This is a genomic window from Desulfatiglans sp., assembly GCA_012513605.1.
Taxonomy (GTDB): domain Bacteria; phylum Desulfobacterota; class DSM-4660; order Desulfatiglandales; family HGW-15; genus JAAZBV01.
This window is the reverse complement of the sequence record JAAZBV010000155.1, coordinates 1-57,671: the sequence shown is the minus strand read 5'-3', so window position 1 is coordinate 57,671 and position 57,671 is coordinate 1. Positions and strand designations below refer to the sequence as shown.

The 57,671-nt window shown below is 42.0% G+C and carries 50 protein-coding genes and 1 pseudogene (1 of these 51 running past the window's edge); 28 read left to right on the top strand and 23 right to left on the bottom strand.

Features of this window, described 5'->3' with window-relative positions; all coding sequences use genetic code 11:
* The 3 genes from GX654_21455 to GX654_21445 all read right to left on the bottom strand — a co-directional run.
* Positions 1-163 carry the beginning of a GNAT family N-acetyltransferase gene (locus GX654_21455; protein ID NLD39431.1) on the bottom strand. 1,058 nt of this gene lie to the left of the window's left edge, so only the first 163 of its 1,221 coding nucleotides appear in the window; the start codon lies at positions 161-163; its stop codon lies beyond the left edge, outside the window.
* Positions 164-311: 148 nt separating this feature from the next.
* Positions 312-1,520, bottom strand: coding sequence for a (Fe-S)-binding protein (locus GX654_21450; protein NLD39430.1), 1,209 nt, complete (start codon positions 1,518-1,520; stop codon positions 312-314).
* Positions 1,513-4,044, bottom strand: coding sequence for an FAD-dependent oxidoreductase (locus GX654_21445; GenBank protein ID NLD39429.1), 2,532 nt, complete (start codon positions 4,042-4,044; stop codon positions 1,513-1,515). Before GX654_21445 ends, GX654_21450 begins: the two co-directional genes overlap by 8 nt.
* 260 nt (positions 4,045-4,304) lie before the next feature.
* Between GX654_21445 and GX654_21440 the strand changes: the two genes are divergently transcribed.
* Complete coding sequence (locus GX654_21440; protein NLD39428.1) at positions 4,305-5,006, top strand: hypothetical protein; 702 nt, start codon at positions 4,305-4,307, stop codon at positions 5,004-5,006.
* A 312-nt stretch (positions 5,007-5,318) separates the two neighbouring features.
* Here the strand turns inward: GX654_21440 and GX654_21435 are convergent, their stop codons facing one another.
* Both GX654_21435 and carB read right to left on the bottom strand, forming a co-directional pair.
* On the bottom strand, positions 5,319-6,791 hold the full coding sequence (locus GX654_21435) for a hypothetical protein (GenBank protein ID NLD39427.1): 1,473 nt from the start codon (positions 6,789-6,791) through the stop codon (positions 5,319-5,321).
* A 16-nt stretch (positions 6,792-6,807) separates the two neighbouring features.
* The gene (carB, locus tag GX654_21430; GenBank protein NLD39426.1) at positions 6,808-10,008 is read right to left on the bottom strand and encodes a carbamoyl-phosphate synthase large subunit; all 3,201 of its coding nucleotides are present in this window, start codon (positions 10,006-10,008) and stop codon (positions 6,808-6,810) included.
* A gap of 314 nt (positions 10,009-10,322) precedes the next feature.
* Between carB and GX654_21425 the strand changes: the two genes are divergently transcribed.
* The 3 genes from GX654_21425 to glnD all read left to right on the top strand — a co-directional run bounded on the left by GX654_21425 (position 10,323) and on the right by glnD (position 14,636).
* Positions 10,323-11,537, top strand: coding sequence for an ammonium transporter (locus GX654_21425; GenBank protein ID NLD39425.1), 1,215 nt, complete (start codon positions 10,323-10,325; stop codon positions 11,535-11,537).
* An 85-nt stretch (positions 11,538-11,622) separates the two neighbouring features.
* Positions 11,623-11,961, top strand: coding sequence for a P-II family nitrogen regulator (locus GX654_21420; GenBank protein ID NLD39424.1), 339 nt, complete (start codon positions 11,623-11,625; stop codon positions 11,959-11,961).
* A 14-nt stretch (positions 11,962-11,975) separates the two neighbouring features.
* Complete coding sequence (glnD, locus tag GX654_21415; protein ID NLD39423.1) at positions 11,976-14,636, top strand: [protein-PII] uridylyltransferase; 2,661 nt, start codon at positions 11,976-11,978, stop codon at positions 14,634-14,636.
* A 312-nt stretch (positions 14,637-14,948) separates the two neighbouring features.
* Here glnD and GX654_21410 read toward each other — a convergent pair whose 3' ends face one another.
* Together GX654_21410 and GX654_21405 are read right to left on the bottom strand one after the other, a co-directional pair.
* Entirely contained in the window at positions 14,949-16,178 is a 1,230-nt protein-coding gene (locus tag GX654_21410; GenBank protein NLD39422.1) for a multidrug effflux MFS transporter, read from the bottom strand.
* 660 nt (positions 16,179-16,838) lie between these two features.
* A pseudogene (locus tag GX654_21405) lies at positions 16,839-17,128 on the bottom strand (YgiT-type zinc finger protein).
* 766 nt (positions 17,129-17,894) lie between these two features.
* On the opposite strand from GX654_21405, the gene GX654_21400 reads away from it, so the two are divergent.
* The 7 genes from GX654_21400 (at position 17,895) to GX654_21370 (ending at position 27,284) form a co-directional block, all read left to right on the top strand.
* Complete coding sequence (locus GX654_21400) at positions 17,895-19,994, top strand: hypothetical protein (protein NLD39421.1); 2,100 nt, start codon at positions 17,895-17,897, stop codon at positions 19,992-19,994.
* Between the two features lie 136 nt (positions 19,995-20,130).
* Positions 20,131-20,853: a hypothetical protein gene (locus tag GX654_21395; protein NLD39420.1), complete on the top strand. Its 723-nt coding sequence runs from the start codon at positions 20,131-20,133 to the stop codon at positions 20,851-20,853.
* A gap of 78 nt (positions 20,854-20,931) precedes the next feature.
* Positions 20,932-22,698, top strand: a complete 1,767-nt coding sequence (locus GX654_21390) for a protease modulator HflK family protein (GenBank protein NLD39419.1) — start codon at positions 20,932-20,934, stop codon at positions 22,696-22,698.
* A gap of 14 nt (positions 22,699-22,712) precedes the next feature.
* On the top strand, positions 22,713-23,603 hold the full coding sequence (hflC, locus tag GX654_21385; protein NLD39418.1) for a protease modulator HflC: 891 nt from the start codon (positions 22,713-22,715) through the stop codon (positions 23,601-23,603).
* A gap of 12 nt (positions 23,604-23,615) precedes the next feature.
* Positions 23,616-24,587, top strand: a complete 972-nt coding sequence (gene hflK, locus GX654_21380) for an FtsH protease activity modulator HflK (GenBank protein ID NLD39417.1) — start codon at positions 23,616-23,618, stop codon at positions 24,585-24,587.
* A 15-nt stretch (positions 24,588-24,602) separates the two neighbouring features.
* On the top strand, positions 24,603-26,438 hold the full coding sequence (locus GX654_21375) for a metallophosphoesterase (protein NLD39416.1): 1,836 nt from the start codon (positions 24,603-24,605) through the stop codon (positions 26,436-26,438).
* 414 nt (positions 26,439-26,852) lie between these two features.
* On the top strand, positions 26,853-27,284 hold the full coding sequence (locus GX654_21370) for a tetratricopeptide repeat protein (GenBank protein NLD39415.1): 432 nt from the start codon (positions 26,853-26,855) through the stop codon (positions 27,282-27,284).
* Positions 27,285-27,305: 21 nt separating this feature from the next.
* On the opposite strand, the gene GX654_21365 is transcribed toward GX654_21370, so the two are convergent.
* Positions 27,306-27,818 carry a UpxY family transcription antiterminator gene (locus GX654_21365; protein NLD39414.1) on the bottom strand — a complete coding sequence of 171 codons (513 nt, stop codon included), beginning with the start codon at positions 27,816-27,818 and terminating at the stop codon, positions 27,306-27,308.
* 221 nt (positions 27,819-28,039) lie between these two features.
* Here GX654_21365 and GX654_21360 point away from each other — a divergent pair, with 221 nt between their 5' ends.
* The 4 genes from GX654_21360 to GX654_21345 are packed head-to-tail and all read left to right on the top strand — an operon-like array spanning position 28,040 to position 31,108.
* Positions 28,040-28,714 carry a deoxynucleoside kinase gene (locus GX654_21360; protein NLD39413.1) on the top strand — a complete coding sequence of 225 codons (675 nt, stop codon included), beginning with the start codon at positions 28,040-28,042 and terminating at the stop codon, positions 28,712-28,714.
* 21 nt (positions 28,715-28,735) lie between these two features.
* A complete protein-coding gene (locus GX654_21355; GenBank protein NLD39412.1) occupies positions 28,736-29,584 on the top strand; it encodes a pantoate--beta-alanine ligase in 849 nt (282 codons plus the stop codon).
* Between the two features lie 38 nt (positions 29,585-29,622).
* On the top strand, positions 29,623-30,786 hold the full coding sequence (locus GX654_21350) for a methionine adenosyltransferase (protein NLD39411.1): 1,164 nt from the start codon (positions 29,623-29,625) through the stop codon (positions 30,784-30,786).
* Between the two features lie 10 nt (positions 30,787-30,796).
* Positions 30,797-31,108: a hypothetical protein gene (locus GX654_21345; protein ID NLD39410.1), complete on the top strand. Its 312-nt coding sequence runs from the start codon at positions 30,797-30,799 to the stop codon at positions 31,106-31,108.
* 131 nt (positions 31,109-31,239) lie between these two features.
* Here GX654_21345 and GX654_21340 read toward each other — a convergent pair whose 3' ends face one another.
* Entirely contained in the window at positions 31,240-31,398 is a 159-nt protein-coding gene (locus GX654_21340; GenBank protein ID NLD39409.1) for a four helix bundle protein, read from the bottom strand.
* Between the two features lie 292 nt (positions 31,399-31,690).
* A complete protein-coding gene (locus tag GX654_21335) occupies positions 31,691-32,839 on the bottom strand; it encodes a MucR family transcriptional regulator (protein NLD39408.1) in 1,149 nt (382 codons plus the stop codon).
* Positions 32,840-33,209: 370 nt separating this feature from the next.
* Between GX654_21335 and GX654_21330 the strand changes: the two genes are divergently transcribed.
* From GX654_21330 to GX654_21310, 5 genes are all read left to right on the top strand, one after another.
* Positions 33,210-34,004 carry a hypothetical protein gene (locus tag GX654_21330; GenBank protein NLD39407.1) on the top strand — a complete coding sequence of 265 codons (795 nt, stop codon included), beginning with the start codon at positions 33,210-33,212 and terminating at the stop codon, positions 34,002-34,004.
* Positions 34,005-34,013: 9 nt separating this feature from the next.
* Positions 34,014-34,535 (top strand): sigma-70 family RNA polymerase sigma factor, encoded by a 522-nt coding sequence (locus GX654_21325; GenBank protein NLD39406.1) that lies wholly within the window; start codon positions 34,014-34,016, stop codon positions 34,533-34,535.
* A 2-nt stretch (positions 34,536-34,537) separates the two neighbouring features.
* Complete coding sequence (locus tag GX654_21320; GenBank protein ID NLD39405.1) at positions 34,538-34,969, top strand: hypothetical protein; 432 nt, start codon at positions 34,538-34,540, stop codon at positions 34,967-34,969.
* Between the two features lie 563 nt (positions 34,970-35,532).
* Positions 35,533-35,736, top strand: a complete 204-nt coding sequence (locus GX654_21315) for a type II toxin-antitoxin system VapB family antitoxin (GenBank protein ID NLD39404.1) — start codon at positions 35,533-35,535, stop codon at positions 35,734-35,736.
* Complete coding sequence (locus tag GX654_21310) at positions 35,724-36,104, top strand: PIN domain-containing protein (GenBank protein ID NLD39403.1); 381 nt, start codon at positions 35,724-35,726, stop codon at positions 36,102-36,104. Before GX654_21315 ends, GX654_21310 begins: the two co-directional genes overlap by 13 nt.
* Before the next feature lie 44 nt (positions 36,105-36,148).
* Here the strand turns inward: GX654_21310 and maf are convergent, their stop codons facing one another.
* From maf to ychF, 4 genes are all read right to left on the bottom strand, one after another.
* The gene (gene maf, locus GX654_21305; protein ID NLD39402.1) at positions 36,149-36,766 is read right to left on the bottom strand and encodes a septum formation protein Maf; all 618 of its coding nucleotides are present in this window, start codon (positions 36,764-36,766) and stop codon (positions 36,149-36,151) included.
* Between the two features lie 5 nt (positions 36,767-36,771).
* Positions 36,772-37,539: a TatD family hydrolase gene (locus tag GX654_21300; protein ID NLD39401.1), complete on the bottom strand. Its 768-nt coding sequence runs from the start codon at positions 37,537-37,539 to the stop codon at positions 36,772-36,774.
* A gap of 137 nt (positions 37,540-37,676) precedes the next feature.
* A complete protein-coding gene (locus GX654_21295) occupies positions 37,677-38,738 on the bottom strand; it encodes an N-acetyl-gamma-glutamyl-phosphate reductase (GenBank protein NLD39400.1) in 1,062 nt (353 codons plus the stop codon).
* A 129-nt stretch (positions 38,739-38,867) separates the two neighbouring features.
* Positions 38,868-39,899 (bottom strand): redox-regulated ATPase YchF, encoded by a 1,032-nt coding sequence (gene ychF, locus GX654_21290; protein NLD39399.1) that lies wholly within the window; start codon positions 39,897-39,899, stop codon positions 38,868-38,870.
* A gap of 306 nt (positions 39,900-40,205) precedes the next feature.
* Between ychF and GX654_21285 the strand changes: the two genes are divergently transcribed.
* The 6 genes from GX654_21285 (at position 40,206) to GX654_21260 (ending at position 46,187) form a co-directional block, all read left to right on the top strand.
* The gene (locus tag GX654_21285) at positions 40,206-40,832 is read left to right on the top strand and encodes a TetR/AcrR family transcriptional regulator (protein ID NLD39398.1); all 627 of its coding nucleotides are present in this window, start codon (positions 40,206-40,208) and stop codon (positions 40,830-40,832) included.
* Between the two features lie 31 nt (positions 40,833-40,863).
* Positions 40,864-42,036 (top strand): HlyD family efflux transporter periplasmic adaptor subunit, encoded by a 1,173-nt coding sequence (locus tag GX654_21280; GenBank protein ID NLD39397.1) that lies wholly within the window; start codon positions 40,864-40,866, stop codon positions 42,034-42,036.
* Between the two features lie 12 nt (positions 42,037-42,048).
* On the top strand, positions 42,049-42,777 hold the full coding sequence (locus GX654_21275) for an ABC transporter ATP-binding protein (protein ID NLD39396.1): 729 nt from the start codon (positions 42,049-42,051) through the stop codon (positions 42,775-42,777).
* Between the two features lie 277 nt (positions 42,778-43,054).
* The gene (locus tag GX654_21270; GenBank protein ID NLD39395.1) at positions 43,055-43,795 is read left to right on the top strand and encodes an ABC transporter ATP-binding protein; all 741 of its coding nucleotides are present in this window, start codon (positions 43,055-43,057) and stop codon (positions 43,793-43,795) included.
* Positions 43,796-43,931: 136 nt separating this feature from the next.
* Positions 43,932-45,065, top strand: a complete 1,134-nt coding sequence (locus tag GX654_21265) for an ABC transporter permease (GenBank protein NLD39394.1) — start codon at positions 43,932-43,934, stop codon at positions 45,063-45,065.
* Positions 45,066-46,187, top strand: coding sequence for an ABC transporter permease (locus GX654_21260; GenBank protein NLD39393.1), 1,122 nt, complete (start codon positions 45,066-45,068; stop codon positions 46,185-46,187).
* A 148-nt stretch (positions 46,188-46,335) separates the two neighbouring features.
* Here GX654_21260 and GX654_21255 read toward each other — a convergent pair whose 3' ends face one another.
* Complete coding sequence (locus GX654_21255) at positions 46,336-47,001, bottom strand: DNA mismatch repair protein MutS (GenBank protein ID NLD39392.1); 666 nt, start codon at positions 46,999-47,001, stop codon at positions 46,336-46,338.
* A 340-nt stretch (positions 47,002-47,341) separates the two neighbouring features.
* Between GX654_21255 and purE the strand changes: the two genes are divergently transcribed.
* Positions 47,342-47,857 (top strand): 5-(carboxyamino)imidazole ribonucleotide mutase, encoded by a 516-nt coding sequence (gene purE / locus GX654_21250; protein NLD39391.1) that lies wholly within the window; start codon positions 47,342-47,344, stop codon positions 47,855-47,857.
* Complete coding sequence (locus GX654_21245; GenBank protein NLD39390.1) at positions 47,845-48,501, top strand: threonylcarbamoyl-AMP synthase; 657 nt, start codon at positions 47,845-47,847, stop codon at positions 48,499-48,501. The genes purE and GX654_21245 overlap by 13 nt, the downstream gene beginning before the upstream one ends.
* On the opposite strand, the gene GX654_21240 is transcribed toward GX654_21245, so the two are convergent.
* The 8 genes from GX654_21240 to GX654_21205 form a co-directional block, all read right to left on the bottom strand.
* Complete coding sequence (locus GX654_21240) at positions 48,487-49,995, bottom strand: response regulator (protein NLD39389.1); 1,509 nt, start codon at positions 49,993-49,995, stop codon at positions 48,487-48,489. The two genes, GX654_21245 and GX654_21240, sit on opposite strands and share 15 nt — an antisense overlap.
* Before the next feature lie 90 nt (positions 49,996-50,085).
* The gene (locus GX654_21235; protein ID NLD39388.1) at positions 50,086-50,550 is read right to left on the bottom strand and encodes a chemotaxis protein CheD; all 465 of its coding nucleotides are present in this window, start codon (positions 50,548-50,550) and stop codon (positions 50,086-50,088) included.
* A 170-nt stretch (positions 50,551-50,720) separates the two neighbouring features.
* Positions 50,721-51,032, bottom strand: a complete 312-nt coding sequence (locus GX654_21230; GenBank protein ID NLD39387.1) for a hypothetical protein — start codon at positions 51,030-51,032, stop codon at positions 50,721-50,723.
* Positions 51,033-51,292: 260 nt separating this feature from the next.
* Positions 51,293-52,366: a chemotaxis response regulator protein-glutamate methylesterase gene (locus GX654_21225; GenBank protein ID NLD39386.1), complete on the bottom strand. Its 1,074-nt coding sequence runs from the start codon at positions 52,364-52,366 to the stop codon at positions 51,293-51,295.
* On the bottom strand, positions 52,366-53,217 hold the full coding sequence (locus GX654_21220; protein NLD39385.1) for a methyltransferase domain-containing protein: 852 nt from the start codon (positions 53,215-53,217) through the stop codon (positions 52,366-52,368). Before GX654_21220 ends, GX654_21225 begins: the two co-directional genes overlap by 1 nt.
* A 64-nt stretch (positions 53,218-53,281) precedes the next feature.
* Positions 53,282-54,649 carry a HAMP domain-containing protein gene (locus tag GX654_21215; protein NLD39384.1) on the bottom strand — a complete coding sequence of 456 codons (1,368 nt, stop codon included), beginning with the start codon at positions 54,647-54,649 and terminating at the stop codon, positions 53,282-53,284.
* Between the two features lie 744 nt (positions 54,650-55,393).
* Positions 55,394-55,945 carry a chemotaxis protein CheW gene (locus GX654_21210; protein ID NLD39383.1) on the bottom strand — a complete coding sequence of 184 codons (552 nt, stop codon included), beginning with the start codon at positions 55,943-55,945 and terminating at the stop codon, positions 55,394-55,396.
* Positions 55,946-56,012: 67 nt separating this feature from the next.
* Positions 56,013-57,671: chemotaxis protein CheA (locus tag GX654_21205; GenBank protein NLD39382.1), on the bottom strand; the 1,659-nt coding region annotated here is incomplete at its 5' end.

Genomic DNA, 57,671 nt, shown 5'->3' with positions numbered 1-57,671 from the left:
TTGCCATGTTGTCGTCCACAAATGCGCAGAGGGTCATATCATGGGTAATCCCGTTTATGAATTCATGTGAGATAAAACCAGGCGGAAGCACATTTGTTTCCCTGGCTATTCTTCTCTGCTCTTCCATCTCTTCAGGCCTTGCCGGCCTTATTTCTATTTGCATTGTCAAGAGGTCTCCTTTTTCACTGGATATACCTGCTATAGTCCTCCATAAAGTTTTATAAATCTATCTTATAAAATGGTGACCTTTTTAAGATGCATATAATTCATTCCCCCTTAACGGGCTAAAAATTAAACCAGGCGTATAATGATCATTCAATCAGCGCCTCTTCAGCAAGGGCAGCTACAGTATCAACCTTGATATCGAGTTTATAATGTTTGGCCAGCTCCCCGAGCTGCCTGTGACAAGACAGACATGGGGCAGCAATATGTTTAAGCCCGGTGCTTTTCATCTGGTCTGCCTTTGCTCTTCCTGATATCATGCGATTTTTTGTACTTGTACTGTCCTGTAAAAGCCCCCCTCCGCCACCGCAGCAGATGCCGTTTTCCCTGTTCGGATTCAGTTCAACAACCTCTTTACAGACAAGGCTTAACAGTTCACGTGGCGCATCAAACACCCCTGATTTCCTGCCCAGGTTGCATGGGTCATGATACATGATCGGGTAGGGGTGTGCATCCTTGTCAAGCCTGATTTTCCCGGCCTTTACATGTTCAAGTGCGAATTCAACAATGCTTTTCACATTGAATCCCGGATTTCTACCTATCAGTTCCGGTATCAGATTCCTGAGCACAAAAAAACCATGCCCGCATTCGGAAAGGACAAGGGTCTCTATTTCCAGCTCCTCAGTAGCCTCAACTATCTGAAGCGCCATTTTTTTTGCTGCCTCATTATCTCCGGAAAAATATCCCCAGTTTGTAACATCAGTATGCCTTGGTGACATTGTCCATGTCTCCCCTGATGCATGAAAGAGCCTTGCCATTGCCTTAAGGTGCAGGAGGTTTGCCGAAAGTTCCCTGGGGTTAGGCAGGTAGAGGTACTTTGCCCCCCTTATGCTGTTTGGGATAAGGGCATCTGGGTCATCATTTTCATCTGCTATCTCTTCATTTAAAAACTCGATTGTCTCATTAAAATCATCCTCTGAAAAACCGTTCACATCCCCTGTTTCAAGCCTGGTCTTAATGCCCTGCCTTATGCTCTCAGGCAGTATGGCCTCTGCCTCTGGAAGACCCCTCGCCATTCTTACTATATCAGCCATCCTGATGCCCATGGGGCACGCGGTTGTGCAGTGATTGCATATCATGCAGTCCCAGATCATGGGGCTCTGTGCAAGCAGATTATCAAGCCCAAGCTGTGCCATCCTGACCATCCTTCGCGGATTGGGGCCGCCTTCCCCGTCATACCATGAACACCTGGACAAACATATCCCGCAGGTAAGACAGTCTGTAACATTGTCACCCCTCTCATGCCGGTTTAATATCGTGAAAAAGTTTGAATTGTGGTTAATGGCTATATTATTCATCAGAATTTTCCTTTTGGCTTAAGTCCCCTTTGATCAGATTTACCAGGCGCACAGGCTCATTTGCAGCTATCGCATGAACGCTCAGCATTGATAGAGGGATTCCTGTATCTTTATATATCCTTTCTGCCTTTTTCTCTGCAGAGCTGTTGCCATGAATAGAGAGGCAGTTTTCAGGGTGACAGCTCATTACCATTATCCTTTGCGCCCCTGCTGCAAAATGGTCGATTATCAACTTTGGGTCAAGGCTGCACGCGCAATCAATAGGGATGATCTTGCATCCTTTTAAGGCCTCATTCATTTTATCAGGTGAGTTATCAGCCACGGCAATGGCTCTTTTACAGGCAAAGACAAGGGCGCCTGATAAACCGGAAAGCCCTGCCCCATCTGCTTCTGAACCCTTTATGGAGATGGCTGATGCGGGACATGATGTAACACACAGGCCGCAGGCAAGACAGGCGCTGGCAGAGATAAAGGGTGAATGGTCATCCAGCATAACAGCAGCATGGGGGCATATGCGCAGGCAAGTAAGACATTTGCCACATTTGCCTGTATCTATTTCGGCATAGGCCTGGCATGAACTCTCATCCTGGGGCATAAGGTTGATAAGGGCATTTATTGTCCTTATCTCATGAAGAAGATCCTTTTCGCTTATATCATCATGACATGAGCCGGCATAAAAGACCCCTTTTCTTGCGCTCTGAACCCTGCGGTGCCTTGGATTTGGTGACTGTAGAAACCCTTCAATATCCATTTCCTGCCGCAATATCCCTGATAATTCCCTGTTCTCTTCGGCCGCTTTTAACATCTCAGGTATAATAAGCATGTCACATGGCACATCTATGGTAAGGCCAGAAAGTGTCGCCTCATTTATCTTAATGTTTATACGGCCATTAATTTCTGCTACGAGAATATCTGATGGGGTCTGGGCGCGTAAAAACTTGATGCCTTTGTGGCGTGCGGAGTCATAAAGCATCTGCCCGTCAATATCATGCACCAGCATCTTTTCCATCATGATTGTGACATTTGCCCCTGCATCTTTCACCTCAATGGCGCATAAAAGCACATCCCTGCTGTTTGCTTTAGTTTCAGGGGCTGCATGATCCAGCCAGAAAACAATATTTTTACAGCTATTTGTGATTTCACTGAGAGCCCTTTGCCTGAAAGTATCAAGAGAAATAACCTGCCCGCTTGCAAATATCCCCTTTTCATCTGAAAGCCTTTTTATATCAGCCCCGGTTGCAACAACAATTGCCGACACCCTGATTTGAACAGGTGAGTTATCTGATTCAGCCATAATGATAAAATTACCTGCAACCCCTGATATCTCCTTTATGTTACTTTCAGGGAACAGGGTAACCCCATCAGGGGCAGGCAGGTTATTACCTTTTTCAAAGAGGCAAATCGTGTGGCCTGAACCCTTCAGTGCTTTTGCGACGATACGTCCTTCATCTCCTCCACCAAGCACTGCAATTGGCCTGCCTGAATCTACCGGTGTGACACCCATATCCTTAAGACAATCGTGTGCGGCAGTGATACCCTGCTCTATGGCTGATATAATATCCACAGGGCCTTTGACAGCCCCTGCTGAATAGATTCTTTCTCTGCTGTCGGGTCTATCCTGAGAGATAAAACCCCATATGTCCAGCTCAAGGCCCAGGTTCAATGCCTGCTCCGGGGTGTCACCCGGCTGCATGCCGATGGCCAGCACAACCATATCAAAATCAGAGGCCTGCCTCGCACCTGTATCTCTATCTTCCCGGAATAATCTGAGCCGGTCATTTTCAACAGGCAATATTTTACCAGGGATACCCTGTATGAAATTAACTCCCTTGCTTAGGTCTGTTACCTGTGAGCGGAACATCTTCCCGCAGGTCTGGAGGTCCATATGAAAGATCGTAACAGATGCATCAGGGATCATGCTGGTTATCTTGTTTGCAAACCGCACAGATGTTTTACAGCAGACCTGTGAGCAGTAATCAGACCCGAGTTCGCGGTTTCTTGACCCGATACACTGGATAAATGCAATGGATGGTGAAGGTTTATTATGTACTGCCTCTATGAGGGTTTCATCTTTTATAATCCTGCCAAGCTCTGCCGTGGTTATTACACCCTTTGTCCGGTATTCAAAGCAACTCAAACTGCCAGGGTCAAACGGGGTAAAGCCTGTGGCAAGGCATATTGCATCCACAAAAAACTCTTTATCAATGCCGCCATTAATATGTACCCGGTAAGACCCCTCAAGGTTTTTTATGGAATCCACCATGCACCCTTTATACAGGGTAATATTTTTGAGCTCTTCTGTTTCGCGGATGAGGTCATGGCTTAAGCAGGCGCCGCAGTACTGGCATTGAAGAGTGGCCATGCATGCCCATTTTGAGGCATGGCCGCCAGGATAATCTGACCTTTCGACAAGGTGTACATTTACAGAATGGCCTGCAAGCCTCTTTGCGGCAGACATGCCTGCCACACCACCTCCAATAATCAGGACATTTTTTGTTTGATCATGGGGCATCATAAAAATCATTCCCTTTCAGCTTTTTAACAGTCATTTTCATCTCTATATCCAATATTCTCCCCGGGTCAAACCCTTTAATTCAGGATGTTTATATAATGAGAAGGAGAACTATGCAAAGAGAAACCATAGGCAAAGTAAAAAGACAAGTCAACTGTGGATTGAAAGGGTAAATTATTTAAAAAATGTTGTTTTAATTGAATAATTTATTATATAGAAAGGGTTATCCTCACTTCCCTGAAATTAACATGTAACAAAAAGGAGATAAATTTATGAGTAATGAGAGTACCATGCAAAACAGCACATCACGAAGAAGCTTTTTTAAAAAACTAATTGTAGGTGCTGGAGGCCTTGCGCTTGCAAATTCACTCCAGAAATACCTGATGCCGGACCAGGGCGAAGTGATGGCAGCAGCCCCGGCCAATACCCCGTCAGCAGACGGGACAATTTATGGTAAATATTTCCTCTCAGACAAGGGTGAACCTCCAAGGGCAAATGATTTCGTTGGTCTTAACAGCCTCCCCATGTTTCCTGAAATAGCGAGCCCACAGACATATTTCAGAGGGGCCTCGGCATTACCTGGGGCTACCGCCACAATAGGATGGCAGGTGTTCAAGGAGCCTGTCTGCTGGGAAACACCCCATATCCATAAATATGATGAATTTTTGATTTTTCTTGGCGCAGACCTGCCTGACCTTTGCAAGAGCTATGATGCGGAGATAGACCTCTGGATGGGTGAGGAGATGGAAAAACATACCATAACCTCGACAACCGTGGTCTTTATCCCGAAAGGCATGCAGCATGCCCCTCTTAATTTCCGGAAAATAAATAAGCCGGTGCTCTTTCATGCCCTCTATCTGGGGCCTAATCTCGATCGCGAGGTGCGGGTGCCTGATTTTGACTTGACTACATTTGACTGGGGTGGACCTGCCAATCTAAAGGTCTTTGGCCCGCCGCCAAAGAAGAAGGGTTAACTGTATACATGAAAACAGGCAGGGCAAAAAACTATACATTGGCGTAAATACAAAAGCCTGTTTTCACCACGGAGTACACGGAGAGCACGGAGAAAATCTTTTTAATATATTATCAATAAATAATTTTTGTTTCTCTTAGCGCCCTTTGCGTCTTTGCGGTTCAATTTTAGTCTGTCACTTCAACCATACAAGAGTTCGGAGAACACGGAGTAAAAGCTTAAAGGAAAAATTCTCCGTGATCTCCGTGTCCTCCGTGGTTAATCATAAGGTGTTTGACAGATAGCATTGTTTTTGGCTGCAATGATCTTTTAATTATCGATATTTCTTAAATCTTTCAACCTCTGCCTTGATAAAGTCCGGCCAGTATTTTTCAGATATGGGATAACTTGCGTCAAGGGCCTGGAATGAGCCATCTCCTGTAACAGCCTTGATTCCTTCAAGGGTGTTGTACCTTACTTCATCAACACCCACGAGCTTTGCGATTGCCCTGTTTATCTCATCAAGGGATTTATCATAGGGGTTATCGTTCCTGAATGCCCTCTGGGCTGCAAGTTCATTCAGACACTTTATTCCCCTGTGCCACTCTTTGAATGAGGGGAAGAACATTGCGCCGTATGATATCCAGAACTCAATATATTTTGCGCCTGCATTATATACGACCCATACAGAACCGCCCTCTGATACGCTCCCCCTTACAATACTGTCATCACCCATTGCAATGCGTCTGTTACCAAGTATGGAATCTATGCCGCCAAACTTAAGCCCTACCTCTTTAGTGCGTGTCTGGCCTGTTCCCTCCTGAAAGGTGCGGACAGCCTGGGGAAGTTTGATAAGGGCAGGATAAAGGTTCTTTTTAAGCCCTTCAGCAAGACCCACAGATACCCCCCACCCTGATTCAGGGTTAGGTATAACAATATCTGCGCTTGTATTTTTATAATATTCAGCAAGCTTGAGACCTAACTCACGTCTTATCTGGAATATCTCCTTTCCCCTGAAAAGGGAGGCAACATTCCCGAAGTAGACTGCCTGAAACACGTCAGGGGTCATCTGTTTTGCTCTAACCCGCCTTGTTTCAATGCCTGATGAGTTGCAGATGGACATCTCAGCGCCATCATATTCTTTCTGTATGGCGCCGCCAAGCCTTCGGTGTGAACAGGACTCGGAACTCGCAATAAAGGTGTTGTCCATGATCCCGTAGCAGAAGGGCTCAAAGGCTTTGGTGTCATTAAGGGTGATCAGGTGGGTCTCTTTTCCGTCATATACAAGGGCAGCAAGGGCAAATGTGGCCCTCCCTTCAAGTTTTTCAGAGAGCCTTTCGCCTGCCGTAAAGCTGATCCCCTCCTCGCTTATATACTTATGGAGCAGGGCGCCGACGACCTCTGTAATATTACTGGTATGGAAGTTATACTCCCCTGAGAGTTCCTCAATAAGCTCCTCTTCTCCCGTGAGGTAGCCGTCCATTGTAATTACAACCTGGTAATCTGAGGCTGAATAGGGAACTATCTCAACTGGCTCCACGTTTACCTTTTCAGCTACAGCGTTTTTTGTGTAACCGATATTGCCTATTACTGCCTGAGGTGAAAGATCCTGAAATATCTTAACGAGCCTGCTGTCAATAACCTCGGCAATCCTTCCAAGGTCTTTATGTATATAGATGCCTTTACCACTTCCTACAGCGATCCCTGTGCTGGCCTTTCCCCTGTGCTGGCAGGCGCCTGTTGCTAAAAATGCCTTATTTACAAGCTCTCTGTCATGAGGCCCGTATATCCCTACTATGCCATCCATAAGGTAATCTCCCTTTTTATTTTATATCGCTGTGATAACTCTGAAGGGACTTAACAATTCCGTGTCCTTTGCGGAATGCCGCTATCCCTCTTGCCGCTGCAATACCTGCTGCAAGGGTTGTAATATAGGGTACCTTGTATTTGATAGCTGCCTTTCTGATATAAGAATCATCATGCTTGCTAAGTTTGCCTGATGGCGTGTTGATAACAAGGGCGATCTCATTGTTTTTAATGCCATCAACAATATTGGGCCTCCCTTCGTGCATCTTGAATATTGGTTCTGCCTCTATGCCGTTTTCATTAAGGAATCTGCACGTCCCATTAGTAGCCTTAAGTTTAAAATCAAGTGCCCTGAACTGCCTTGCCACCTCAAGCACCGCGGGCCTGTCATCCTCAGTTACTGTTAAAAGCACTGTCCCGCTTGATGGAAGAACAAGCTGGGTAGCCTCCTGGGCCTTGTAATAGGCAAGGCCGAATGAGTCAGCAAGCCCAAGCACCTCACCTGTTGAGCGCATCTCAGGGCCGAGTATGGGGTCAACCTCAGGGAACATATTAAAGGGGAACACTGACTCCTTTACGCCATAATGGGGGATATTCCTCGGTTTTATATCAAGGTCTTTAATCTTTTTACCAAGCATTATCTGTGTTGCCATGCGGGCCATCTGGATATTGCACACCTTTGATACAAGGGGCACTGTCCTTGATGCCCTCGGGTTTGCCTCAAGTATATACACAGTATCATTAGCTATGGCATACTGGATATTCATGAGCCCCACAACATTGAGCTCTATAGCTATCTTTTTTGTATATTCATATATGGTCTCAACATGCTTGGCAGGTATGCTGACCGGTGGGATTACACAGGCGGAATCCCCTGAATGTATCCCTGCAAGCTCTATATGTTCCATTACCGCAGGCACAAAGGCATCTTTTCCATCAGCTATTGCATCGGCCTCAGCCTCAATTGCATTTTCAAGAAATTTATCTATCAGTATGGGCCTTTCAGGGGTTACATCAACCGCAGCATTCACATAACGCCTCAGCATCTCTTCATCATGTATCACCTCCATTGCCCTGCCCCCTAGCACATATGATGGCCTCACCATAAGAGGGTATCCTATTGTTGCAGCTATTGCCAGAGCATCATCCAGATTGACTGCCATGCCTGACTCAGGCTGAGGTATTCCGAGTTTTTTCATGATATTCCTGAAACGGTCACGGTCTTCAGCGAGGTCAATCGCATCGGGGGATGTGCCTATTATCTTTACACCGGCCTTTTCAAGCTCTGATGCAAGGTTAAGAGGGGTCTGTCCGCCGAACTGCACTATAACCCCTTCAGGCTTTTCCTTTTCATAGATGCTTAATACATCTTCAACAGTAAGAGGCTCAAAATAGAGCTTATTGGAGGTGTCATAATCTGTGGATACGGTTTCAGGATTACAGTTGACCATTATGGACTCAAGCCCCTCATCCCTTATGGCAAAGGCCGCATGAACGCAGCAGTAATCAAACTCTATCCCCTGCCCGATCCTGTTGGGGCCTCCTCCTAGCACCATGATCTTTCGGCTGCTGCTCACAGACACCTTGTCAGGGGCATTATAGGTGGAATAGTAGTAGGCTGCATCCTCCACGCCGCTCACAGGAACCGGCTCCCATGCCTCCACAAGGCCGAGCTTAATACGTTTTTCTCTGATATCTTTTTCCGGCACCTGTAAAATCTTTGCGAGGTATTTATCAGCGAATCCATCCTTTTTGGCTCTGATCAAAAGATCATCAGGCAATTCCTTTCCGCAGTATTCCAGTATTATGTTCTCAAGATCAACCAGCTCCTTCATCTGTTCAATAAACCATGTCTTGATATGGGTCTTTTTATTGAGCTCAGAAACCGATGCCCCTTTTCTTATGGCCTCGTACATGATGAACTGTCTCTCGCTTGATGGCTCGGAAAGCATATCCATCAGTTCATCAAGCGTCTTTTTATTAAAATTTTTGGCGAAACCGAGCCCATGCCTGCCGTTTTCAAGTGAGCGGATGGCCTTCTGAAATGCCTCTTTATAATTCTTGCCTATACTCATAACCTCGCCGACCGCGCGCATCTGGGTGCCCAGTTTATCGACTGCCCCTTCAAATTTTTCAAAGGCCCAGCGGGAGAATTTAACCACAACATAATCGCCCCAGGGTGTGTACTTCTCCAGTGTGCCTTCCTTCCAGTAGGGCATTTCATCCAGGGTCATGCCGCCAGCCAGGAGGGCTGATACAAGGGCAATAGGAAATCCTGTTGCCTTTGATGCAAGCGCTGAAGACCTTGATGTCCTCGGGTTTATCTCTATAACAACAATCCTCCCTGTTTTAGGATCATGAGCAAACTGTACGTTTGTGCCGCCAATAACGTTTATAGCCTCAACAATATCGTATGCATGTTTCTGGAGTCTTTTCTGTAGCTCCTTATCAATGGTGAGCATAGGCGCAGTGCAGTAGGAATCACCCGTATGAACCCCCATTGCGTCAACATTTTCTATAAAGCAGACAGTAATCATCTGGTTTTTGGCATCACGCACCACCTCAAGTTCAAGCTCTTCCCAGCCTAAAACAGATTCCTCAATCAGTATCTGCCCGACCATGCTTGCGGATATACCTCTTGATGCAACGGCCCTGAGCTCTTCAATATTATAGACAAGCCCGCCTCCGGTGCCGCCCATTGTATAGGCCGGTCGGATAACAACCGGGTAGCCCAGCTCTTCGGCAATCTTTTCCGCCTCTTCAATCGTGTAGGCTGGTTTGCTCTTTGGCATCTCTATGCCAAGGCTTTCCATTGTTTTCTTAAACTCGATCCTGTCTTCGCCCTTTTTTATTGCCTCAAGGTCAACGCCTATTACCTTTACCCCGTATTCAGCCAATATGCCTGCTTCAGCCAGTTCTGAAGAGAGGTTCAAGCCTGTCTGCCCCCCCAGATTGGGGAGAAGGGCATCAGGTCTCTCCTTTTCAATTATCTCTTTCATAACGTTTACATTAAGCGGTTCAATATATGTTGCCTCTGCCATACCCGGATCAGTCATAATGGTGGCCGGGTTGGAGTTGGCCAGAACTATCTCATATCCAAGTTTTCTGAGCGCCTTACAGGCCTGGGTGCCTGAATAGTCAAATTCACAGGCCTGTCCAATTATTATTGGCCCGGAACTGATAATCATTACCTTCTTTATATCCTTGATTTTTGGCATATGCCCTCCTGATTTTTAAGTTGCGCTAATATATTTGAGCATCATATTAGTGTCAAGAATATGAGCCCCATATTTTTATATTTACAGCGAAAAGACTGGTACTGATAAGGATAATTCATGCTTAAAGAACAATTTTGTTCAAAAATAACATTGAAAATACATATTTGTATTATTGTATCTAGCTACAAAAAGGTTTGTCATTGCGTAACATCTTGTTTTATTACTGTATTTTAATTTCCTAGTGCATGGCACACCCATTGCTTTAGATTAATAGCAGAAATTAAACTTCTAAAGGAGAGGAAGGAGATAACACTATGAACGCAGGAGATACCGTATTTGTTCTATTATCAGCAGCCCTGGTTATGTTTATGACCCCCGGGCTGGCGCTTTTTTATGGAGGTCTTGTAAGAAATAAGAATGTACTTGGGACCATAATGCAGAGTTTTATACTGCTTTGTATCATTACCCTGGAGTGGGTGCTTATCGGGTATTCAATGTCATTTGGCCCGGATATGGGCGGCATAATTGGGAACCTGGACTGGTTTGCGCTTAAAGGAGTAGGCATGGAGCCAAGTGAAAGCTATGGAACAACTGTGCCTCATATGGCATTTATGATATTTCAATGCATGTTTGCAGTTATCACGCCGGCCCTTATTACAGGCGCCTTTGCTGAACGTATTAAATTCAGCGCCTTTCTGCTTTTCTCGCTGATATGGGCGGTGCTGGTCTATAACCCTCTTTGCCACTGGGCATGGGGAGGCGGCTGGATGGGCGAGATGGGTGCGCTTGATTTTGCCGGTGGAACAGTTGTACACATAAGTTCGGGCTCAGCAGCATTAGTTGCAGCCCTTGTGCTGGGTAAACGAAAGGGGTTCGGAACAACTCCCTATATCCCCCATAATCTGCCCATGGCGATAACCGGGGCAGCAATTCTCTGGTTCGGGTGGTTTGGATTCAATGCGGGCAGTGCCCTTTCTGCTAATGGCCTTGCCGCAAACGCCTTTGTGGTAACCCATATATCAGCGGCTGTTGCAGCGCTTTCATGGATGTTTGCAGAATGGATACACAGCGGCAAACCTACCACACTGGGCGCTGCCAGCGGCGCGGTTGCAGGGCTTGTTGCCATTACACCGGCCTGCGGGTTTGTCGGGCCAGTAGCAGCAATAGTTATCGGTCTTGTGGCAGGTGCACTTTGTTTCTGCGGCGTAATGATGAAGGGCAAACTGGGTTATGACGATTCACTTGATGTTGTCGGTATTCATGGCCTCGGCGGCATATGGGGCGCGCTTGCAACAGGACTCTTTGCCAGCACAGCAATAAATCCGGATGGGGCAAACGGTCTTTTTTTCGGAAACCCGGGGCAGCTCTGGATTCAGTTTGTATCAGTTATAGGTACAATGGCATTCTCTTTTGTAATGACCTTTATAATCCTGAAGGTTGTGGACCTGATTATCGGATTAAGGGTTAGCTCTGAAGATGAAGAAAGAGGGCTTGATATCAGCCTGCATAATGAAACCGGTTATAATTAGAGGTAAATTATGCTTGCCGAAAAACAGATGATAGGTGTAATCTCATGAAAAATTCAGGCCACTATCAAGAAAAGGAGGCGGTTAAATGAAAAAACTGGAAGTAATCATTAAGTCTTTTAAGCTGGATGATGTAAAAGAGGGGCTCTCTGCGATCGGGATTAAAGGGCTTACAGTGAGTGAGGTAAAGGGCTTTGGCCGACAGAGGGGCCACAAGGAGATATACAGAGGCGCAGAATATCAGGTTGATTTTGTGCCAAAGATAAAGCTTGAAGTTGTAATGGAGACCGAACTGGTTAATGAGGCAGTTAAGGTAATTCTTGAAAAAGCCACGACCGGCCAGATAGGCGATGGCAAAATCTTTATTCTCCCTGTTGATGAGGTGATTCGAATAAGAACCGGTGAGAAAGGCAAAAGCGCCATCTAGTAAAGCAGGAAATCATGTCAGTAAAAACCCTGGCTGAAACGCCTGATTTTTCAAAACCTGCATCTCTAGCCCACTCAGGAACAAGGGCTGCATATATTAACCTGAGGGAATCCAGAGATGCCCTTTTTACCGAATTTTCAAACGGAACTGTAAAGGATGGTTTTCAGGAAAGATACTCTGAAATTATAGATGATTATTTCAGGTTATCGCTTCAGGAGAGCAATACAGGCCAGGGGCTCTTTAAAAAAAAGGTGCCCCTGGCGCTTGTTGCAGTTGGAGGGTACGGCAGAAGAGAATTATGCATGTACTCGGATATCGATATCCTGATTCTTTTCGGAAAAAAGATTCCTGCCGATGCCAAGGCTTTAACCGGGGAGCTGTTTTACCCCCTCTGGGACCTGGGGCTTGAACTTGGTTACGGTGTAAGGAGCATAAAAGACTGTATCAGGCTAGGCCACAGCGATTATGAAGTGCTTACCTCGCTTATGGATGCAAGGTTTATATGCGGGGATTCACCTCTCTACCTAAATATGGTGGAACTTCTTCAGAAAAAGGTTACAGGTAAAGAGTCGGATAAATTTATCAGGTGGCTCCAGGACAGGAACGCCATTAGAATGGTAAACTTCGGGGATGCTAGTCACCTGCTTGAACCTAATCTTAAGGAGGGCATAGGTGGGTTAAGGGACTACAATCATATTTTATGGATGGCAAAATCCCTGTTTAATACAGGTAATTTAAAAGAGCTTGAACAACTTGGCAAGCTTTCATACCAGGAATATGACGAGCTAACAAGGGTTGTCCATTTCATTTCAACTGCAAGAAATCATTTGCATTATATCTCAAGTAGAAAAAATGACAGGATGGGTTTTACCTTTCAGGAGGAGATAGCAAAAAGGCTGGGTTATAAAAAGGATGGGAAAACACAGGCTGTTGAACAGTTTCTTGAAGAGCTCCACTCTTCAATGGAAAGCATCAAAATCCTTCACCGCTCTTTTCTTTATGGTCATGCGGTCAAAAGGACCCCGAGAAAGATACATGTAGAGCTTGAAGATATCAGGCACGGACTACACCTGCACCAGGACGAAATAGCCTATAATTCAGCAAAGGTCATACTTGAAGATCCCTCAATCCTGATGAGGATATTTGAGGTAAGCAGCAAATACGGCGTTATCCTGACAATAGATGCAAGAAGATTTACCCGTGAATTTCTTTCCCTGATAGATGACAGGTTCCGGAGTTCTGAAAAGATATTCAAAGGTTTCCTGAATATCCTGAACGGCCCCTACACTGTTACCATACTGGATCAGATGTTTGACACGGGATTTTTGGACAGTTACATCCCTGAATTTGGCAGGGTAAGGGGCAGGGTACAGTTTGATGCCTACCATATTTATCCGGTTGGAAGGCATATACTTGAAGCGGTCTCATTTATAAAAAACATATCAAGGGAAAAGGATATGCTTCTTATTGATGCCTTTAACGATATTAAAAACAGAGAGGCGCTTCTGCTGGCGACACTATTTCATGACATAGGAAAGACAGGTAAGGGGCATTCAAAAAGAGGAGCAAGGATTACAAGAGGCATACTTGAGAGGATAAATTACCCCGGTGAACCTGCAGAAGATATCATCTTTCTTGTGGAAAATCATCTTTTTCTTGCAGAGACAGCAAGCCGTCGTGATCTGAACGATGAAAAGATAATTATTCAGAGTGCAAGGAGAATAGGCACAACAGAGAGGCTCAAATTGCTCTTATTGCTCACCTGGGCGGATTCAAAGGCCACAGGCCCATCGGTTTGGAATGAATGGACCGCAAATCTTATAAAGGAGCTCTATTTCAAGGTGCTCCATATCCTTGAAAGAGGTGAGCTCGCCACGCCTGATGCATCCCAGAAGATCGACAGGCTTAAGAGGCAGATAAAAAGACTTACTACAGGCGCTCTTACACCAACTGACTTTGATTATTACTTTGAGACCATGCCGCAGAGGTATAAGCTCAACACCCCTGCAGCGGAGATCGTCCATCATATTGAGATAGTAAAGGAGCTTAAATCCAGGCTATTAAAAGAGGAGAGCCCCTTTGTATTTGAGTTCCGTGAAAACAGTTTTGGCGGATACTGGGAGGTGTGTTTTGTGGCAAAGGACAGGCCCGGCCTTTTTTCAGATATTGCAGGTATTATGGCCCTTAACAATATCAATATCCTGAACGCTAATATCTATACATGGCAGGATGGAACCGCGGTTGACATCTTTTATGTAACAAAACCACTTGATGAGATAAACCCGGAGGAGACGTGGAGCAGAATAAACAGGGACTTTGCAATGAAAATTGGCGGCAGGCTTTCCCTGACCGGAAGGTTACTGGAGAAGGCGGCCCCTGTAGCAGGGATCATTCACAAACCGGCCAAACCCACTGAGGTTAATATAGACAACGCATCGTCGGACTTTTTTACGCTTGTTGAGGTCTTCTCAACTGACAGGATCGGCTTATTATATATTATTACCAGGACACTCTTTGACCTGCATCTTGACATCAGGATTGCCAAGATAGGTAATAAGGGAGACCAGAGCGCAGATATATTTTATGTAATTGATTTTGATGGGCAGAAAATCGAGGATGAACCGCGAATTTCCGAAATAAAAGATGCACTGATAAAGGAGCTTGAAGCAGGGTAGGATATGAAATCATATGTGATAGTGGGGCTTGGGGGCCTGTCGCAGCTAAAACATGGTGATCACATTGATCTTTCCATTGAATTTTAAAAGCTTTTTTTTGATAAGGGTGGAATGATTGTAACTATATAATTACACCTGCATTTTCTTATGTTTTTCGTAGGGTGGTGCTTTATGCACCACCTTTTTTATGGCATTCATATTCCATAATGAAAAAATAACGTGTTTATCAGGTATAACTGTAGGGGCACGATGCCTCGTGCCCCTACTACAAAAGTGTATGATATTTTACTCCCAGACCCCTTGAACCCTTTCTCAAAAATGCTTTGGTATGCGGCACCTTGTCTTTGTGTACTGCCACAGGATAAATCCAAACAGGCTGAGAAGTACATTCATTATACCTATCACCATGATGCGGTTACTCCAGTCAATGGAGATGAACATCATCCCGAATGCGCCTGTGAGCACAAAAACTGCCTGTATAAGTGAAGAGGCAGAGCCTGTATCCTTGTCCTGCTGCTCAAGTAGCAGGCTGTTTGATGGCGGCCTGCCTACGCTTACGCATAAATAGCCGAGCGCCACCGATATGGCAAACAGCATGGGGCTCTTTTCTCCTAATGTAAGTATCAAAATTCCGCTTAAGATTGACCCCAGGTAACTTGCAGTAATAATGGGGAGAGGCCTGAAGTATCTCCTGAGGAAAAGATATAGTGGCCCCCCTATTATATAGAATGCCGCAATGGACCCGAAGTAAATGCTGTATGCCTCGGCGCTTAAACCAAAGTGCTGTACAAAGATAAAGGATGAGACCCCTATAAATGCAAGCAGGGGTATAGATACTATGGAAAAGACTATCAGGAGCCTGTAAAAATGAGGATTTTTTAATACGACAAAGAGCCTGAGTGTTGTTTTAAATGTGCTGTCAGTTGAATATTCCCCGTTTGTCTCTTTGAGGAACAGGGTAAATATAAAGACCAGTATACCGATTATAGTGAGCAGGCCAAATATCCCGCGCCATGATGAAAACCTGATAATAAGAGATCCTATTGAGGGGGCAATAACAGGGATCATCCCATTTAACACAGCAGCCATTGCAAGGGTGCTCTCCCTTTTTTTGCCCGGAAAAACATCCTTAACAATCGCAAGGTTGACAGCCATTGATGCCCCTGCGCCGATCGCCTGAAAGATTCTCGCAATAACCAACTGATATACGTCCTGACTGAACATGCAGAATATGCTTGATATGATAAACAAAGGAACCCCGATAAGCAGCATCCTCTTGCGCCCGTATTTATCCGACAGCGGGCCCCATATAAATGAGCTTGTACTCACAAATATAAAAAATATGCTTATTGAAAGATTAACCCACCATACAGAGCAGTTAAGCTGTTCGCTCATTGTGGGTAAAGCCGGGAGATAAAGGTCTGTTGATAAAGGCGGAAAAGAGGCGATCAATGCCACAAACACCATTATCATAAACCCTGAAAGCTGTTTTGGGTTGTCCTGTGTCAGTTGAGTGGTTTCTGATTTGTTTTTTTCTATCATAAAAACTATATGTTGATGCAACCCCTTTTGCAGGTAGTCGCTCACCTTTCTTTTTTAATAAATGACAGGATATTCATAGACCCCAATACTAGGGACCTGCCTGAAAAGGTCAGGAATAAATCCCTACGAAAAGCATCTAACTCATTTTAAAAATGTATTTATCTTAACTTGATGCCAATACGCCTACTCAGGTACGATTAACCAATGTTGATTAAAATTAATTCCAGTCTCAAATTAATGGGGTAGAGAAGATAACAAATGATGGGTAATGTCAAATGTTTTTTAGTATTGCTGTGAGGTACCGTGGGGTTTTACACCTAATGTTATTGAATTAAGATTTATAGCATGTCATTCCCGCGAAGGAGGGAATCTATTTTTTTTAAAATACATAAAATGGATCCCCGCCTTCGCGGGGATGACGATTAAGCCGAAATGCCTGTTTGTTTTCCTTAAGTCAACAGTATTGGATTTTCACCCCACACAATAAAATGTATAAAACTATCCAAATATAATTTTCTGTTGTACAGGTAAACGCCTTGACCACAAAAAAACAAAATAGTTATGGAATGCCTCCCAGAGGCATGCAAGAATCGCAACCTGCATTTTTTAATTGGCAAACCTTTTCGTTTTCCTTTTTTTATGGAGACTTAACTTCACAAATTAACCAGTGTGTTCAACCATCTGCTCTATTTGCTTGTTAAGCCATTCTTTATCAACTGTAAATGTCTGCCCTGAAGGATCAAACCCAATGAGATCTTGTTTTTTTATTTACGCCTGATGTTCTCAAATAATCTTACAACATCTTCAGTATATAATCGTTCTCCGCAATGGAGACAGACTTCTGCATTTACCTTTAAAATGGCTGTATGACTCCCGCCATGTAAAATTTTTTCGACAACCTTATTTTTAAGTTCGCCTCCATAAATTGGACATTTTTCAAAGGGTAACATTATTTTTCTCTCCTTTTCCGGTAATTGATCCATCGATCCGGATCTGGCCTGTATACAGTTATTAGAACTGACCATTGATTTTTTACATTATGCGCCCAAACACTAATATATACCAGTTCATCAGCATGATCTGTTAGTCTAATCCGATGGTTTTGTATTGAGTCTGTTATGTCAATTGATCCGCTAATATCGGCTATGTTTTCGTTTGTATTTTACCGAAAGATTAGCCGGATATGGTTGTTATGGGCGCCTGCAGTAGCTACTGCTATGGATGATGGAACGGCGTATCAAACCCATTACCCCAGAAGGTTGAATCGGGTAATCCTCTCCCCCGTCATTACCCGGCTTGACCGGGTAATCCAGTTTCTAAAATGAAAAAACTCATTGCTGGTAAAAACCCCCATATTTCCGGTCACTCAACATATTGAGTAAGTCTCAACATATTGATAAAAATATTGAGACTTCATACTTGTAAATTTAAACAAATTCCATATTATCAATGGGTTACAATCAGGGCACACTTCATGCAAATAAAAATGAGTTTCTCTTAAAATAATTAAGCAATGTAGTTTAAGCTTTGGCGATTGTATGTTTGGGTTATGGACAGGCGGAATCACATTATGAGGGAAAATATCTTTCAGGGATGAAAGATACGGGCTGAAATAAGGAATAAGGAGGTGGAGGTATTAAAGTAGATTGGCAATCAGACCGGTGTGATTCCATTAACAGTGTAACAACAAAAAACAAATTTAAGAGGAGGGATAGTATGTCAAAACAGGTTTTTAATAACAATAACAAATGGGGAATAGCCTTAAAGTCAGCCCTTATTGGCCTGATTTTTTCACTGGTTTTTACCTCAGTTTCCTTTGCTGCTGGTGGTGGCAGGTACGAGGTCGATCCATGGTCATTCGGTGTTATGGCAGATACGCAATGGACAGTGGATGAAGATCCGGAAGGAGCAAACCCGGAATATGTGAGTGCAGCTCTTGCCAGCGCAATCGAAGATGAATTCATCGATAATGGCGTCAAGTTTGTTATTCAGGTGGGTGACATAACTGACAGGGCCGGTGATGCAGGTATGGCAGCCCGTGCAGCAGCAGCTCAGCCATTATTTGACGCTGGGATAGGGTTCTTTCCCTTGCGTGGTAATCATGAAACATATGGTTACCTTTATGGACGTGATCCTGAATGGGTTGTGAATGTTCCTGGCTATAAAGCCGCATTTCCTCAGACCCAGAATATTTCAAATACCTTTGGTGCAACAAACTTTAGCTGGCCATCATCTACTGATGATATATTAAAGGGGTTGAGCTACTCTTTTGATTACGGTGATGAAGGCAATAACGCCAGATTCGTTATTGTTGATGTTGAAGCGACAAAATTTAGCATAAGTGAAGTAGATAAAGACTCTGCAGCCCAGCAATATGTGCCTCAATATGGTGAAGCATGGTACTATCTGGGATGGGTTGTATATAAGGCAACAGCAGATGTACCGGGTGGTTCAATCCCTGAAGGGGCATATTTCCGTATATCTAGTACTGGGTCGCCATCTACAAATTTTTATGGTTTTGAAAAAGATTATCCATTTGAAACCTATTTAGCCAAAGTAAAATATGATATTGCCGGTACTGAAATCTGGCCAGGTATGCAGCAGGAGTGGATAAGCGCACAACTTGATAAAAACACCCGTGGAACAGAGCATGCCTTTGTATTGTCGCACAGAGGCCTCATGGGTACAAACCATGCAGACGGTTTTTTTGGCAGCAGCCCTGCCTCTAAAACTCCTACACAGAATGTCTTCTACGCCAATCTGGCAGAAAATGGCGTTAGATATATGCTCTCTGGTCATGACCATCTGCATAACCGTGCCATCGTAAAAAGCCCTGATGGTCTTAATGAGGTTCAGCAGATCATCCATATGGCAGGCAGTACCAAATTTTATGGCCCCAACAGCCTTGACAGTTTCAGCAACACCAAACAGCGTGAGACGCAGATTGCACAGGATCTTTATAATGTTGGTTATTACATTTACACAATTGATGGGCCGCGTGTAAATGTCGACTATTATGCGGATGCAACCGGTAATTTTGAGGGGGGTAGTAATGGTGAACTTTACCCTGATGGAACGGGTTCACTTATAATGCCTGACCTTGACTTTATAAAAAAAGAATCATTTGGGTACAGTAACAACGGAAAACAGTTTGTTATCCCCCAGGGTGCTTCATATACTGTTATCGAAGATACCTTTGGAGCAACAAAAGCAAAAATCATTGCCGGGACTAATAACAGCACAACAACAGATGAAACACCTTATAAAGTTGATGATAATAGCACACCTGATGACCCAAGTGATGATATTGTAGTAAGCGCCCCACGTGCACTCACAAAGGTGGTAAATACCGGATGGGTTGCAGACCCGGATGATCAAACGACGCCACATAGGAAACATTTCTGGAATCGTTACTGGAAAAAAAGCCCATGGAATAGATTCTGGCATAAATGGTATAAAAATGTTGTCAAGAATGATCTAAAGAGCGATATCTTTTCAATCTGGGGTATGTCAGAAATAGGAGAGGCAGATAAAACAGATCAATATGTGCTATCTATGAAATTTGATTTTAATTTAATGACACTTCTTGGTAATGGTAATATAGGTATTGCCACATATGTAGATGGGAAATGGAAGAATGCCGTTAATGAAAATTTCGGCGGCAAAAAGAGGTTTGTACTTGGACCGTATAATTCTAAATATGGACTTGGTACGTATGGTATTGATCCAAAAACAAAAACAGCCTGGGCGGTTTTGAATTACAATGCCGACTTTGCTGTTGCTGGTGGAATAAATACTGTTCAGTTTAAAAAGTAAGTGTTTTTACATCCATGTTTTTAAAAACATGGATGTAAAAGGTTTAATACTAAAATATTTACCATGAAGGGGGCTTCCCCGATATTTTATAATTGAGGTATCGGCTAAGCCCCCGGTTTTATTTTTATGTGGAGAAATGATGCTTAGAAAATTTATCCTGATTTTTATCCTTTTATTTTTGGCTTCATGCGGTAGTCCGCAGGACTATTCTCAGACCTATATAATATTAATGAACAGAAAAAAGGTAGGCACAGAGGTTGTTAATGAAAAAACAGATAAAAATGGCAACCGGACATGTATTGCTGAGCAGGTACTTGATAGCGGGCCAAATGCAAAGAATAAAAAGCAAAGAATAATCAAGACAAAAATGGTAATCCCAAAAGATCAGTTGTTCCCTTCCTCCTATATATATGATTCCGACACTGGCTCATCCATTGAAATAAGAGTAGAGGATGGAAAGATCATAAGTAGAGATAAAAAAGAGGAAGGAGTAGAGGTAAAGGAGATGCCTTTTGAGCCTGGTATTCCTATGCTCAGCTTAACTTTATATCATACTATTGATTACTGGATCCACAAATATGATGAAAAAAAGAGGGGAGACCAGGATATTCAGACCTATCTTTTCCCTACAGCCTCTATCGTCAAAATCATGGTTACTCCTTCGAATACCATACTCCCCGACCATGATAATAAAGAATTGAAAATAAGAAATTATGAAATTGAGGTTGAAAATGAGATGAAAATACTTCTCTGGGTGGATCAGGACAATCGCCTATATCGCATGTTTATTCAGGGTCCAAATATTGAGGTAATCAGGGAAGACCTTTTCTTGAAAATAGAAAAGGAGTACAAACAATAAGGGTAAAATATAAAAACATTTTATACCCTTGAAAACCCCTGCAATTAATGTATAAAGAAAAAATAATGGTTCAGGATTATGAACAAAAAAATCAGGACATCGCTTATAGCAATATCAATTACCCTCAGTCTGACAATACTGAAGTTCATATTTTATTACCTGTCAGGCAGTATAGCGGTACTTTCCGAGGCATGGCACAGTTTTAGTGATATTACAACATCTGTATTGGTCCTTTTTGCATTATGGAGAAGCTCCTCTATTATAAAAAAGGAACTGGACCAATCTGACCAGGGAAATAAAGTCCAAGTCATTGGTACTCCTAACACTATTAGACAATTTATTAAAAATTCTTTTGGAAAAAATATTGAAGTTACGACATCTTTATTAATAGGAATTTTTCTTACATTTATTTCAGTATCACTGATCATAAATATTTTTTCAACCAAAGTAATTATTATACAGAAACCATTGTTAACAGGTATTATTTTCCTGATCCTTTCTCTGGGGTCATATTTCCTGTTCAAATTTCTTTCAGAGGTCGGGAAATCCGAAAACTCGGCTGCATTGATATCAGATGGCCTTCACTCAAAAGGGGATATGGTATGCTCCTCTTTAACCGGCGTATCTCTTATCCTTTATTATTTCAGATTCAATATAGATAAATGGGTCAGTCTTGCTATCGCACTTTTCATACTATCCTTTGGGATAGAGATAATAATTAATATCATCATACATTTTTATAACAAAAATAAAGAGTTCAGGATGCAATACAGGTTCCTTGAGATCTTGAACCGGGCACTTGAAAAGGAGATATATCTCAAGTTCATCAGGTGGATAGATAACAGGTATAGTATAGATTTTTTAAAAACAAGACTTGTTGTTCAATCGATCAGATTTTTGAAATTTTCAGGATATACCCTGATTGCACTGGTCTTATTTACCATTTTGTACGATATGGGATTTCAGGTGCAGATGGATGAGAAGGCTATTGTTGAAAGGTTCGGGAAACCCCTCAGTAAAGAGCCGCTTCAACCAGGGTTGCATTTCAAGTTTCCCCGACCGGTTGATACTGTAATAAAAGTAAAAACCAGCAGTATAAGAGAGCTTTATCTTGGGAATGTCTCCAAAGAAATAAAAAGACCCCTGGTATGGGGAATGGAACATGGTGAGGAGATACATTTTATCTCAGGAGATAATAACTTTTTTAACCCGTATATAATTGTTCATTATAAGGTAAATAACCTGTATAAATTCCGTTATAATATTTCGAACCCGGAAGCCCTGCTTGAAGATATTGCCTATAAAGCACTGCAGGGTATCTTTACCTCCAAGGCATTTTATGAGATTGCAATTACCAGCAGGAAGGAAATTGAACTGCTAATCAGCGAGTCGCTGCAAAAACAACTCAATGAGTTAGATGCAGGTATTGAGATTATCAGCATAAATATAAAGGATATTCATCCGCCAATAAAAATATCAGTTGAATTTGAAAGGGTAATTGCATCATATCAGATAAAGGAAGAAACGATTAACAAAGCGCTTGAATACCAGAACAGCATGATACCCTCATCACGGGGCGAAGCCTACAGCAATGTAAGTAATGCAAAGGCCTATGTTAATGAGGAAATATTAAAATCTAAAGGTGCGGTTGTCAGTTATCAGTCAAAACTTGAATCCTATAAAAAAGAGAGGTCAGTAATAAGGCAAATAATGTATTTTGATCATATAGTAAAGACCTCCAGAGATAATAAAAAGATAATAATAGACCCTGCGGTTGGTGAGCCGGGTTTATTACTGAAAATGGGAAACAGTCCATCAATATCCGGATGGGAAATGGAAGAGTAAAGGGGCCAAATAGTATGAAAAAAATTCTCCTCATCTTATCAGTTTTAGTCATTATCGTTTTGTCACTGTATGGGATACTGTTTACAGTCAATGAAGGCACAAATGTAATAATCACCCAGTGGGGCAGGGCCATTAAAAGTGTGGATACAGCCGGAATCCATGCCAAATTGCCCTGGCAGAAGGTAAACATATTTGACAGCAAAATCAATTGTTTTGAAGCGCAGACACTGCAACTGTTATTAAAAGACAAAAACCCTATTATTGTAACATGCTACATAGCATGGAAACTTGATAACCCTGAGACCTTTTTCCAGGCGCTCAACAATGTTGAGAATGCCAAATTGAAGCTTGGGGACCTTGTTAATTCACAGCTTGGAATAATTCTAAGCGATTACGAGCTTGATAAAATTATCAATACCACTCCTGGAAATGTAAAGCTCCAGGAGATTTATGAGAGATTGACAAAGGAGGCCAATGCAAGAACCACCTCCAGATACGGTATTGAGATCATCCAGGTTGGCCTTAAAAAAATAATCTACCCGTCAGTGGTCAGTAATGCGGTTTATCAGAGGATGAAGGCTGAGAGGACAAAAGAGGCTGTTAAATATACGGCAGAAGGAGAAGAGGAGGCCACAAAAATCAGGGCAAACACCGACAGGGAGGTAAAAGAGCTTCTGGCCGCCGCATACAAAGAGGCAGAAGAGATAAAGGGTGAAGGGGATAAAGAGGCTCTGAGGATATATGCTGACGCATACAAGGAAGACCCTGAGTTTTTCAAATTTGTAAAATCACTCCAGGTCTATTCGCAGATACTGGATAAAAATACTACACTGGTTTTATCAACAGACTCTGATTTGTTTGAATACCTCAATGCAAAAGATCTGAAATCAAAAACCGGGCAATAGGGAAGCAGTAAAATGAGTAAGACAATAAGACATCATCTAAAAGATACTGCATCCTCTCTTATAAAATATTTTGTCTCTGTAATCCTGGCCGGGTTGGCAATTATATATCTCTTATCAGGAATATATAAGGTATCAGAAAGTGAGCTGGGCGTTATTCAGAGATTCGGGAAGGTGATAGATGGCAAGGTGGAACCTGGCGGTCATTACAGGCTGCCGTGGCCAATAGATACTGTAACAAAGGTCCCGGTAAAAACAACCCATTCAATGGATATAATAGACTTTTCTCTTAAGCAAGCCAGTGATGAAAAAAATGAATTTCGGGATATAACCGGGCTGTCTATATACTGTATTACAGGTGATAATAATATTGTCTTTATCGATTTTGTTATCAGGTATAATATTGTTGATCCTGTCAAATACCTCTTTAACATTAACAGCAGTGAGGATTTTTTAAAACATACCGCCTGCGCAGCGGTTATCAACAGCCTTGCAGGAAAAACAGTTGATGACATCCTCACAGTTGGTAAAAAAAGTGTTGAGGTATATCTGAAAAAAGAGATCCAGGAAAATCTTGATTCACTAAACAGCGGGCTCGGTATCAATGATATAGAGATAAAGGATGTTTCACCCATTAAGGCGGTAAGGGATTATTTTGAGCGGGTTATCAATGCGCAGATTCAGAAAAGAGAACTGATAAACAATGCGGAATCCTATAGAAACCAGAATATCCCAAAGACAAAAGGCATGGCCATGCAGATAACAGAGGAGGCATGGGGTTACAGAACACAGGTGATAAGTCATGCACAGGGAGATGCAGACCGTTTTAAACAGCAACTCAATGAGTACAGCAAGGCAAAAGAGATAACAAAGCAGAGGATGTACCTGGATTTTATTCAGCAGAAATTTCCGGAACTGGAAAAGATAATACTGGTTGATAATACGGGTAAAAAAAGGGTCATAAATCTTAGATTGCTTTCGAATTAGGTGGATGTGATATAGATGACAGGATACATTAAACCAATCAACAATACTGTTAAATTTGCTCAAATAATACTTGTGACCTTACTGCTAGCCGCATCTGTTTTATTTCAGCCTTTTTTCTCTCCATTTGCCCATGCTGAGGGCGGGGGACGATACCAGTCAACAGATGCATGGTCATTTGGTGTGCATGGCGATACTCAGTGGACGATTGCAGAAGATGCTGCAAACCCCAATTTTGTATCAGGGGCCATGATCAGGCAGGTAAATGATGAATTCATCAAACATAAAGTAAAACTTGTCATTGCACTTGGAGACCTGTCTGACAGGGCCAAACCAGGGGCAATGGCAACAAGAGCGGAATTCGCAAAACCATTATATGATGCAGGTATTGGCCTGTTTCCGGTAAGGGGAAACCATGAGTCATATGGCTGGCTATATAATTATGCCCCTGTTGAGGCAGAAATAAAGGCCATGCTTGAAAATTTTCCGCAGACACAAAAGGAGATGTATGGGGCATATAATCTTTCAAGCCCTGTAACACTGGATGGAAAATACAGCAATGAGCTTCAAGGGTTAAGCTACTCCTTTGACTATGGCCCGGATGGAGGCAATATCAGATTTGTTATCCTGGACACAGAAGATATTAAATGTGAGACAACCGAGAGGGAGATAAATGGTATTAAATATCCATACTGGGCAAAGGAGTGCAAAAACTATCCCATACCTTCACAGCAGGAATGGATAACAGAGAGACTTGATAAAACCGGACGCAATACCACCCATGCCATTATTTTAGCCCATCGCGCTCCAATGGGCCAGAACCATACGGATTCTCCCTTTAATCCGAACACCACTTTAGGGCAGGAATCTTATGGAATGGACCATAATCCTGAAGGGCAAAACGCCTTTTTTACAAGTCTGGATAAAAACGGGGTTGAATTATACCTGGGGGCCCATGACCACATACATCACAGGTCAATATTAAAAAGCCCGGATGGCAATGCACAGATACAGGAGATAATAGCCGCAGGATTGAGCACTAAATTTTATTCTCCTTCACCTATCCCCTTTCCTAAAAAAGACAGGCAGGGTAATGTTACAGTACCGGATCAGTGGTATAATCAAAAAGGGCGTGAAGTATCTTTATCACAGGAAGGAAATAACATAGGGTATTATATCTATACGGTAGACGGGCCGAGGATGTCAGCAGATTATTATGCTGATTCAAGGGGGAATTTTCAGTCAGGCAAAAGTTTTCCATTCGGAGAAAATAATCCGGAGTATCCAAAGGGCGTAGCGCCGGAGTTTCATTTTGTTAAAAAAGAGAGCTTTGGGTACAGCCTTAATGGCAGGGAGTTCCAGATTGAACAGGGTGAGTCATATAATGTTGTAAGTGACAGTTTTGATAAAACAAGCGCCAGGATACTTTATGGATTCAATAACAGCGCATCTGTTGATGCCAATAAACGTGGGTTGACAAAGGCGGTTGAGACAGGCTGGGTAAAAAACCCTGATAATAATTTACTCAAAAGCGATATCCTTTCCATATGGGGGATGTCTGAATTGGGGATGAATAACAGGACAGATATCTATGTCCTGTCCATTTCTTTTGAAGCAGGCGATGGCTATTCACTTAAAAAGGGCAAGACCTCGATTGCAACCTTTGCTGATGGGAAATGGGTTAATGCGGTTGATGAAAATTTCGGGGGAAAAAAGAAATTCATCTTTGGAAAATACCGGCCCGAATATGGCCTGGGCACCTATGGGATTGACCCAAAAACAAAAACCGCATGGGCTGTGCTTAATTACAATGCTGATTTTGCTGTCGCCATGGATATTGAAGCTGTTCCATGACAGGCTAAATAGCAGGAAAAATAAGAGATGTATTTAATTATATATTAATAGATTTAAACCTCTGCTTATAAGACGATAGTCTTAAGCTTTAGCATATCGGGGAAGAGGAATAATGACTCTACCCCGATATTTGTTTAAACTCCCATCATTGAAAATAAAAACTTCACAAAATTACAGGGCTGGTCTATAATGAACAAAAATTCAGGGGCGTTAACACAATTCAAACTGAAAATAGTATTTTTCTCCTGTTAAAGAAATATTTGCCTCCATTCTCGATTCATCCGGATTCAACCTGCCCTTTTTACAGGTTTGTTATGTAAACTGTGATTTTTAAAATTGTAACACGGGTAACTGATCACTAAAACATCATAGCCTTTAACCTGATAACTTCTTGATAAAAAGGAGGAGACAGATATGAGAGCATTATTAAAAATCGCATTAATAGTGATCCTGGTAACTTCTTTTAGCCTGGTAGCTGTTGCGCAGGAAGAACTATACAACAAGCTCAATGCAAGGCTTGCAACACTCTATAAACAGGGTAAGACCGAAGAGGCCATAAAGGTGGCTGAAGAGGCCTTGCAGGTGGCAATAAAAACATATGGTGAGGAGCACCCCTATGTCTCTGCATCTTTAAATAATATAGCGCTGCTATATATCAACCAGGGAAAGTATGAGAAGGCAGAGGCGCTTTATGAGCGGTCATTACAGATTGCAGAGGCCCTTCTTGGAAAGGATCATCCTCAGCTCGCAGGCATACTGGAGAACATGGTTAAATGCAACGAGGTGCTGGGAATGGTGGATAAGGCTGAAAAGCTCCAGGCCCGGCTGGAGAGCATAAAGGAATAGGGCCGCAATAAGAGGTAAAGGTTACTCAATCCTTTCAAGCGCCCAGTCTTCAATGGCTATTTCCATGGATCTGTTTATCAGCTCAACAGATACGACAACCTTATCGTTCTGTCCCTTATGATGCAGGTAAAAGCCCGTGAGGTTTTTTAATGGGCCGCTCACGATCTTGATCCTGTCACCAGTCTTCATGAATTCTCTGTTCTGGACTGTCCGGTCAGTGCCGTTCAATATCATCAAAGATTGGATCTCTTCATCATTTGCAGGCACGGGCTTTCCCTTGAAACCTACCAGTTGCACCACGCCGGGCGTTTTAAGGATGTTTATGTGTTCATCAGGCGCAAGCGCGCTGTTTACAAACACATAACCGGGGATCAGGGGCACCATTATCTTTTTTACCCTGTCTGTCCTCCTGCTCATTACCTGTATCCTGGGCAGAAACACCTCAATGGATTTACCGAAAATACCGTCATATACCTTCTGTTCAAACCTGCTTCTTGTGTGAACAGCGTACCATTTTGCCAAGTTTTCAGTCATAAACTAAATGTCCTTATGGCATTAATGCCTAATAAATTATCTCTGATATCAGGGAATTTGAAAGCGTAATAGTTGGAATTAGCTGCCATGTCAAGCGATTTCCAGCTTCATGGTAGAATGAATTATAAACCCTGTTAAATAGATAGTTTTGGGGGTTAAGGTTCCTTGACAAATTGTGCTGTCAATGTTAATTGATTTCGTCTTTCTTCATGTTCTGACGTATATTTAAACTTAGCTTTTTTAAAAAGGGAACAGCCATTAATAATCATATTGTAATAGAGGGGCCTCTTGGTGTTGGAAAGAGCAGTTTTGTTAAAAAACTGGCCCAGCATATGAATGGCCAGGAGCTCCTGGAACATACTGAGGATAACCCATACTTAAGCAAATTTTACAAAAATCCGAAACACTACAGGTTTCAGATACAGATGTTTTTTCTGATGAGGCGTTATCAGCATTCCCTTGAACTTGATAAACTTGATCCTATTAAAAGGCCGGTATTTACCGACTTTATGTTTGATAAAGACAGGATATACGCAAAGGCCAACCTTGATGAGAGTGAGTATTACCTGTATGACCAGATGTATCAGATACTTAAAAAGAATATAAAACCGCCTGATCTGGTTGTTTTTTTACAGGCCAAAACAGAGGTGCTTGTTGAACGTATAAAGAAAAGAAACAGGGATTATGAGCGCTCTATTAATGTGAAATACCTGGATAAGGTCAACAGGCTGTTTAATGATTATTTTTTCCATTATACTGATTCTCCCCTGCTCGTTATCAATGCATCTGAGATAGATTTTGTAAATGTCAAAGAGGACTTTGAAGACCTTGTTAATGAAATAAATAAAATAAAATCCGGGGTGCAGTATTATGTGCCTGCAAGTTCGAGAAAGTAGGTTATGGGAATAGAATCAATAATAGAAATCATAGAGTCAGCACAAGAGATGCAGGCAAGGTCAGAGGGGATAAGGCTTTCAGGAAAAAAGATAGGGCTTTTCCCGACACTGGGCTTTTTGCATGAGGGGCATCTTGAGCTGATCAGGCAGGTGAGAAAACGCTCTGATTTTGTTGTTATGAGCCTGTTTGTGAATCCGACTCAGTTCGGGCCTAATGAAGATTTTGAAAAATACCCCAGAGATACAGAGGGGGATTTGAAAAAGGCAAAGGGTGAAGGGGTGGATATGGTTTTTATGCCCCCTGTGAATGAGATGTACCCTGCGGGTTTTCAGAGTGTGGTCAGGGTAGATAATATTACAAGGCATCTGTGCGGCAGATCCCGGCCCGGCCATTTTGAAGGTGTAACAACAGTGGTTGCCAAGCTCTTTAATATCATAAAGCCCCATATGGCCGTGTTCGGTCAGAAGGATTATCAGCAGTTAGCAGTAATCAGGCGCATGGTAAAAGACCTTAACATGGATATTGAGATAATCGGTGTGCCTACAGTCAGGGAGCCTGATGGCCTGGCAATGAGTTCCAGAAACAAATATCTAAACCCGGAAGAAAGAAAGTCAGCATTGAGCCTTAAAAAGGCGATGGATATGGCCAATAGACTCGCTGGAGAGGGTGAGAGGGAGAGCAAAAACATCATTGCATCAATCAGTGAATTGATACTATCATTTCCCTTTACAAATATAGATTATATAAATATATGCGACCCTGATACCTTAGAGGATATTAGTGTTCTTAAGAAACAAAGCCTGCTTGCACTGGCTGTTAAGGTAGGTAGTACAAGGCTTATTGATAACTGCCTGATAAATATCGGTTAATAAATGTTGTTATATTTAAATAAAGAAAGGAGTTTCTGATGAAAAAGGCAAATTTTTTATTTACATCGGAATCAGTTACTGAAGGGCATCCTGACAAGGTTGCGGATCAGATATCGGATCATATTCTGGACAAGATGCTTGAACAGGATAAGTATTCAAGGGTGGCCTGTGAGACCCTGGTAACCACAGGTATGGCCATGATCGCTGGCGAGATAACCACAAATGCATATGTTGATCTGCCGGATGTGGTAAGGGATACCATCAAGAGTATAGGTTATACAGGCTCTGCAATGGGATTTGACTGTGAGACATGCGCTGTGTTGTCATCCATAGACAAGCAGAGCCCTGATATAGCTCAGGGTGTAGATGGAAAGGGGCTCTTTAAGGAGCAGGGAGCTGGCGACCAGGGGCTTATGTTTGGGTTTGCATGCAAAGAGACACCTGTACTTATGCCCATGCCCATTTATCTTGCACATAACCTGGCCCAGAGGCTTACTCATGTGCGCAAATCAGGCAAGCTTCCCTGGCTCAGGCCGGACGGGAAGACCCAGGTGACAATCCAGTATGTTGATGGTAAGCCCGTGAGTGTTCATACAGTAGTTATTGCTGCCCAACATGACCCGGATGTGGATTATGATACCCTGAGGCAGGCCATAGTTGAAGAGGTGATCAAAAAGATTATCCCCGTGGAAATGATTACAAAGGAGACACAGTTTTTTATCAACACAACCGGCAGGTTTGTTGTCGGCGGTCCATTGGGTGACTGCGGGCTTACCGGCAGGAAGATAATAATGGATACATACGGCGGATTTGGGTACCACGGCGGAGGGGCATTTTCAGGCAAGGACCCATCCAAGGTGGATAGAAGCGCCTCCTACATGTGCCGCTATATCGCCAAGAATATAGTTGCAGCAGGGCTTGCTGAAAAATGCGAGATTCAGATTGCCTATACCATTGGAAGGGCAGAGCCTGTATCAGTTCTGGTAGGCGCATACAGTACAGGCGTTTTACCAAGCGCTGAATTAACAAAGATAGTTCAGAAGGAGTTTGACCTGAGACCTGCTGCTATTATAGAAAAGCTTGACCTCTTAAGACCGATATATCGCAAGACAAGCAACTACGGGCACTTTGGCAGGGAGCTTCCCGAGTTCAACTGGGAAAAGACCGATATGGTTGAGACCCTTAAAAAGGCTGTAAAATAGGTTAATCTATATGGAAGAAGAACCCTCCTTTAAAGGAGGGTTCTTCTTCCACTACCAGTTTCTGATGCTGTTCACCTATTGTGGGATGCCCAATCTTGATCAAATAAATATGAGAATAGGGGTCCTCAAATTATCAATTGGGGTTGAAACTTTTAAAACACCTTACCCCAAACCTGTTGCCATACATTATAGCTTTTTGAATAATAACTGGGCCTTAAAAACAGCCTTAACAAAAAGATTTAAATTGAGCTTTACCGGCAGTTTCCCATTCATACTTCCGGTTAATTTTATATTTCGGATTATTGATGATAAGGCAGCATGAAATGTTACAATGCGTAGGAGCATTTCAAGCAGTATCAAAATGAAAAAAATGTCTGAATATAGTAGCATTTAATACCCTGATACTATGCCGGTCAATAATATGTTAGCAATTAAAGAGAATAGTAATGGAATTCATAATAGAAATAATAAAGTCTTTTGGGTAGCAGCACGTCTCATTTGGGATGTCAGGCCAAATAGTTCTTCTTTGGGGGATAACCTTGTTAACTTGTAAATGCTTAACACAACCTCATCTGCAAGTTGAAAAGCCTTGAGTTTTTTATGATCTCGCATTGTTTTCTCCTTTTTTTGAAGCAGTCTGGAGCGGTTGAGACTGAAGACTATTAGGTTTTTTCTAACAGCCTTCAGCCGAAACCGCTATAGCCTGTTTTTGATTACAAACATCATGCCACAGAGGAAAAACATATACTTTTAAAAGATAAAAGCAAAAGTTATCCAGTAATAGCAAGTTTTCTGACTGTTTAATCTACATGAAACGATTTAGGTAGAGGATTTGTTAGGGAAAATAGTTTTGAGTAAATGCACAATCTCATGTGCATGATGCACATTTTTAGCGGCGTCTTATTTAAAAGCCTTCATTTTTATTTTTTCCGCTCTTCCTCAGAACATGATTAATCTTATGGTATTTTTTAAGGACAGTGGATACCGGACCAAACCTGTACCATATCTTACCATAGAGAAATCTATTTTCATTGAATAGCCTGCCCGCAGTCATGTTGGAAGGGAGCTTTTTGATGGCTATTATCAGATCTTCTTCCTGTTCGTACAAAGATAACTTTTCCGGGTTCAACCCGACTTTAATGGCAAAGTTTTTCCAGTTTTTATATTTTACGATAACTATGGATCGGTATCGTTGCTTAAATTTTCGGAGGGCTTCCAGGCGCGCTTCACCGGTCAATTTGCTAATCCTGTGTGCTGCTTTTATAACCTTGTTCAACTCTTCATCAGTATACTGGTTTCTCAGTGATACTTTTTTGGGATCAATACCAGCGGCCTTAAGCGCCTTTGGATATGAGCCAAACTTTCGGCGTGCAGCATTGTAAAGCCGGAGATCCGATGTATAAATTGCATGGTCATTTAAAGGCAAACCTTTTTTTTGGCGATTCTTCAGGCTGTTTATCACATCTTCATCGGAAAGTCTGATGCAGGGAACCTGCTTCCGGTTCTCATCCGGATTGATTCCAAGCCTTGCTATAGCAGCGTCCCAGCTTCCATAGAAACGAATTGCAGCATCGGTAGTAGATCTGTCATGGGCCTGTATTGAATAAAAGTTGATCGGACCTCCACGCTCACGATAGTCTTCAATGCGGTCGAGAAGGTATTCAGGTGTCCAGAGTTCTTCCCAGTGAGGCAGGGTGGTTTTAAGGTTAATCGGTTTTTGTTTAACTCCTCTTCGTGCAATGCGAAGGGTTTCAGACATCAGTTCGGCGCCGGGATACTCCTTACGATATTCCTCAGGCGTTATGGAGTGTGTTCCCATAAGGTGTCCGGTAAGGATACTGAATTTTTTGCCACAGATTTTGCAGACAACGTGATCAAGGTATTCCCGCTCAATATCTTTGTAGTCGATCCCTGTTGCAATCAGCAGTTTTCGCCAGCCAAGAAAGGGTTTAACCGCAAATGCAGATTCAACCAGGTCAGGAAAGCGGCGTTTTGCAGCTGTCAGGTTAAGAGGTTCACCCTGGCTGTGAAGCTGCCTAATTTTAGCCACCATCCTGGAAATCTGGCTTTTGGTAGTTGAACTCATAGTGATGTTTTATTGGCCTTGTTATTTTTTGTTAATGGCGGGAATATAGAGAAGAGACTATAGGATGTCAATATCCTGTTTTATCTTCTATTCAAGAAAGGTCTTTATTTCATATATATTGCGCCTGAGGCTTTCACTACCAGTTGGTTGTAAACAGGTGGTGTTGGTAAAATAGTAAAATATTTGATTGATTTATAATCTTATCTCTTTCACACTTCTTCATTTAAAATATTTTTAATAAAAAATGAAGAAATAGGTTGCCCGGGAGTATTAAAAACAGGCAGTAAAAAATATGAACAGTCATGAAACCAAATCATTAATGAGGGGAGATTAACAAATGAAAAGTAAAATAAGCACGTTATCAGGATTGATTGCTGTTTTGTGTATTGTTTTTATTATGGGATGTAATGAGCAGAAAAGCGAGACGTCACAAGCTCAGGATTCTCTGGTTTTAAAAACATATAAGGTCCCTATCGGTTTAGAAAGAGACATTTATAATGATTTATATGGGCTTCTGGCAGTAAAAGAAGGCGAGCAGGCCGCCGGAAAGGTAAAGATATCATCAGACGGCCAGATAATGGTTGCAGCCCCGGAAAGCTTTCATTCAGGAGTGGAAGAGTATATTGAAAGGCTAAGCAGGAATAATCCCGGCCCGACGCCTTTAGCGGAAGTTCATTACTGGATGGTTGCGGGCAGGAGATCGGAGGCCCCCTCAAACCTGGATGAATTCGGGGCGATAAAACCTGCCCTTGATACAATTCAAAACAAACAGGGCCCTATGGAGTTTAAACTGCTTGATCATGTTGCAACGACTTCATCGGGCCAGAGATCAGGTAGTAGTCTTGTTGGCGCCAATATTTCAATCAGCCAAATGCTTTATGCATATCATGATGGTTCTGTGATTGTTGAACCAACTATCAAATGGATTAATCAAAAAAAAGACAGATATTCTCTAATGCAAGACAGCAGCCTTCGTACAAAGATTACAATCAAAAGCGGTGAGTTGGTCGTACTGGGTCAAATGAGGCAGGAATTTCGCGGGGTATCTATTTTTCTTCCTCTGAAAGATGAAGAAAAGCATGTTGAAGAAGTAGACGTATATTACATAATTTCTGCTGAAACTAAAAAATAAAACCGGTCAATGGCTGAAAAACCTTCAACATTGACAAGGAGTCATCTGGAAGGCCTTTACATTGAACTCGAAAAACCGCTGTTTAATGTGGTTTTTCGATATGTGTGGAATAAAGAAGAGGCACAGGATCTTGTTCAGGAGACATTTGTAAAAATCTGGAAGATCAGAGATCGTATTGATATGGCCACTGTAAAGCCTCTTATCTATAAGATCTGTATTAATAAGGCCTCGAGCTTTTTAAGGAGGAAACGAATATTGACCTTCTTATCATTGGATGGTCATTTAAAAGAGCCTGAGGTAAAAAATACAAACAGCCTTATAAAAAAGGAAGAATTGCTGTTGCTTAAAAAGGTGGTTGACGGGCTGCCTTCAAAGCTTAAGGAAACAGTGCTTTTAACTGAATTTTCCGATATGTCCTATGATGAAGCAGGTAAAGCGCTTGGCATTCCGGCAGGAACTGTAGGTTCAAGAAGAAACAAGGCAATCAGTATTATGAGAGAAAGGTTTAACAGACTGTATGGTCAGGTGTAATTATGAATAATATTAGATTTGAAAACCTGTTTGATAATATTGCCCCTCCTGAGGGAGGCATACACGGTTTAAGAGAAAAATTGGAAAACCTTGAGAAAAAGAGGGGCCTATTCTCTACTCCCAAATTTAAACCGGCATCTGCTTTTGCCATAGTTGCATTGCTTGTTCTGGGAATATCTTTTGTATTTATGAAACCGGAAAACAAGTCATTTATCGATCTTGCAGCCAAATCGGGCCATCCGATTTTTAATAAATATAATAAGCGACTGGAAACTGATGAGCCTGTATCAGTTCCTGCCGGCTTTAGAACTCATATTGCCGTAATGCGCATTGAAACTGAAAACAAAAATGTGAAATTTTATTTGATTGAAAATATTGCCGGTGAGACAATAGACACAATAGAAACAGACTCTGTATCAAACGACCCCATCTAGTGATAAACCCAGTATGATTATTCCCCTGGTTGCCCTTTATATATGATTTCTTGGAGTATAAATTTAACAGGTATACTGTGATTCATGATTTACTGCTTTTTCTATCAGATTACAAAAATAGGTGATGTTGGTAAGGAAGTAAAAATATTTGATTGATTTTTCAGAAATATAGGAATCTTTTCGTATGTTTAGTGCTGTTAGTGGTTTTATCCAAGTATATTGTTTCACTATTTGCTAAGGGTGACCACCATGTAGGCGGATTTAAAATGTAAACCGGGCACCGCGCCCTTCAGGTTGATCTACATACATTCCTCTTATGGTTAATGGGAGAGTTTGGGCGTAAATCAAATCTACTGGTTGTTTGTCAATGCTACTGTGAAAATGATTCGGTTATCAGGATTATAGCAAGGAAGGCAGACAAAAAGGAATAATAGGAATATTATGCAAGTTTACTAAAGGGTCACTGAATAGCTCTTGCAATACAAGAGTAAGGGTTCGGCAATAATGTTGACATTGTATGCATTAAATAATATTTTTATGCATAACGAATGAGGAGGCTAATGATGAGAACAACACTTGATTTGCCCGAAAATTTGATTGATGAGGCTATGAAAGCTGCTCAAATTAATACAAAAACCAAAGTAATAATTACAGCTTTAGAAGAATTAATTAGGAAGTCAAAGATTTCAGGATTGAAAGATTTTAAGGGCAAAGTAGATTTAGATATCGATATGAACGCCATTAGAGGGCGTAAATGTCGGTATTAGTCGACACATCTATATGGATCGAATATTTCAGAAGTGGAAAGAATTCTGAAAAGCTTGATTTCTTATTTGATGAAAACCTCATTGTTATTAACGATCTTATACTGGCCGAATTGGTCCCATTTTTAAGAGTACAAAACCAGCGAAAGATAATAGAATTATTATCTGAAATTAACAAATTAGATCTATCAATTAACTGGGATCAAATTATGGAGTCCCAATTTCAATGTTTAAAAAACGGGCTAAACGGGATTGGTATTCCTGATTTGATAATTGCGCAAAATGCAAAGCAAAATCATTGTAACATTTATACTTTTGATAAACATTTTAAACTCATGAAAGACATACTTAAACTCCAGCTCTTTGAATAAAATTGCCTCTGTTTGATCTCAGCTTATATCTCGATAGTGACCTGCTAAGGAAAGAAAAAAGATGGAAATCTCTCTAATGCCTTAGCCCTTACAAGCGAATCTATTACCTCAAAGAGCGGCAACCCAACAACATTACTGTATGAGCCATTTATGCCTGTTATCATAAATGCCCCTATCTCCTGGATTGCATATGCGCCCGCCTTGCCAAAGGGTTCATTGGTTTTTATGTAGGAGTTTATCTCTTCTGGTGTGAGTCTTTTAAAGGTGACTGTTGTAGTAACATGCGCTGTTACTGCAAGGCCTCCATCAGGATTGATAATAGAGTACCCTGTAATAACCTCATGGTCACCAGCACTCAAGCGCTGTAACATATTAGCGGCATCTTCGGCATTCTCCGGTTTACCCATGATTATGCCATCCTTAACAACAATGGTGTCAGCGCCAAGTACCCAGTTTTTGCCCGACGCTTTATAAACGGAAAGGGCTTTTTTTTCAGCAAGCCTTTCGCAGATCTCATAAGGGGTGCCATCTTCACCATTTTCATCAATATCACCTTCGACCACCTTGAATGGAATCCCTACCTGTTTCAGCAGCTCCTTTCTTCTTGGTGAGGCAGATGCAAGTATAAGCGGATTATTTATTGAGATATATGGAAAGCTCATGGTTATCAGGCGATTTTATAGAGTGTCTTGCTGTTACGGGTGGTCATTGCTGCTATCTCTTCATATGGCATGCCACGCAGGTCTGCGATCATCCCTGCTGTATAGGTAACATACAGGGGTTCATTGCGTTTACCCCTCTTTGGAACTGGTGCAAGAAATGGGCAGTCTGTTTCAACAAGCATGCGGTCAAGGGGGATACGCTTTGCTACATCCTTTAATTTGGCGGCATTGGTAAATGTTACGACCCCAGGTATCGAGATATAAAAACCCATATCAATAAAGATAAGGGCCGTATCATAATCGCTTGAAAAGCAGTGTATAACTCCTTTATGGATACCGTTTCGGTGCGCCTTCAGTATCTCTATTGTCTCTTTATCTGCATCGCGGTTATGGATGATCACAGGAAGATCAAGGTCATGTGCAATATCAAGCTGCTTTTTGAATGCCTCTATCTGCTTTTCTTTAGGAGAGCGGTTTCTAAAAAAATCAAGCCCTATCTCCCCCCATGCTACTATCCTCTTTTCTTTTGCAATGCTTTGCAATTCCAGAAGCCTCGCGTCTGTGACTTTGTCGGCGTCGTGGGGATGGAAGCCTACTGTTGAATAGATAAAACTGTGGCGGCTTGCAATATCAAGGGCCTTAATGGAGCTTTCAAGGTCTATCCCAATAGTGATGATCCTTTCAACACCACCTTCCACAGCCCTCTCTATTACAGCTTCAAGGTCTTCATGAAATTCTTCCATGTCAAGGTGGGCATGGCTGTCGATTAACATTTATATATTTTCCCCTTTTTTATAGCAGTGCTGGTTATTAATGTTAATGCCAAGGCTTGATTACGGTTTACGGTCTGAGGTGTAAGGTCTTCGGTTTTTACCTTAAACCGCAAACCTAAAACCGTAAACCGTTTTTATTACGGAAATCTCCCAACTTTGAGGAGTCCAGTTGTCTCATCCAGCCCGAACATGATATTCATGTTCTGTACAGCGCTTCCTGCCTGGCCTTTCATAAGGTTATCGATGTAGCTCACCACTATGAGTTTACCTGTCCTCTCATCCACATTTATTGAGAGGTTGCAGAAATTGCTGCCCCTTACATCCGTGCTTGTTAAGGCTGTCTCAGGGCCGAATACCCTCACAAATCTGGAACCCTTATAAAAATTTCGGTATGCGTCAAGGATATAGTTTATATCCGTTGACCCTGTCAGGTTGCCATATATTGTTGAGAGTATGCCCCTTGTAAGCGGCACCACATGCGGTGTAAAGGTTATCTTTATCTCTTTATTTGCAATGATCCCCAGCTCCCTCTCTATCTCAAACACATGCTGATGCCCTGATACCTTGTATGCATTCATTGCATCATACCTTGCAGGATAATGAAATGTGGGTTTGGGGGTTTTACCAGCCCCTGAAACGCCTGTCTTTGCATCACAGATTATTGAGCTGAAATCTATGAGGGATGCCTTTATTGCTGGCGCTAACCCAAGTATGCAGCTTACCGCAAAGCAGCCGGGGTTGCCGACAATACTTGCCTTTTTTATCTCATCACGATGCAGCTCAGCAAGACCATATACGGTTTTTGAAAGGAGTTCCGGTGAGGCATGATCCTGTGCCTTTCCTATCCTTCTGGCGTAACTTTTATATATGTCAGGGTTATCAAACCTGAAATCGCCGCTGTAGTCGATCACCTTTATCCCCTTGTCCAGCCACTTTTTTGCATTGTTCTGCCCAACCCCATCAGGTGTTGAGTAGAATACAACATCAAAATCATCAGGGCATTTCGGGTCTTCAGGTTCATAAACCATCAGGTCACAAAACCCTTTAAGGTGAGGGTAAATACCACTTATGGGTTTACCTGTTTCATGTTTTGCCATAAGGGCACAGAGTTCAACATTGGGATGTTCACTAAGTATCTCTATTGCCCCGCATCCGCCGTAACCACCAGCGCCGATAATACCAACTTTAATCTTCTTCATGTTATTCTCTCAATTATAAGTATAATAATGTTATTGCTAATACAAACAGGTTTCAGGTTTCAGGTCTACGGTTTTCGGTCTTGGGTATTTGGCTTTCCCGTATACCGAAAACCTCATGCCGCAAACCGTTTACACGTTAAACCTGTAATTAATAATATCCCCGTCTGCAACCACATATTCCTTGCCTTCAAGCCTTACCCTGCCGGCTGCCTTTGCATCCTTTACAGTGCCATACTTTATGAGGTCATCATAGGCAAGCACCTCTGCCCTTATAAAACCCTTCTGGATGTCAGAGTGTATCTCACCTGCGGCCTCAAGGGCAATGGTATTTCTTTTTATTGTCCATGCCTTTACCTCGTCCTCACCTGTTGTAAAGAATGAGATAAGGTTTAATATCCTGTATGATTCCCTGATTACCCTGTCAAGTGCAGACTCCTTAATAGCGTATTCGGCGCGGAATATCTCTGCATCCTCTTCGCTCATTGCCGCTATCTCCATCTCAAGCCTTCCCCTCATAGCCTGAATAGCGATGCCAGGATCTTTACCTGCCCATTCAGGAAGGGCCTCATTGTCATCATCATTATTAATGATTATAAGTTCGGGCTTGGCTGATAAAAATGTAAAACCCTTTAAAAGGGGTGATGCGGCAATCTCAGGGTTTGTCCTTAAGGGTATGCACTTTTCCAGAAGCTCTTTACATGCAAGCACCAGCCTGTGCTCCTCTTCATCGGGTTTTTTGCCCCTTTTAAGGTCTGCATCTATCCTCTCAAGCCGCTTTTCAACAACAACAAGGTCATTGAGCACCATCTCTTCTTCAAGCTTTTTGAATTCATTTTCAGAATTGGGCTTGACCCCTGAAAAATCAGGGAAATTTCGCACCACATGTATGAGTGCATCACACACCCTTGCCTGACTCCATATGGCATTATCCGACCCTGAGCCTGTATCCGATGGAAGCAGGTATTCAACGGAGGCATAGGCGGTCTTTTTGGGATTATACATATCGCTTAAAAAATCTATCCTCTCATCCATAACCTTTACAGATGCTATCCTGTTATCCTTTTTTCCACCTCTGGTATCAGTGTCACCCCTTGCGCCGGTAAGCGCTGAAAATACAGTAGATTTTCCAGACTGGGGCGCCCCTATTATTCCTAATTTCATATTTTATCCTTATTTTAAAAATTATTTTAACCGCTCGTTTGCTACGCTCACTCAAGACGCTGAGGTCGCAAAGAAAGTTTTCAGTATTTTAAGAAAGCATTAATAATCTTAGCGCCCTTGGCGTCTTTGCGGTTAAAAACCAAAGTTAGTCATTTTTAAAAAACATTGGAGATACCAAAATATTCGTTTTTATAAATAGAATCAACTCCATTCTGGGATATCAATAAAAAAACTTGACAAAATTGTTAAACTAAATAGATTAACTAAAAAGTTAAATATATATTTCACCACGGAGATCGCAATTGTATGGAACTAAAAGAAAAGCGGGATGAATCGGTACACAGGATACATGAGGCGGCCATGTCGGTCTTTGCAGAAGAGGGTTACTCTGGCGCAAGGGTTGATGAGATAGCAAAAAGGGCAGGGCTGAACAAGGCAATGATCTATTACCGGATAGGCGACAAGCTCGCCCTTTATACAGAGGTGATCCATAGCCTGTTCGGCGAAATAGGTGCAGCAATAAAGGGTAATATCCCTAACGATGCCAGCCCTGAGGAAAAGCTTAAGATGTATATCAGGGGGTTGGCCAGCACAATAGCGGATCATCCATATCTGCCTGGTATCATGATGCGGGAACTGGCATCAGGTGGAGGAAACATCAGCGAACGTGTTGCAGAGGACTTTGCAATTATACTCTCCATACCTGCAAATATTTTAACCGAGGGTGTGAGCAAGGGGGTATTTATAAATACAAACCCGGTAATACTTCACATGATGATCGTAGGTTTTATGATGTTTTTCAGAACAACAGAACCCGTAAGGAAAAGGTATTTCGCAAGGCTCCCGGAACAGGCGAGGTCATTAAATGATAAATCCGTTTCAGAAGCGGTGGATGAGGTTGAGATGCTTGTGTTAAGGGCAATAAAGGCATGAGAGAAAACAATAAACCTCTGGAGATTATGAAATGAAAGTAGATAAAAAAAGCCTGCTGATTATTTTTGCCATACTGTTCCTTATTGTTAGCTTCATGGTTTTTATTAGCAAGATCATGAGTGGAGATGATGACCTCCTCTATTCCGGAATCGTAGAGGCAAGAGAGGCGGACATTGCATTTCAGTTAACAGGAAGGATTTCGGCGATTTATGCTGATGAAGGGGCGCGTGTGGAAAAGGGGCAGGAGATAATGAGCCTTGATCCGGCTGAATTTGAGGCTAGGCTTGATCAGGCAAAGGCCTCCCTTGCCTCATCAGTAAAGGAAATGGAACAGATTACAGTAGAGCTTGAAGTGGCAAAGAGTGTTTTACCCTCTGATGTAAAAAGGGCTGAGGCTGGAGTTGATGCCCTTAAGGCAAACCTGAAAGAGCTTGAAACAGGATACAGGCCACAGGATGTTGAAAAGGGGAGACTGGCAATGCTCTCTGCTGAAACAGCAATGCAGATTGCCTTAAGAGACAAGGAGAGGGCTGAATCACTTTTCAAGGATAAGATCATCTCGGAAAAGGATTTGGATAATGCCACCCTTTTGTATGACAGTAGATTAAGGGGTTATGAGCAGGCAAAGGAGAATTATACTCAACTTGTTGAGGGCTACAGGAAGGAAAACGTTGAAGCGGCCAGGGCAGGGGTTAAAGAGGGAGAGGCAAAGCTTAATCAGGCTAGCAAGAGCCTTGAAAAGATCAATGCCCTGGAAAAACAGGTGGAGGCAGCTAGCGCCAGGGTAAAGGCAAATGAAGCAGCACTCAAACTCGCAGAGATACAGCTCTCATATTCTATACTCAAGGCACCATTCAGCGGGGTTATTACAGGGAGGAATGTTGAACTGGGTGAGGTGGTTTCAAGCGGAAGGGAGGTTATATCTATGGCTGATCTTTCCATGGTGGACCTCAAAATCTATGTTGATGAGAAGTCTATTGGCAGGGTAAAGCACGGGCAGGATGTGGATGTAAAGGTCGATACCTTTCCTGACAAAATCTACAAAGGCAGGGTTGCGTTTATTTCACCTGATGCCGAATTTACACCAAAGATAATACAGACCCATAAGGAGAGGGTAAAGCTTGTTTACCTTGTAAAGGTGAAGCTCCCGAATCCTGAATGGGAACTCAAAACAGGTATGCCTGCTGATGCATGGATCAGGTAGAGACTGGATACTATGTCATTTGTGTTAATAAAAGATGTAACAAAAAGGTTCGGGACAGTCACAGCGGTGGATAATATTTCCCTCACTGTGAATAAGGGTGAGATATTCGGGCTTGTAGGCTCAGATGGGGCAGGTAAATCCACACTGCTAAGGATGGCCGCCACCATGATCCCCCCTGATTCAGGGCAAATATCCATAAAAGGTCTTGATGTTGTTAACAACAGGATGGAGGTAAAGGGGATAATGGGCTATATGCCCCAGCGGTTCGGTCTTTACCATGACCTTACTGTAAATGAAAACATGGAATTCTTCATGGATATCTTCGGGATATTCGGTGAAGAAAGAAAAAGGCGGCTAGAACGATATCTCGGGTTTTCAAACCTGATGCCCTTCCTTGATAGGCTGGCAGGAAAACTCTCAGGGGGCATGAAGCAGAAGCTGGGGCTTGCATGCGTGCTTGTGCATGAACCGGAACTCCTGATTTTGGATGAACCCACTAATGGTGTTGATCCTGTTTCAAGGATGGAATTCTGGGATATACTTTTCAGCATGAAGGAACAGGGCATGACCATAATGGTTTCAACCTCATACCTGGATGAAGGGGAAAAATGCGATCGCATCGCCCTGATGCACAAAGCAAGGAAACTTGAGATTGACACCCCGGTCAACATTGAGCGGGGATTTCCAGATCTTGAAGAGGCGGTGATAGAAAGAATAAAGGATGTGGAAATACTTAAATAGTATTCACCACGGAGGACACGGCCGCCGTCGCCAAGGCTATGGCGGGCCAGGGAGGACACGGAGAAAATCTTTTTAGTATGTTATCAATAAATATTTTTGTTTTCCTTGGCGTCCTTTGCGTCTTTGCGGTTCAATTTTAGCTTGTCACTTCAACCATACAAGTGCACGGCCACCGACGCCAAGGCTTCCGTCTTCGTCAAAGACTTCGACGTGACAGGATTGCGGGCCAGGGAGGAGACGGAGAAATACTTTTTAAATGAATCCATGCGAGCTTAACATGAATCATGATATTGTTACAGTGAAAGACCTTGAAAAGAGGTTCGGCAGCTTTACGGCTGTTAAGAATATCACCTTTTCTGTAAAAAAGGGGGAGATCTTTGGATTCCTTGGCCCAAATGGCGCTGGCAAATCCACTACCATAAGGATGCTCTGCGGTATACTAACACCCACATCGGGTGAGGGGAGTGTGGCAGGTTATGATATCATTCGGAACCCTGAAGGGATTAAACACTCCATAGGATATATGTCCCAGAAGTTTTCACTTTATGAAGACATGACCCCGTTTGAAAATATACGCTTTTACCTTGGTGTCTACAGTGTGCCACAGGCGATATGGCAGGAGCGGACCGAATGGGTGCTTGAGATGGCTGACCTTAAAGAGCTGCGTAACAGGCTTACACGGGACCTGCCCCAGGGATGGCGACAGAGGCTGGCGCTTGGGTGCGCGCTTATACACAGGCCAGAGATCATATTTCTTGATGAGCCAACATCAGGTGTTGACCCTGTTACAAGAAGGCATTTCTGGGCCTTCATAAAGGGCCTTTCAGAAAAGGGCATGACCATATTTGTAACAACACATTACATGAACGAGGCGCTCAACTGCGGACGTATAGTGATGATCAATAATGGAACAATAGTGGTTTCAGGTGCGCCCCTTGAGGTTATTAAGAATGTCTGCCCGGAAAAAAAGGATGCAGACCTGAACGATGTTTTTATAAGGCTTATGAAAAGGGAGTAGAAAAAGGCACAAGGCACAAGGCTCAAGGCGCAAGGGGCAAAGAGCAAATAGAAAATTGAAAAGAGAAAAGAGAAAAGAGAAAAGCTTAAAACGTAATGCAACAGGAAATTTTTTCTCAATATAAACTGGATCAAAATTGAATTTAATAAACATAAAAGCTATCGCACGCAAGGAGTTCTATCACCTGATCAGGGACTTTAGAAGCCTTTATATGGCCTTTCTTATGCCTTTGCTCCTTATCCTCCTGTTCGGGTATGCCCTGAGCCTGGATGTGGATAATGTAAGTGTGGTGGTTGTGGATCATGACAGGTCGCCCTTAACAAGGGAGCTTCTCTCTAAACTCAATGCATCTCCATATTTCAATATTATGGGTTATCCTGATGATGTATCATCTGCTGCCTCATACCTGGATAGAGGAAGCGCAACAATAGCCATTGTCTTTCCGCCTGATTTTTCAGAGAAGATAAAATCAGGGAATGACTCCCCTGTGCAGATCATAATGGACGGCGCTGACCCGAACTATGCAACCATTTCAAGGGGGTACATAGAATCCTTTATAGAAAATTATAACAGCACACTCCTCAATGATTTTCTTAATCGTACAGGCATGGAGAGGCTTAATATGCCTGTAAACGGCAGGGTCAGGATATGGTTCAACGAGGAGCTTGAGAGCACCAATTTCATTGTGCCGGGGATCATCGCCATTATAATCATGATTGTGGGAGTAATCCTCACCTCTCTTGTTATTGCAAGGGAATATGAGAACGGCACCATGGAGACCATTAAGTCACTCCCCATAAAGGCAGAGGAGTTTTTTCTGGGCAAGGCAATCCCATATTATTTCATTGCCTTTACCAACGTACTTGTCTCTGTGCTCATGGGTCAGATACTCTTCGGGGTTGTGATAAAAAGCAGTTTCATACTTATGTTAATAGCCTCAACATTATACATTATGGTTGCTCTTGCTATGGGGCTTTTTATATCCGTAGCGGTTAAGTCCCAGCTTGTTGCAAACCAGATAGCCATTCTTACATCATATCTTCCGGCCCTCATGTTATCAGACTTTGTATTCCCTATCGAGAACATGCCATTTATGCTTAGGAGAATATCATACATAGTACCGGCCAGGTATTTCATAGATATACTTAATGGGCTCTATCTCAGGAATATAGGACTAACCTACCTGTGGAAAGACTACCTGATATTGATGCTGATGTTCCTTGTATTTTTTATTCTTACCTTTAAAAAACTCAAAAAAGAGGGGTTGTAAATGAATCTCACCTGTATCAGGGAACTCATTAGAAAGGAATTTATACAGCTCTTCAGGGAAAAAAAGAACCGGCCCCTCCTTTTTGTTGCCCCTTTATTGCAGGTGATCATATTCGGATATGTGGTTTCCACTGATGTAAAGGATGTCACCATTGCGGTGCTTGATCTGGCCCATACCCGCGAAAGCAGGATGCTACTTGACGAGTTCAATGGAAACAGGACATTCAGGGTGACACATGTTGCAGAGAATGATCATGAACTGGAGGAATACCTGCTAAAGAGAAAGGTGCATGTCTGCCTGAAGATAAGACCCGATTTCAGTGAGAAGATAAAAAAAGGAGATACATCAGATATACAGATACTTGTTGATGGCAGCATGAGCAACATATCCGCCACAAGGATGGCATATATAAGTATGCTCTTAAACGGGTTCAATAAAAAGATGATCAGGGATCGCCTGTTAAGGGATATGAGTTACGGCAGGATAGATGTGCGAACCAGGACATGGTACAACCCCAATCTGGATAGTTACTACTTTTTTGTCCCTGGTATTGTTGCCTTTCTGGTCATGCTTATCTCACTACTCTTTACATCCCTTGCCATTATCAGGGAAAAGGAGGCGGGCACCATGGAGCAGCTTATTGTTACGCCCATTAAACCAATGGAGTTTATTGCAGGCAAGACCATCCCCTATGCAGTCATCTCATTTGTGCAGATGATCATGGTGATAGTCCTTGCCCTGTTCTGGTTCAGGGTGCCTTTAGAGGGGAGCCTGTTTATTCTTTTTTTTGGTGTGCTTTTATTCCTGATGAGCACCCTTGGCATCGGACTTTTTATCTCTGCCATCTCAAGCACCCAGCAGCAGGCCATGATGACAACATTCTTTTTCATACTCCCATTTTTCATGCTGAGCGGGCTCATATTCCCCATAGTGAATATGCCTCTATTTGTACAATTGCTGACGCTCTTGAACCCATTAAGGTATTTCCTTGTTATCATAAGGGGCGTGTTCTTAAAAGGGGTGGGTATGGATGTACTGTGGCCGCAGTTTATAGGGCTTTTTATTTTGGGTGTGCTGGTATTTATGGGAGCAATAAGGTTTTTTAAAAAACGTATGGATTAAGAGAAGTGTTTTAACCGCGAACCACGCGAACGACGCGAAAAAAGAAAAATTATTTAACCACTAAATACACGAAATACACGAAAAGTTTTATATTTTTAAAACAATAAATCGCTTTTGTTCGTGTGTTTCGCGTTTTTCGCGGTTAATATCATTTTCTTAAAAGTACGTAGATCGCACCTGTACCGCCGTCATAAGGCTGGGCAGATGAAAAGGCCATTACTATCTTTCTTGCAGGGCCGCGGTTCAGCCATACTGGCAGCCTCTCCTTTAACACTGGTATACTGTCAGGGGAATTTAGCCCCCTTCCATGGATAATCAGCACACACCTTAATCCCCTGTAATGGCTTGTTATCAAGAATCTCCTGACCGCCTCTTCCGCATCCTTTTTTGTTAAACCATGCAGGTCTATATGTGCCTGAACAGGCAGCTCACCTCTTTTTAGTTTTCGCATGGTGTTCCTGCCTATGCCGCTGATCGCCCCCTCCATGTATTCATCACTGAAGGTAAAATCCATATCAATGGAACCTGCAACAAGGCTCTGCAGATGGGCAATAACCTCATCATCGCCATCAGATACCTTGTGGGCAGGTTTTTTTGTTTTGCCCGAAGGCGCTACCTTTTCACCCTTTGGGGCAGAGATAGGCGACACATCTGACATGGCATTTATAAAAAAGTCCTCATCATGTATGACAGGTTTTTCAGGCATCTTTTCTATCTTTTTTATGGGCGCCTTTGACTTGGCCTCTTTAACAATCCTTTGTAAGGATTCAAATGCCGGGTTGAAGGCATCATTTTTTTTCTTTTTTTTGGACATAAATATCACTTATTAAGTAAACAGGTGTAAATTTTTGTATTACAGGGGCGAAAAAATTTTCGCCCCTACAATGTCGCAATAAACGCACTGTGTCAAGATTGAATATAAGGTTGCATAAGGCCTGGGCTAAAATATCAGGATATTCCTGCTATAAATAAAAAAACAACAAGTCTGTTGAAAAAGGTTTAAAACTTGATTTTAAGCCATTTTTTAAATAAAAACCCTTTCCCCTGATACTTGAAAAAATGTTTTAATATAGATAAATAAATGTTAAAAAGCGTTTTTATCCCCTGCACCTTGCGCCCTGTGCCTTGTGCCTGGTATCGAAATAGATTTTTATATAAGGAGATTATATATGGTGAATGATAAACCTCTTGTTGCAGTAGTCATGGGAAGCACATCGGATGCTGAAATCATGAGGGGCAGTATGGAGCAGCTAAAGCAGCTTAATATACCCTATGAGGTAAAGATCACATCTGCCCACAGGACCCCCTATCAGACAAAGGAATATGTTGAAACAGCCATGGAGAGGGGCATAGAGGTGATCATAGCAGGCGCTGGCTGGTCTGCCCATCTGGCAGGTGTGATAGCTGCTCATACGACCCTTCCGGTAATAGGCGTGCCTATTGATTCATCCGTGCTCCAGGGTATGGATGCGCTGCTTTCCACTGTCCAGATGCCCCCCGGAATACCAGTCGCCACAGTGGCCATAGGCAAGGGCGGTGCAAAGAATGCCGCAATACTTGCGGCCCAGATACTGGCGCTCAAATATCCTGAGATTGCTGCTACACTAAAGAATTTCCGTGAAAACCTTACAAAAGAGACAGTGGAAAAGGCAGCAAGTTGGAAAGAGTAGGTAGAAGAGGAAATATCCTTAAGATCGATTCTTTAGAGTCAAATAAGTCGGCACTTAAACATGCAGGGGATGTCTTATTATCAGGCGGTGTGGTTGCCTTTCCTACAGAATCATTCTACGGCCTTGCCGTTGATACTCAAAATGACAGGGCCATAGAAAAACTCTTCTCCCTTAAACAGAGGGACAGGCATAACCCCATACTGATAATCCTTCCTGAAAAGGAGGAGCTTAAGAAGTATGTAGCTGATATCCCTGAACAGGCAGTTAAACTCATTAACGCATTCTGGCCAGGGGGGCTCACACTGGTCTTAAATGCAGGCAGCGCCATCTCACCGCTTCTTACAGCAGATACCTCTAAAATAGGTGTAAGGCTTTCAAGCCACACTGTTGCTACAGGGCTGGCAAGGTCTATAGGGCGGCCTGTTACAGGCACAAGCTCAAACATCTCAGGGCAGCCACCCTGTACAAGGGCAGATGAGGTTTATGATTCATTTGGTACATCAATTGATCTAATCATTGATAATGGCCCCACAGCGGGTGGCAAAGGTAGTACAATACTGGATGTAACAGTCGATCCATGCGTTGTTATAAGGGAGGGGATGGTATTCGGAAGCGATATTAAAAAGATACTATCTCACCTTTAATTTAGCTGTAAAATGAAAGGTACTGCCTTTACCCTCAGTGCTTTCAGCCCAAAGCTCCCCTTCAAGCATCTTTACAAGCTGGCTGCATATACTCAACCCGATACCGGTTCCCCCGTATTTTCTTGTGGATGAGCCGTCAGCCTGGGTGAAATCCCTGAAAATAACAGTCATCTTATCTTCCGGTATGCCTATGCCTGTATCCTCCACCCTGAAGTGAAGAATTACATCCTTTCCCTTTATGCTTTCCACACCAGCGCTCAAATGGACACTGCCTCTTCCTGTAAATTTGATGGCGTTACCGACAAGGTTTAATATGATCTGCCGAATGATTTCAGGGTCACCTTCAAGGCGTTCAGGTATATTTGAATCAGCATCCCATGTCAGGTTAAGATCCTTTGTTGTGGCCTGTGGCATGTAAAATTCTATGCATGTAGAAATAATCTGATGAAGGCTCATCAATGCCTTTTCAATGATCATATTGCCGGATTCAAGTTTTGAAAATCTGAAAAGGTCATTAACAAGCCTTAAAAGCCCATCTGTTGATTCCTGCAAAAGTGTAAGGTATTCACGTTGTTCTTTATCAAGATTTGTGTCTGCCAGAAGACCGAGTATGCCTACAATACCATTCATTGGTGTCCTTATTTCGTGATTCATATTTGCAAGGAATTCACTTTTTACCCTGCTTGCCTCTTCTGCCATCTCTTTTGCTATGATAAGGGCCTGCTCGGTGCGTTTACGTTCTGTTATGTCACGGGCAACCGCCTGCACTATACCCTCTTGAGGGTAATTGACTGTGTTGGCGCTTATTTCCACCTCGATTATTGTACCATTCTTTTTCATTATCTCGGTTTCAAACGAGGCGCTCCCCTTTTCAAGGATCACAGGAAGACCATTTTCTTCAAAAGAGGTCTTCCATCCGGGTTTAAGATCAAGTAAATTCATTTGTAATAATTCATCATGGCTGTAACCGGTCAGTTCAACAGATCGCCTGTTGACATCTATTATTTTCCCCTCTTTATCATGAAACAGGATGGGATCATTAGCCTGATTGAACAGGTATATATATCTCTTTTCCTTTTCTTCAAGTTCAAGCTGCTGACCAAAGAGCCTTAAAAAGACATCCACCTTGCATTGAAGAAGAAACGGCTCTATGGGTTTTGTAATGTAATCAACTGCCCCAACCTCAAACCCTTTTTGAACAAAATCATCAGAGATATATTCTGCGGTAATGAATAAAATAGGTATATTCTTAAGATGATCAGTAGACTTCATTCTTCTGGCTACTTCCCATCCATCGATGCCAGGCATCTTTATATCCAGGATTATTAGGGAAATATCCTCTTTTTCAAGTATGGTTAACGCCTCTTCACCTGAGGTGGTCATAATAAAATTTCTGTCCGGTCTCCTGAGCTGACGCTTCAGGGCAGAAAGATTTTCATTAATGTCATCTACAATGAGTATTTTATATTTTCTGTTTATTTTCGATTCTATCATCTTCTTTTCTCTCAACTGTTTGATAATGACCGATACGTAAACTATGAAAATGTTAAAGCACGTTCATTTTGAAGGTTTATCTTTATGATATTAAGATGATAACAACTTGACATAAGCTATGCCAGTGTCAGTATGAAAAAAGACCTTCCTTGTTTTGTTACCTCCAAAATCATGGGCGATAATAGTTATATTTTCTTTTTTAAGATAATCGATAACAAAATCTACTATTTTAGGGCCAATGCCGAACTCCCTGGATATGGAAGGAATAACATGGGCGCCGCCAAAGGCCTTTGCCACAAGATTATCACGATTGGCCCCGAGGGTACAGATATTTTTTATTAGATATTTCATGGCATTTTCACCATAACGTGTGGAGGAATCGTTTTTATTATCTCCCGGCATAAAGATGTGATTCATACCTCCTATCATTTTTTCATCATCATATATGCAGACCGCAACGCATGAGCCAAGCACAGTATGGATGATAGTAGGCTCATCTGTGGCATATAATTCGCCTATCTTTATGATAACCTGTTTTTTACTCGAGTAATCCAAGTTTTACCATTTCTCCGGTCAGGTTTTTCTTTGAAATGGGTTTTACAATATATGATGTGGCTCCGCCATCAATTCATGCTCCTGTTAACATTATGCCTGATGTTGCTATCTGCTTCCATCAGTGAGACCATCTTCTTAAGTACAACCGCAACCTCCCCCACCTCCCCATCCTAATAGCTTAAAAAGCGGGGATGAAGCTTGTATCCTATTGATACTGCCCCTTTACTGTGATCAGGCAGGATAAGGATGATACGTATATCCCTTAACAGTGATCTAAGTGAGAAGAGTTTTTTCAGGGCAATAATATCCTTTGCCATAATGACCGCAGCACAGTTTCCTCTTACAGATTGACTCATCCGTTCGGTTAATCCTCCAATAGAATAAAAGACTTCAAGGAGCTGATCAAGCAGTTCCAATTCGATAATAGACTGAAGCCTTTCAGCAACAGTATTTTCTGACGGTCTGTAATAGAGTACACACATAATTCAAATCTCCCTGTTTTTTTGGTTATGGAATAATTATTTGCATAACATGGAGCTGTTGAAACATGTTTTCTCTATAACAAGATCTGTGCCAAAAACTTGTAAAGCTAAAAACACTATAAATACAATAAGATGGTAACATTTTTTAGGTGCCGCTGATATATGATTATTTTCAGAAATATCGCAAAATGTCCACTGCTATTAGTATGATTGCGCAAATATGGTTAAATATTCTGGATCAATATTTAATAATTTTAATTTCACTGTTCCTCTTTTTCTTCTCGTAATATTGTTCCAGCTATTTTATCAAGTGGAATAACCTTATCAACAGCATTTAGTTTTATTGCTTCATGAGGCATTCCAAAAACAACTGATGTTGCTTCATCCTGAGCGATAGTAAATGCGCCCTGTTCTTTCATTTCAAGAAGACCTTTAGCGCCATCATCGCCCATTCCTGTCATAATAACGCCTATTGCATTTTTGCCCGCATATCTTGCTGCTGATCTGAACAGTACATCAACAGAAGGTCTATGTCTTGAGACAAGAGGACCGTCCTTAATTTCAACAAAATATTTTGCCCCGCTTCTTTTCAGCAACATATGGTGGTTTCCCGGTGCAATAAGAATCTGGCCTCTCAGGACAGAGTCGTTGTTGCTGGCTTCTTTGATAGTTGGCTGACAAAGAGAATCAAGGCGTTTGGCAAATGCCTTGGTAAAATTTTCAGGCATATGTTGAACTACAACCATTCCCGGACAATCCATTGGGAGACTCTCAAATAATATCCTTAATGCCTCAGTACCCCCTGTTGATGCGCCAACGACTATGATTTTCTCGGTTGTTTTTTCCATTGCTCTGTTTGTTGGCTTGGGGAGTATTGCATCAGCAGTAAGTTTTTTCATTATCTCTTTTGTCCCGGAGATTTTTTTTACCTTTACCATTGAGGCTGCTTTTACGCAGTCACATATCCTTATAGCCGAATCTCTTAAAAAATCTTTTGTTCCTAATATCGGTTTTTGGATTACTTCGACTGCACCATATTCCAATACCTTCATTGTTGTTTCAGATCTGTTGCCTGTAAGACTTGAACAAATGACAACCGGAATAGGGTGTTGCTGCATTATTTTCTTCAGAAAGGTAACTCCATCCATTTTGGGCATTTCAACATCAAGGGTGATTACATCGGGTACCTCTTCCCTCATCTTATTAGCGGCAATATATGGATCAGAGGCGCAGCCAATTACCTGTATATCCGGGTCTGAAGATAAAATCTCAGTGAGTACTTGTCGGACCATGGCAGAATCATCAATAATCAGCACCTTTATTTTATTTCTCATTATTTGACCTTTTTATATATTGCAGGGGCTGTCGAAATCAGAGGGAAATTATTACAATTCAGCACTTCTGAATGACCCATAAAGAGAAATCCTCCAGGTTTCAGGTTTCGGCAGAGCCTTAAAATAACACTCTCCTGGGTTTCTTTGCTGAAATAGATCAATACATTCCTGCAAAATATTATATCCATAGATTGCCGCAGATTGAATTCATCGGCAAGATTAAGATGGCGGAATCTGACCCTTTTTCTTAATTCGGGTACGATCCGGACAAGATTTTTATCTTTATCTTTGCTTTTCAGAAAGTATTTTTTTCTAAGCTCAAGCGGTACTGGTTCGATTTCCTCATGCTTATATATTCCGATTCGAGCTGCTTCCAGAACTTCAGTTGAAATATCAGTTCCCAATATAAAATAGTTAAAATTAAAGCCAGGAAATTTTGTTGAAAATTCACTCAAAACAATAGCTATCGTATATGCCTCATTTCCTCTCGAAGCTGCTGCACTCCACAAATGTAACTGTTTATTAATACCCATCCCTTCTCTTGCAATTAATTCGGGTACAGCCTTCTGAACGAGGTATTCAAAGTGTGCAGGTTCCCGAAAAAAATCAGTCTTATTGGTTGTGATTGCATTAATGAAAAAGGATAATTCTTTTTCCATACCTTGGGGACTGAATAGATATCCACAATAATCACTGAAGCCTCGCATGTTTAGTTTTTGAAGACGTTTTCTTATCCGTGCCTCTACCATACTAATTTTCGATAGGGGCATTTTAATGCCAGCATGGGAGTATATAAACTGACTCAATCGGGAGAAGTCGTTTTGAGAGAGACGCTGATTGAAAATATCCATGTGTGATCTGCTGTATTAAAATTGCCAATTATCACAATCGGATTGTGATAATTGGCAGAAAGGGTTAATAATTTTCAAACTCATTATCTAATGAGTCCTTATGATCATCTCCATCTCCCATATTCAGCATTAAGCCTTTCTCTACAGGTTTTATTTTTCCTTTTGCAACCAAGGCTTTATTTTCCATTTTTTTGGCAGCCAAGTTTTTATTTGTATTTATCCTGTAAGACTTTTGTGCGCCAGAAGAGGTTGAGTAATTTCCAATATTAAAAAATTCGATAGAATCTTTCAATTGTTCAGCCTGAGAGGCCAGCTCTTCTGCTGTTGATGCCATTTCTTCAGATGCGGAGGCGTTTTGCTGTATAACCTGATCCAGTTGTTGAAGCGCCTGATTGATTTGATCCGCGCCAGTGTTCTGCTCATTTGATGAGGCGCTTATCTCCTGCACCAGTTCGGCTGTTTTGCGTATATCAGGAACGATTTTTTTGAACATTTCACCGGCATTTACTGCTATTTCAACACTTGAAGTAGAAAGATTACTTATCTCTCCTGCTGCTGCCTGGCTCTTTTCCGCAAGTTTACGCACAGCATCGGCAACAACAGCAAAGCCCTTTCCATGCTCACCGGCGCGGGCTGCCTCAATCGCTGCATTAAGGGCCAGCATATTGGTCTGTCGGGCAATCTCTTCAATAATATTAATTTTGTTTGATATCTGTTTCATGGCCTCAACAGTCTCCTCAACGGCTTTACCACCTTTTTCCGCATCTTCAGCAGCTTGTGAGGATATCCTTTCTGTCTGCTGTGCATTATCTGAATTCTGTTTTATATTAGCCGACATCTCTTCCATGGAAGAAGATGCCTGTTCTGCGGCTGCTGACTGCTCTGTAGCTCCCTGAGACATCTGTTCAGAAGATGAACTCAACTGCTGACTCCCTGATGCGACATTATCTGCGGCAGATTTTACATCCATCACAACACTTCTTAGTTTTTCTATCATTGAATTGAGAGCAAGCCCAAGTGCATCATCATCTGAAAGCAGATTAACCTTTACATTAAGATCACCTCCTGCCATTTTTTCCGCGACACTAACTGTGCCCCTCAAGGATGCAACCATCTTTTCCATTGCCCCGAGTAATTGGGCCATCTCATCCTTTCCATTCACCCCGATATTATCAAGCAGTATGCCCTTTGACATGTTTTCTGCTACATCTACTCCTAAGGCCAGAGGCACTGTTATTGAACGGGTTATAAAATAGGCAAAAACAATACCAACAATGAGGGCAATAAGGAAACCTATAAGAATGTTTCTGTTTGCACTTTCTATCTCATTATTCATTTTGATTCTCATTTCAGCCATCATTTTCATGCAGATTTCCACGGCCTCTTCAGCGGCCTTTGCCATCTCTGTTTCAGCCTTATTCAGGCTTTCCATGCTGGATACAACTTGTAAGAAGGAGTCATTATAGATTGTAAGACTGCGGCTGAGTTCATTCAGGACAGAACTATTGGCTGGTGAGCTCCCAATCATTTTTGTAATCAGGGCATGTAGTTCAGGGACCATTTTAGCTATTGTATCAGCATAGCTCTTATTGCCATTTGTATAAAGGTAATAGAGAAACGCAATACGTATTTGAAGGAGTTGCTGAATTACATTATTTGTGTCAGTTAGGATTACCTGGGCATTCTGGTTAGTTGACAAATCTTCAGCCTTTTCAATAACCAAAAGCGCATTGTTTGCTGCTGTTGTAACTGCATTATCTTTCCTGTTACTGATTTCCTGGTATTCCTTGAAAAACGAATAATAAGCATCTACCTTGGTGTTAAATTCCTTGACCTTTTCCAGATCGGCCTGTTCAGATAATTTCCCTGCGACTTCATTTGATCTCTCTTTTATTTTCTTAATATTTTCATCAACTTTTTTTACCAGTTCTCCATCCTTGTTTCTTATAAACCTGTTTACATGTAACCTTGTCTCCAGCATGTACTGCGTTAGTTCGTTCATGTGGTCTGAAATATAAACACGTTCGTCTACATCTCTCATACCGGAATATCCAACGTATGCAACGGCTGCCATAAAGATAAGGATGATTATAAAACCCCCTGAAATTTTGACCCCTATTTTAATGTTATTCAGCATAATTATGCTCCTTTCAATAATTCTGTTATATTATTAAAATTAATTAATTTCCTTTTTATCTATATTTTTATCCATATCTTCTTGAGAAGCGTCCTCAAATCCACGATATTCTCCGGTTTCCTGAAGCATATAGGTCTCTCCGACTGAAAACACCTTGTCTATGTCAATGATTATAATGAATTTATCATTTTTTTTACCCATGCCTCTTATGAACTCTGTATCTAATCTGGTTCCAATTTTAGGCGGAGGTTCGATGAAATCAGGTTCAATAGTCATAACCTCCTGGACAGAATCTGCGAGCGCGCCAATAAGGGTCTTTTCATTATCTATTGATATATCCATTATGATGATGCATGTGTTGACTGTATTTTCAGAAGTGGGAAGATCGAATTTTTTCCTCAGGTCCACTACCGGTACTACTCCGCCCCTCAGGTTAATAATGCCTTTTACAAAGACAGGCATTTTGGGTACCTTTGTTATCTCTGTATAATCCAATACCTCTCGCACCTGGGAAATATCAAAGGCATAGATTTCATTATCCAGTTTAAAAGACAGATACTTGTTTGTTTCTAATATCTCAGTTGCTGCCATAAAATACTCCTCTCTTTTAAGCTACTAAGTTGTTGACGAAACCTATTATCAATGGTTTTCAATTTTTCTAGTGTTCCTTAAATAACATCAGGGCATTAACATCCAGGATAAGGGCAATTTTGCCATCTCCAAGGATAGTTGCTCCTGACACCTCTTTTACATATTTGAAAACAGGGCCAAGCGCCTTTATTACAGTCTGATGGCCTCCTATAACCTTATCAACAACAAATCCTATCCTTTTGTCCTCGACATCTGTGATAACTATATGCTCAAGACTGGGTTTTTTCCCTTTTATATTAAGATGATCTCTGAGACGTATATAAGGGACAATTTCACCTCTTACATTAAGAAGATTTGTACCTTTAGACTGATCAGAATAATCTCGTGTGAGTTCAACACATTCTTCTACAGTGGCAAGGGGAAGAATATAACTGGTATCCGCGATGGATACCAGTAAACCATTTATTATAGCGAGAGTTAATGGGAGTTTAAGCGTGATCACAGTACCTTTGCCTGGCAAGCTGTCAAGTTCGATGGATCCCCTCAGAGACCCAATGGTTCTTTTTACAACATCCATCCCGACTCCTCTGCCGGAGATATTTGAAACAGTGGTTGCAGTTGAAAACCCTGGAGCAAAAATGATTTCATAGATTTGCTTTTCAGAAAGAGTTGCTTCTCTTTGTATTATCCCCTTTTCAATAGCCTTTTCCCTGATAGCCTCAGCATTAAGTCCTGCCCCATCATCTTTTATGGTGATTACAACATATGCCCCTTTGTGTACTGCGGATAGATAAATAGTCCCAGTCTCTGGTTTGCCATTTTCTTTGCGGACAGAGGGGGTTTCTATACCATGATCAATACAATTTCTTATGAGGTGAACAAGCGGATCATCAAGTCTGTCAATGACTGTCTTGTCCAGTTCTGTCTCAGCTCCTTCAGTCACAAGATTAATGCCTTTGCCAAGATCTGATGAAAGATCCCTCACAAGACGTTTGAATTTGCTGAATATTGTTCCTATTGGCATCATGCGGATATCCATTGTATTATCCCTGAGTTCAGTGGTAAGTTTTTCCACCTCTTCAGCTATTGATAATAGTTCCGAATGATCCATGATGGATGAAAACTGAGATAACCTTGCCTGTACAGTAACCAGTTCCCCTACGAGATCAACAAGGCTATCCAGTTTTTCAGATGTAACCCTCAGGCTGGATGCCTTTATTTCCTCCCTGTGCTTTTCCCTGGTTTTTTTAATCTGGGCCTGTTCCGCAAGAGCGGTTTCAATGGTATCGTAATCAACCTTGTTTTTTTCGATAAGGAGTTCTCCAAGACGTTTTTGATCGTTCAGGGTGTTCTTTATCTCTTCTTCAGATATAACCTGCCTTTCTACAAGTATCTCACCAATCTTTTTTATCTCTTTATCATCATCACCTTCGGTCAATTCATCAACAATATCGATTGTGAGTTCACAATTATCTTCAACGAAAATGAATATATCTTTAATATCATCATCAGTTCGACTGGTTGTGAGTATTATATCCCATGATAGATAGCATTCATCAGGGATTAAAACATCAATTGAGGGGATATTTTTATAATGAAGGATAATGTTATGATCACCAAAACTTTTTAGCTCCTCAATCAAGAGGCCCGGGTCTGTTCCGCTCCGGAAAATATCTTTACCGGGCTTGAATGTTATCCGGTATATGAATGCTTTGGGTGAATATTT

Coding starts and splice junctions, on each gene's coding strand:
- hflK (NLD39417.1), top strand. CDS start 23,616: ATGAGTAAGACAATAAGACATCATCTAAAAGATACTGCATCCTCTCTT.
- GX654_21220 (NLD39385.1), bottom strand. CDS start 53,217: ATGGATATTTTCAATCAGCGTCTCTCTCAAAACGACTTCTCCCGATTG.
- GX654_21300 (NLD39401.1), bottom strand. CDS start 37,539: ATGTTAATCGACAGCCATGCCCACCTTGACATGGAAGAATTTCATGAA.
- GX654_21325 (NLD39406.1), top strand. CDS start 34,014: ATGGCTGAAAAACCTTCAACATTGACAAGGAGTCATCTGGAAGGCCTT.
- GX654_21275 (NLD39396.1), top strand. CDS start 42,049: ATGTCATTTGTGTTAATAAAAGATGTAACAAAAAGGTTCGGGACAGTC.
- GX654_21240 (NLD39389.1), bottom strand. CDS start 49,995: ATGATAGAATCGAAAATAAACAGAAAATATAAAATACTCATTGTAGAT.
- GX654_21450 (NLD39430.1), bottom strand. CDS start 1,520: ATGAATAATATAGCCATTAACCACAATTCAAACTTTTTCACGATATTA.
- GX654_21400 (NLD39421.1), top strand. CDS start 17,895: ATGTCAAAACAGGTTTTTAATAACAATAACAAATGGGGAATAGCCTTA.
- GX654_21255 (NLD39392.1), bottom strand. CDS start 47,001: ATGTCCAAAAAAAAGAAAAAAAATGATGCCTTCAACCCGGCATTTGAA.
- GX654_21335 (NLD39408.1), bottom strand. CDS start 32,839: ATGGTGGCTAAAATTAGGCAGCTTCACAGCCAGGGTGAACCTCTTAAC.
- GX654_21310 (NLD39403.1), top strand. CDS start 35,724: ATGTCGGTATTAGTCGACACATCTATATGGATCGAATATTTCAGAAGT.
- carB (NLD39426.1), bottom strand. CDS start 10,008: ATGCCAAAAATCAAGGATATAAAGAAGGTAATGATTATCAGTTCCGGG.
- GX654_21435 (NLD39427.1), bottom strand. CDS start 6,791: ATGGATGGCATAGTAGGGATATACGGGCCTCATGACAGAGAGCTTGTA.
- GX654_21270 (NLD39395.1), top strand. CDS start 43,055: ATGAATCATGATATTGTTACAGTGAAAGACCTTGAAAAGAGGTTCGGC.
- ychF (NLD39399.1), bottom strand. CDS start 39,899: ATGAAATTAGGAATAATAGGGGCGCCCCAGTCTGGAAAATCTACTGTA.
- GX654_21320 (NLD39405.1), top strand. CDS start 34,538: ATGAATAATATTAGATTTGAAAACCTGTTTGATAATATTGCCCCTCCT.
- GX654_21230 (NLD39387.1), bottom strand. CDS start 51,032: ATGTGTGTACTCTATTACAGACCGTCAGAAAATACTGTTGCTGAAAGG.
- GX654_21340 (NLD39409.1), bottom strand. CDS start 31,398: ATGCGAGATCATAAAAAACTCAAGGCTTTTCAACTTGCAGATGAGGTT.
- GX654_21445 (NLD39429.1), bottom strand. CDS start 4,044: ATGATTTTTATGATGCCCCATGATCAAACAAAAAATGTCCTGATTATT.
- GX654_21390 (NLD39419.1), top strand. CDS start 20,932: ATGAACAAAAAAATCAGGACATCGCTTATAGCAATATCAATTACCCTC.
- GX654_21375 (NLD39416.1), top strand. CDS start 24,603: ATGACAGGATACATTAAACCAATCAACAATACTGTTAAATTTGCTCAA.
- hflC (NLD39418.1), top strand. CDS start 22,713: ATGAAAAAAATTCTCCTCATCTTATCAGTTTTAGTCATTATCGTTTTG.
- GX654_21260 (NLD39393.1), top strand. CDS start 45,066: ATGAATCTCACCTGTATCAGGGAACTCATTAGAAAGGAATTTATACAG.
- GX654_21225 (NLD39386.1), bottom strand. CDS start 52,366: ATGAGAAATAAAATAAAGGTGCTGATTATTGATGATTCTGCCATGGTC.
- GX654_21295 (NLD39400.1), bottom strand. CDS start 38,738: ATGAAGAAGATTAAAGTTGGTATTATCGGCGCTGGTGGTTACGGCGGA.
- GX654_21215 (NLD39384.1), bottom strand. CDS start 54,649: ATGGAAAGCCTGAATAAGGCTGAAACAGAGATGGCAAAGGCCGCTGAA.
- GX654_21395 (NLD39420.1), top strand. CDS start 20,131: ATGATGCTTAGAAAATTTATCCTGATTTTTATCCTTTTATTTTTGGCT.
- GX654_21365 (NLD39414.1), bottom strand. CDS start 27,818: ATGACTGAAAACTTGGCAAAATGGTACGCTGTTCACACAAGAAGCAGG.
- GX654_21315 (NLD39404.1), top strand. CDS start 35,533: ATGAGAACAACACTTGATTTGCCCGAAAATTTGATTGATGAGGCTATG.
- glnD (NLD39423.1), top strand. CDS start 11,976: ATGTCAGTAAAAACCCTGGCTGAAACGCCTGATTTTTCAAAACCTGCA.
- GX654_21410 (NLD39422.1), bottom strand. CDS start 16,178: ATGATAGAAAAAAACAAATCAGAAACCACTCAACTGACACAGGACAAC.
- GX654_21330 (NLD39407.1), top strand. CDS start 33,210: ATGAAAAGTAAAATAAGCACGTTATCAGGATTGATTGCTGTTTTGTGT.
- GX654_21370 (NLD39415.1), top strand. CDS start 26,853: ATGAGAGCATTATTAAAAATCGCATTAATAGTGATCCTGGTAACTTCT.
- GX654_21210 (NLD39383.1), bottom strand. CDS start 55,945: ATGGCAGCAACTGAGATATTAGAAACAAACAAGTATCTGTCTTTTAAA.
- GX654_21420 (NLD39424.1), top strand. CDS start 11,623: ATGAAAAAACTGGAAGTAATCATTAAGTCTTTTAAGCTGGATGATGTA.
- GX654_21425 (NLD39425.1), top strand. CDS start 10,323: ATGAACGCAGGAGATACCGTATTTGTTCTATTATCAGCAGCCCTGGTT.
- GX654_21285 (NLD39398.1), top strand. CDS start 40,206: ATGGAACTAAAAGAAAAGCGGGATGAATCGGTACACAGGATACATGAG.
- GX654_21350 (NLD39411.1), top strand. CDS start 29,623: ATGAAAAAGGCAAATTTTTTATTTACATCGGAATCAGTTACTGAAGGG.
- GX654_21440 (NLD39428.1), top strand. CDS start 4,305: ATGAGTAATGAGAGTACCATGCAAAACAGCACATCACGAAGAAGCTTT.
- GX654_21280 (NLD39397.1), top strand. CDS start 40,864: ATGAAAGTAGATAAAAAAAGCCTGCTGATTATTTTTGCCATACTGTTC.
- GX654_21345 (NLD39410.1), top strand. CDS start 30,797: ATGGAAGAAGAACCCTCCTTTAAAGGAGGGTTCTTCTTCCACTACCAG.
- maf (NLD39402.1), bottom strand. CDS start 36,766: ATGAGCTTTCCATATATCTCAATAAATAATCCGCTTATACTTGCATCT.